Genomic DNA, 46,527 nt, shown 5'->3' on the forward strand with positions numbered 1-46,527 from the left:
CATAAATTAACTCTCTTTGGGGTAGATGGCGTAATCTACGCCTGCCATTTTTTCCAGAATACGGTGTACCTGGCAGCTGTAACCGAATTCGTTATCGTACCAACAATAGATCACAGCTGAGCTGCCATTAACAATGGTAGCCTCACTATCGTAGATACAGGCATGGCGCGATCCAACGAAATCGCTGGACACCACCTCTGGCGAGTTTGAGTAATCAATTTGCTTGCGCAGCGGTGAGTGCAGCGCAACCTTGCGCATATACTCATTCACTTCTTCAACGGTAGTTTCGCGCGCGAGGTTGAGTTTCATGATCGCCATGGAAACATTTGGCGTCGGTACTCGAATCGCGTTACCAGTCAGTTTACCCTGCATTTGTGGCAGTACTTTGCCTACGGCTTTGGCGGCACCGGTTTCGGTGAGTACCATGTTCAGCGGGGCGCTGCGACCACGGCGCTTGGCGCTGTGGTAGTTATCAATCAGATTCTGGTCATTGGTATAGGCGTGAACCGTTTCCACGTGACCATTGAGCACCCCAAACTCGTCGTCCAGCGCTTTCAGCGGCGGGGCGATGGCGTTAGTGGTGCAGCTGGCGGCAGAGATGATGGTGTCGTTGTCGCTGATCTCACCGTCGTTGATTCCGTACACGATATTCTTCATATCGCCCTTGCCAGGTGCCGTCAGGATAACCTTGCTGACACCGGGACAGGCCAGGTGCTGAGACAACCCGTCAACATCACGCCATTTACCCGTGTTATCAACAACGATGGCATCTTTAATACCGTATTCGGTGTAATCAATTTCCTGGGGCGAACCGGCGTAGATCACTTTGATTTCGTTGCCGTTGGCAACGAAGGAGCTACGCTCTTCGTCAACCCTGATGGTACCTTTGAACTGACCATGCACTGAATCGCGCTGCAACAGACTGGCGCGCTTCACCAAATCGTCTTCTTTGCCGCTGGGGCGAACAACAACAGCCTTAAGACGAAGGTTCTCGCCGCCGCCGGCCTTTTCGATCAGCAGGCGCGCCATCAGGCGACCGATACGACCAAAGCCGTACAGAATGACATCGCGTGGCTCCCGAGTCGGCTCCGCCGATGTACCGATCAGGTCAGAAACCTGGCTCTTGACGTACTCATCTACTGAGATGCCCTGAGCCTTGCCATCAGTTTCATAACCAACGGCAATCCGGCCTGCATCGATATGGGCAGTACCCAGATCCAGCGTCGCCAGCGACTTGATGACGGGAAAGGTTTCGAATTCGGAGAGCTCGTTTTGCTCCACCTGGCGCACAAAGCGATGCGCCTGCATGATTTCGAGTACCGATTTGTTAACGAGGTTCTGACCGTAGATATAGGTCTTCACATTGTTGTTGCGGTAGAGCTGACCTACTAGCGGTATCATGCCTTCAGCAAGCGCCTCGCGCTCCTTCCAGTCAGCAAAATAGTCAGCCGGACGTGCACGTTTTCTCTCGGTCACGATGGGGTACCCTGTTGATTGCGCGGAAAAATGTGCGCGTATTATCTTTATTCCGCCCCCCAAGTTCAACCGGAACTGCGTGTTTGGGCGATAACAAAGACTTTCGCAGCCCTTGACACCAGCCTTCATTCACCAAAGGCATCAACAGCATTCTGTGAAATTATGGGGTTGGCGCGCTAAAATGCCGCCGCCCTACTCCACTATTCATTGCCAACGGACCCGTTTTACGTGCTGACCACTGGTTTAGACCTGACACTTCGCAAAGGACTCAAGCTACGCCTTGGCTCCGCCCATGCCGCCGCACAAAGCCTATCAGTGGCGGAAATCGCCCAGAATCAGGCATCACCGCTGGTGTTGGTCACCGACAATACCGCGACAGCCTACCGAGTGGAACAGGAACTGCGCTTTTTCGCCCCGGAATTGGACACCCACCTGCTGCCGGACTGGGAGACTCTGCCCTACGACCTGTTTTCGCCACACCAGGACATTATTTCCGAGCGGCTGCGCTGCCTGGCAGAACTACCGAGAATGCGACAGGGCATACTGGTGGTGCCGGTTACCACCCTGCTGCACCGCCTGCCGCCGATGGATTACCTGCATGGTCACAGCTTGCAGCTTCGCAAGGGACAGACCCTCGATCTGGACGCCATGCGGCAAACACTGGAAAAAAGTGGCTACCGACATGTCGATACGGTCTACGAGCACGGCGAATATACACTGCGCGGCGCTCTGCTCGATCTGTTCCCCATGGGCAGCCGGTCGCCCTACCGCATAGATTTATTTGACGACGAGATCGACACGCTGCGAAGTTTCGACCCTGAAACCCAGCGCAGCCTGGAACAGTTTGACAGCGTAGATCTCCTGCCTGGCCGGGAATACCCCCTGGATAACGCGGGCATCAAGGGTTTTCGTGACCGCTGGCACGCCCGCTTTGACGTAGATCACCGCCAGTGCCCAGTTTACCAAGATATTTGTGAAGGAATTGCCAGCGCCGGTATTGAATACTACCTGCCACTCTTCTTTGACAAATGCGCCACCCTCTTCGACTATCTGCCAGACGACACTGCCATTGCCACTATCGCCGGTATAGAGGCGTCTGCAGAGCACTTTTGGAAAGATGCCCGGCAACGTTACGAGCAGCGCGCCGGAGATCGCCAGCGCCCGGTTCTCTCGCCAACAGAGATCTTCCTGACCGTTGACGAACTGTTTGCCCGAATTAAACCGCGGCCCCAGCTGGTTATCCACACTGACCCCCTCCCTCAGGGCACCGGTGGTCACAACCTGCCGTCATCGCCACCGCCGGCGCTACAGATTGACGCCCACGGCGACGACCCTGCAGCGGCGCTACGGCAGTTCAACCAATCCAACCGGGTATTGTTGTGTGCCGAATCCGCCGGCCGTCGCGAAGCGCTGATTGAACTCCTGTCACGTCACGCGATGAAACCCCAGCAAGTGTCCGGCTGGCAGGCTTTTCTCGAGAGTTCCGCCGGATTGTGTGTCACCACGGCAGCACTGGAACACGGCGCAGTTTTGGCCGCCGACAAGCTGGCATTGGTATCCGAAAGCCAACTGTTTGGCCACCACGTGGCCCAAAGTCGACGGCGGCGTAAAGCGACCACGGCAGTTGACCAGGCAGTTAAAAACCTTGCCGAACTGCGCATCGGCGCCCCGGTTGTACACATAGACCACGGCGTCGGACGCTACCAGGGCCTGCAAAGCCTTGAGGTCGGCGAACAGGTAGAAGAGTTCCTGGCTCTGGAATACGCTGACGGTGCCAAGCTCTATGTACCGGTGAGCGCACTGCACATGATCAGTCGCTATAGCGGTGCCGATGAAGCCACAGCCCCACTGCACAGGCTCGGCACAGATCAATGGAGCAAGGCCCGAAAAAAAGCGGCCGAGAAAATCCGCGATGTCGCCGCCGAGCTGCTGGACATCTACGCCAAGCGCGAAGCCCGTACTGGCTACGAATACCAGCTGGAACGTGAAGACTACCTGCGTTTTGCCAGTGAGTTTCCCTTCGAAGAAACCCCCGATCAGGAACAGGCCATCGAAGCAGTACTCAACGATATGCGCGCTCCGCGCCCCATGGACAGGCTGGTCTGTGGTGATGTCGGATTCGGCAAAACCGAAGTGGCCATGCGTGCCGCCTTTGTCGCGGTACAGAACAATCGCCAGGTAGCCATTCTGGTGCCCACTACCCTGCTGGCTCAACAGCACTTTGAATCTTTTCGCGATCGTTTTGCCAACTGGCCGATCACCGTCGACGTTGTATCAAGATTTCGCAGCCAAGCCGAACAAAGCGCAATCATCGACCGGCTGAACGCGGGCAAGATTGATGTACTCATCGGTACCCACAAGCTGCTCAGCAGCGATATCAAATACAAGAATCTCGGGTTGGTCATCATCGATGAAGAGCACCGGTTTGGCGTGCGTCAGAAAGAGGTGCTCAAGGCGCTGCGCGCCGAGGTAGATATTCTGACCCTGACCGCCACTCCGATCCCCCGAACCCTGAACATGTCCATGTCTGGCATGCGCGACCTATCGATTATCGCCACGCCGCCCGCACGTCGTCTGTCGGTAAAGACCTTTGTACGCGAACACGACGACGCCCTGATAAAAGAAGCTATCTTGCGCGAGATTCTGCGCGGGGGGCAGGTGTACTACCTGCACAACGATGTGAAAACCATCGAAAAGGCGGCTCGTGAACTGCAGGAAGACATTCCGGAAATTCGCGTTGCCATCGGTCACGGCCAGATGCGCGAGCGCGAGCTGGAACAGGTGATGAGCGACTTTTATCACAAACGCTTCAATGTGCTTGTGTGCTCAACCATCATTGAAACCGGCATCGACGTACCCAATGCCAACACCATCATCATCGAGCGCGCCGACAAGTTTGGCCTGGCGCAGTTGCACCAGCTGCGTGGGCGCGTTGGCCGCTCCCACCACCAGGCATACGCCTATCTGTTGACACCTCCCGCTCGGCAGATGACCGCAGATGCAGAAAAGCGCCTGACCGCCATCAGTGAAGCTGACACCCTCGGGGCCGGTTTCACCCTGGCCACCCACGATCTGGAGATCCGTGGTGCGGGCGAACTGCTCGGCGATGAGCAGAGCGGCCAGATCAGCTCGGTAGGATTCAGCTTGTATATGGAAATGCTGGAGCGGGCGGTGACCGCCATCAAGGAGGGCCGCACGGTAGACCTTGAAAAGCCGGCCGTGAGCACGGATATCAATCTGCGCCTGCCAGCTCTGATTCCCGACGACTATCTGCCAGACGTACAGGGCCGCCTCATTCTCTACAAGCGCATTGCCAGCGCCGCCAGCGACCATGAATTGAGGGAACTGCAGGTAGAAATGATCGACCGCTTTGGACTTCTGCCAGACGCCACCAAAAACCTGTTCCGGCTAGCCCAGCTAAAACTGGAAGCCGACCGCCTCGGCATTATCAAAGTGGAAGCATCTGCCCAGGGCGGTCGCATCGAATTTTCCGACGAACCCCGGATAGATCCAGCCAATCTGGTCACACTGGTGCAGACCAAACCGGCGCGTTACCGTCTGGAAGGCGCAACGGCATTGCGCTTTTCCGAACCATTGGCTGATAATGAACAACGCTTCGAATTTGTTGAAACCCTGATAAGAGAGTTGGCACCCGCCGCATGAAAACCCGCCCGATGATAAAAACTCGTTACTTCCGGCCGTTTACCGCACTACTGCTGGCCCTAGGGTCTGCTAGCAGTGCGCTAGCACAAAGCTCCCAATCCGGGTCGACGGAAGGCTGGTACCAGGTTCACATGGCGGTATTTGAGCATCGTGGGGACGCTGGTGAACACGACGAACTGTGGCGCAACCAGTTGCAACTGAGGTATCCGCCCAAATTAATACGGCTGAAAACACGCGAGCAGTTTCTCGCCGACCTATGTGGCATCTCAGAACCCGACCCCAGCGTAAACGCTAGCGAAAACCGTCTACTGGACATACTTGAGCGGGTTGACGCCGGCGAAGATTACCCCACTGACAGCTACGAAAACCCGACACCGGCCCAACCACTGGACCCCGCCTGCAAAGAACGCTATCCAGAGCGTTTTCCGGCCAGCGGCGCAGAAACGGCCAAAGCCCGAGCCGACGCCACCGTGGCCTCTGCGCGTGAAATGGTGGGTGACAACACAACAGCAGCAGCAACAAGCAGCGCCCTTACAACGCTGACACCTTACGTACTGGCGCCACAGGTGCCGGACGCTGAATTTGCAGAAATGGTAAAGAAACTTAAAGGTGCCTACCGCTACCGCATGCTGTTCAGTGGCAGCTGGCCGCAACAGTTGGAAACCCGCAGTAAAGCCACGCCACTGTTGGTTCAGGGCGGCAATCAGGTTGGCCGTCATTTTGAGCTGGAGGGTTACGTCAAAATCGCCCTCGAACGCTACCTACACATCGACACCGATCTGTGGCTCAGCCGCTACAATGGCCAAGCGCAAACAGGCTCAGGAGCCTACCGCAGCGAACCGCAAACCCCGCGCATGAACGAGTTTCCGGCCCTGCCAACCCCCTTTCCTGTCAACGACCGCGACAGTGCGGCCAGATTACGGCAGCAGCGTGCAGCCGAGCGCTATGCCCAGCAGCAATATGCTGATGAGTCATTCAGGGACGACAACGAGATGCCGCGCCGACCCAGCAGCAACCTCGACATTCTCATGGCTGAAGACAGTAGCTACTATGTAGAACGCACCGTGGTGATGCGCCAGAACCGGCGCATGCGTAGCGGTGAAGTACATTACCTTGATCACCCACTATTCGGTGTATTGATCAAGATCACGCCGATTACAGCGCCCAAAAGCAACAGCGACAAAACCGCCGCGCTTAACCGCTAACGGTCGCGGCCAGCAGGTTTTTCACGCTTTGCATTCCGCTGTCGATTACTTTTTGGATATCAGCCATAGTAATGGGCTCATCGCTGAGGCCGGCAGCGGGATTCACCACCAGACACAACGAAGCGTAGTCGAGCCCCAATTCCCGGGCCAACGCCGCCTCTGGCATACCCGTCATGCCCACCACGTCAGCCCCGTCACGTAACAATTTCTGCACTTCGGCGGCTGTCTCAAGGCGTGGCCCCTGGGTGCAGGCATAGCACCCATCCTCAACCAGCACCATGGCCTGCTTGGCGGCTGCGTTCAACAGCTGCGCACGCAAATCGTCGCTGTAGGGTGAGCCAAAGTCGACATGGTCCAATCGACCATCGTTGCCATCGAAAAAAGTATGCTCTCGCCCCCAGCTGTAATCGATAATCTGGTCAGGCACCACCAGTGCGCCGGTACCGCAACGCGCGGTGATGCCCCCCACCGCATTTACCGCAAAGACCGCTTTCACGCCGACTTGCTGCAAGGCCCAGATATTGGCCCGATAGTTGATTTTATGCGGCGGCAAACGGTGCCCGTCGCCATGCCTGGGCAGAAAGTAAAAACGGGATCCGCCGTAACGCATGTCGCGCAGTGGCGCGCTGGTTTCACCATAAGGCGTATCCACCACCCTGGCGGCTAACACTTCGGCACCATCCCAATCACATAACCCGGTTCCGCCGATGATGGCTACTGCTTCACTCACGCCGATGTCTCCTGTTGCGCAGTGGCGCCCTGTTCGGCGCCCCCCTGCTCTATCTGATCAGCCACTTCCTGCTGTAATTTAACGGTGGTTGTCGGATAAGCGACATCCGCACCGTGCTGATGAATAATGCCCAGCACATCGAGCAGCACCCGCTGCTTGATCTCGTGGTAGGCCACCCAGTTGGTTGTTTTGGTGAAGGTATAGATGAAAAAATCCAGCGACGACGGGCCAAAACCATTGAAGTTTACAATCAGGGTTTTGTTCTGATCGATATCATCGTGCGATGCGAGGTAGTCTTTAACATCGCGGACGATATCCGCCACTTTGCGAGCGTCGTCGTAGCGTACGCCTATCGTTTCGTAGATCCGGCGATTGAGCATCCGTGACGGGTTTTCCACCGATATTTGCGTGAACGTGGCATTGGGCACATACAGAGGCCGCTGATCAAAAGTGCGAATGCGGGTTTGGCGCCAACCGATATTTTCCACCACACCTTCGATATTCTGGTCAGGGGAACGAATCCATTCACCCACAGCGAAGGGCCGGTCCAGGTACACCATGAGCCCACCAAAAAAATTCGCGAGCAGATCTTTCGCGGCAAAACCTACCGCGATCCCACCGATACCGCCAAAGGCTAATACGCCGGAAATGCTATAACCCAGAGTCTGCATAGCCACCAGCAGCGCAGTAATGATTATCGCCGTTTTGACCAGCTTACCAATGGCCATTACGGTGGTAGGATCGAAGGGCTCTTCCTGCTTGGTGTACTCTCCGGACAATAAGCGGCCTTCCACCTCTCGCACCAGCCCTACCAGAAACCAGGTGATGATCAGCACCGCCAACACCGCACGCAGGTTATTTAGCACCGAAAATATTTCCGCGTCGGAAGTTTGCAGTATCAATTGCAAGGCGTAGCTGAAGCCCACCAGCCAGATCATCCAGTATGCCGGCCGACGTATTGAAGCTAACAGGGCGTCATCCCATACGGTGTGTGTTTTCTCAAGCTTGGTTTTAAGGCGATCCAGCAGCTTGCCGACAACATAATTGAGCAGCGCTGTAACAAGTATCGCTGCGAACACTTTCCACAACCACGGGTAATCTTCTATCTGGACTTTCTGTAGCCAGTTTTCGAACATTGCTCCAATCCCCAATATTTTCCAGACAAGTCTCTTGCTAGATTATTTTATTACGTAAGGCATGCTGCTTATAAGGCCACCGAATAAAAAACCGGTGTTACGGCGGGACCAGTTCGCAGGATCGACGCTTAACCAGATGAAAAGCAAACTATTTTACACATCTTAGGTACTTGTACGTACGCATAGCCACGTGAAATTTTGACTGAAATCGGCCTCTAGACAGCACACGCACTGGTGTTACTTTGTAGCTGTCGCTTCATCTTTGAAGGAGTACGCAATGAATAATGTGAGGCCCCAAATTGGGAGCTGGTATAAAGACCTGCAACTCGGCGCAATCTTTGAAGTGGTCGCTATCGACGATGCCATCGAAACGCAAATGGTTGACGGTGAAATTTGCGAATACGATCACGATAGCTGGAAAGAGCTAGTACTCGAACACGTAGAGGAACCCGAGGACTGGCGCAGTCCCTTTGAGCTCTCTGACGATGACTACCGCGATTCCAGCGATTATTCCTCCGCTGGAAGCTGGCGCGACCCGCTGAGCGAAATCGAACCTGACACCATCAACGGTCTACTCGACGATTTCTGATCCTTTACCGTACCTCTGAGCCATCCCTGTGATGGCTGCCCCCCTTATTCTGTTTGACCCGTCGTCTCTACCCCACACTCACGCGCTAAAAAAAACTTGCGCAGCCAGACTTCCTGTATATACTGACAGTAACTGTATATCCGAACAGGAATAGCAATGAGCACACTGACCGCCAGGCAACAGGAAGTTCTCAACCTAATCAAGCAGTACATAGAAGAAACCGGTTACCCTCCCACACGCGCTGATATTGCCCGTGAGTTGGGTTTCCGCTCCCCTAACGCCGCAGAAGAACACCTGAAAGCATTGGCGCGCAAAGGCGCTATCGAGATGATTGCTGGCGCCTCGCGCGGTATTCGCCTGCCGGAGGGCTCCAGCGGAATCCCCGTGGTGGGCCGCGTTGCTGCCGGCAATCCCATCCTGGCTCAAGAACACATTGAAGAGTACTGCGACATGCCGGGTTCAACCTTTAAACCCCGCGCCGATTACTTCTTGCGAGTACGCGGCGACAGCATGATTGATATTGGCATTTACGAAGATGACCTGCTCGCCGTGCACCGCACGAGCACAGCCAATGCCGGCGATATTATCGTGGCCAGAATTGACGATGAAGTGACGGTAAAACGCTTTAAACCCACCAAAAGCAAATACCAGATTTTACTGCTACCTGAAAACCCCGACTATGAGCCCATTGAAGTGGATTTGAGGGAACAGGATTTTGCCATTGAAGGCCTCAGCGTCGGCGTGTTGCGGAGACATTAATATGGAAACTCAAAACGAAATGTTCGCAGTGAACCCGGCATCGGCCGATGTTCTCAACCTTAACCGTAGTCGCATTGCAGAATTACATCTCCCGGCGAGCAACCCGCTTTCCAGCCAACCACTGCTGACCGGCATTCTGCGCGAGCTCAACGACACCGACGATAACCGGTGGGTCTGCTGGATTGCCGACACGCCAGTCAAAAGCTTTCTAAGCGCAGATGCACGACGCAGAGGCCACCACCTGCTTCAGGTACTGGCCCGAGACGCCAGCGGCACACTGCCCCTCGCCCTGCGCGCCCTTCAGGGCGGCCGCAGCCATACCGTCGTGATGCTGGCACACACCCCCCTGAGCAGAGCCGATTATGCACAGCTGGAATGGGCAGCCAGGAAAGGCCAGGCGGAATGCCTGTTGATTTATCTCGACAGCGCGCAGTGACCTGATAAGGCGCCGGACACGCGGCTTCAGTGAACCGTTTTGTTGTCCGGCGACGTCATATCCAACAGCTCTTCACCTTCGATCTCCTCTTCCATGGTAATTTCCGGGGCTTCAGAAGCAACTTCAATGCCAGCCTGTATCATCGCCCGAGCCACTTCTAGGGGCGGGGCTGCCATAAACTGACGAGAGGCCTCTGAAAAGCTGATAACAACTAGCGGTTCGCTGTCGTCATCAGAGCGTTGCAGGACGATATCCCCGTTCGGCAGTTCCACGAGTTCGAGGTAGGAAAACACACTGACACCTTGTTGGATTCAGGGCCAAGCCCTTTGGTTGGGGAAATTGTAACAATCCCAGCTCACAGGAGCCAATGAAAGTCTGGCAGCCTTCAGTATTCCTGCTGGCCGTCCCGATGGCGGTCAAACAGGGACTGCAGCTCATCCGCCACGCTATTCAGCGTGGTTTCATCCCAAACGCGCCCGGCAGTAGATACTGCTATCACGTCATCTGCGGCACTGGCAGTACTGACTGCCAGAGGCAAAAAGTCTTCAGCCAGCAGGTTTTGCAGCCACGGCTGATGCACTTCCCGTTCGGCCAACTCGACCATCTCAGGTATCGTCTGCCCCATCCGCTCCAGCTCGGCACAACCGTGTTGAGCAGACACCGGCCGCAGCGAAATCTCACGCTGCTCACACAAATCCGCTAGGTGGCAGCGATACGCCAGTTGTAAATGAAATATCGCGTGATGCCGGTCTACCGTATCACTGTGCTCACCCCAGTACGGATCAAGCGGCTGTGAAAATCGGGCAATACATTTGCGCGCGAGAAACAATTCCAGATTGGCATGTGCGCGTACTGAAGCTGCCACCGCTTAATCCTTTTTAGCCGTCTTTTTTGCGGCAGCTTTCTTCTTCGCCGCTTTTTTCTTGGCGGGCGCTTTTTTCTTCGCGACCTTCTTCTGCACGTCCCAGCGACCGTTTACGTAGTAAGCAGCCCAGCCTGTTGGCTTTCCGCCATCCTCTGTCTGGACATAATGTTCCTGGCTCTTGCGACTGTAGCGGATTACCGCTGGTAAGCCAGCGTCGTCAGCTACGGGAGCATCGAACAGGTAGCTGTACTTCGGATCAATTTCCTCTTTGTGTGGCAGTATTTCAGCCACCAGTGGCGCGCGCGTCTCACGATTTTTCGGAAAGCCCTTCGCTGCCAGAAACAGACCAGCAGCACCGTCGCGCAGCACGTAGTAATCGTCCACTTTTTCGCAGGCCAGTTCAGGCATAGGCACCGGATCCATTTTCGGCGGGGCCGGTTCTCCACTGCGCAAAAGTTTACGAGTATTTTTACATTCATCAGCGGTGCAGCCGAAATACTTGCCAAAGCGGCCTGTTTTCAACTGCATATCGGCGCCGCATTTATCACACTCGATGACAGGGCCATCATAGCCTTTGATCTTGAACTGTCCCTGCTCCACCTCGAAGCCGCTGCAGTCCGGGTTGTTACCACAGACATGGAGCTTGCGAGATTCGTCAATCAAGTAGCTGTCCATGGCGGTATTGCACTTGGGGCAGCGATGGCGGTTAATCAACAGCCGCGATTCTTCTTCGTCGTCTGCGTCCGCCCGAACCACTTCGTCACCGGGAATCAGGTTGATCGTACGCTTGCAGCGCTCTTTGGGGGGCAATGCATAGCCCGAGCAACCCAAAAACACGCCGGTACTGGCCGTGCGCACCTGCATGGCTCGACCGCAATCAGGGCAGGCTATATCGGTTTCCGACGGTTGATTACTGCGCATGCCGTTGTCGTCGGATTCCGCCTGCTCAAGCTTGCTGGAGAAATCCGAATAGAACTCATCCAGTAGCGCACGCCAGTCTTTTTTAGCGCCGGCCACCTCATCTAAGGCTTCTTCCATGTTTGCGGTAAAGCTGTAATCGAGCAGATCACTGAAGCACTCCACCAGGCGATCAGTCACAATATCGCCCATTTTCTCAGCGTAAAACCGCCGGTTTTCTACCCGCACATAACCGCGATCCTGAATGGTGGATATGATGGATGCATAGGTAGACGGTCGACCTATACCTCGTTTTTCGAGTTCTTTAACCAGCGACGCTTCGGTGAAACGCGGTGCCGGCTTGGTAAAATGCTGTGAAGGGTCTAGTTTGACCAGCGCCAGGGTATCTCCGACGTTAACATCGGGCAGCTCGGTGTCTTCCTCTTTTTTGCTGCCAGCTGGTGGCTGGGCCCGCAGGTAGCCGTCAAAGCGCATAACCCGGCCACGGGTTTTCAGCTCAAACTCTCCGGCCTTAACGGTCACACTGGTACTAGTGAACTGGGCCGGCACCATCTGACAGGCGACAAACTGCCGCCAAATAAGGGTGTACAGCCGCTCCGCATCACGCTCCATGCCTTTAAGCTGGGTTGGTAGCAGAGTGACGTCCGAGGGGCGAATCGCTTCGTGCGCTTCCTGGGCGCCCTCCTTACTGCTGTAACGGTTAGGCGACTCCGGCAGATACTTTTTGCCGTATTCTCCCTCGATATAGTCGCGACACTGGGCCACCGCATCATTACTGAGGTTGGTGGAGTCGGTACGCATGTAGGTGATGTAGCCAGCCTCGTACAGCCGCTGAGCCAGCATCATGGTCTTCTTAACCCCAAACCCCATGCGCGTACTCGCGGCCTGCTGCAAGGTTGAGGTGATATAGGGTGCGGATGGGCGACTACTAGTGGGTTTGTCTTCCCGATCTGCCACGGTGAATGTGGACTCTTTGAGAGCATCCACCGCTGCCATCGTTTGCGCTTCATTACCGGGCCTGAAATTCGCATCGCCCTGCTTTTTTACTTCCAGCCGCAGCGGGCCGTTGTCATGCTTTAGATCGGCATGGAGCTGCCAGAATTCTTCTGGAATAAACGCCCGAATTTCACGCTCGCGCTCTACAATCAAACGCACCGCAACCGACTGAACCCGCCCCGCAGACAGGCCCCTGGCAACCTTTGACCACAGCAACGGCGACACCATGTAGCCCACAACGCGATCGAGAAAACGGCGTGCCTGCTGAGCATTAACGCGGTTCAGATCGAGCTCGGATGGTTTGGAAAACGCTTCGGTGATCGCCTTTTTGGTGATTTCATTAAACACCACCCGACGATAGCGAGATTCGTCGCCAGCAATGGCCTCGCGCAGGTGCCAGGCAATCGCCTCCCCTTCGCGGTCAAGGTCCGTTGCGAGGTACACGTAATCGGCGTCTGCCGCCAGCTTCTTCAGCTCGGCGACCACCTTTTCCTTGCCCGGCAGGATTTCGTATTTGGCTTTCCAATCGTGTTCAGGGTCTATCCCCATCCGATTGATCAGCTGCTCTCGCGATTTCTTGCGCTTATGAGCCGCCTTTTCTTCCGGCGACATTTTGCGAGTTTTGGCGGCAGCCTTGGCACGCTCCTTGGGATCAACAGCCTGTTTGCCACCACCACTGGTAGGCAAATCCCGGATATGGCCGACACTGGACTTGACCACAAAGTCGGGGCCCAGGTACTTGTTGATCGTTTTTGCTTTCGCGGGTGATTCCACGATTACCAGCGATTTGGCCATAATATCCTTCTAACATCATGCTGATCCGGTGACTGTTGCCACGTCGAAGAGGCGACATATATAAGACCTCACTTGCGGCGGGTCAAGCGCAAGTCCGAATTTGGCAAGGAATTTGTGGTGCGCAACCCACACAAGACAATCTGATTCAGCAAGCGGATTCATAGGCAAAACGCGGCACCGACGCTTCACCAACCTGTACATTTTCAGTAAACATGGTCAATGGCCTCACCCACAACCCGCGCTCACCATAGAGCGGCCGATATACCACCAGGAGCTCTTCCGTCTCGCTATGTCGGGCAGTACCAAGCACCTCGTATTCGCCCCCTTTATAATGACGATATCGCCCAGGCTTAGGTATTTGTTTTTCGGCCAATTGCCGTTCCCCCTGCCAATTGTCGTATGTCTTCAAGCAGCATTGCGACCTGCTCTACCGTAGTTTCATCACCGCGCTCACGCCAGTAGAGCACGTAACCTTCAGGTGTTGAACCAAAGCCCACCATATCGGCACCCATCCTGGCGCGCAATGCCGGGAGAGCATCCACAACCGCCTCAGGACAGCTACCATCAATATCCCTCTCGCCGTCTGGCGCCTCCCGCCAAACAAACCAGTGCGGGCGGATTCGGTTGCGTTCGCGCTGCATCCGCAAGCTATACGCGACGCCTTTAGCTGCCGCCTCCTTGCGTACCTTGCTGCGATGCGATTGCGGCAAATCTACCAAGCTGATAGCCAAACCCAGCTGCTGCGCCCGCTCTCGCAAACGCGCCTGTCGCTTTTGCGCCGGGCTCGGCATGACCCACATGATGGGGGCTACGACAAAGGCGACAACGATAAAACCAATCAACCAACCCACAATTTGACCCTCGAAAACTGGACGCGCACGGAAATTTCATCCTTAATTAGATTACAGCCTACATTTGGAGGGCGATACTATATGCAAAACTACCAGCGTGTTGTAACAGCCATCGACCTTTCCGAAGAGTCCGCCGCAGTGGTCGACCGCGCCAACAATATCGCGGCCCGCAACTCCGCAGAACTCCACCTAGTCCATGTGATAGAGCCGCTTAGCCTCGCCTACGGCGGCGATATTCCCATGGACTTTTCCGGCGTGCAGGATCAATTGCAAGAGCAGGCTGAGAAACAACTGCGGCAGTTCGGCGAGCGCTATACACTCCCGTCTGATCGTCTACACTTACTGATCGGCAGACCTGAAAGCCAAATACATCAGCTGGCAGATGATATCAGTGCCGACTTGATTGTCGTTGGAAGTCACGGCCGACAAGGGCTTGCGCTGATCCTGGGCTCTACCGCTAACGGCGTATTGCATGGCGCCCACTGCGATGTTCTTGCGGTCCGGGTGGGTCAATAAGTCCAGACCGGTGCATGATCACGCCGCAGCTAACCAGTGCACAACGGCCTGAGCATCGAAAGGCCAGCCCAGCTCACTGCCGTTGCTGCGCCTGACAACAGGGATAACGATGCCATAGCGCTCCATCAGCGTGTCATCGTCTGCGATATCCACCTTTTCCAATGTGAATGCCAGCCCGCCCGACTGCAGTTCAACAAGCAAGGCTTCAGCCAGTTCGCATAGGTGGCACGCGGAGGTGCCGTATAAGATAAGCTTTTCTACCGCCATATCAGAGCAACCGGAAAACCATATTCACCTGTCCCAGTGACACCTTGTCTCCGTCACGCAAGCGCCCTTGAGACTCCTTTCGCCCGTTGATTTTTAACCCGTTGGTTGAGTCTGTATCCTTGATTTCCCACGCGCCATTGGCAAACTGCAGCAACGCATGCTGGCCACTTACGCTGGGATCGGTTAGCGGAAACTGGCATTTCGCGCTGCGACCAATTGTCCAGCGCTGAACCTCTTTTTTAGGAATCAGACCCACGACACGCGACTTATGATTGCCAGAGGTAATCACCAAAGCGGCGCTTACCTTGCGATCTTTTGGCAGGCACTGGTCAAGGAGCTGATCAATCTTCTCTTTTGAAAATACGTTGGCTGAAAACGTGTGGCCGCCCTCCTCGGCTTCGGCCCAGTCTGCAGGCAAGGGAAAGGCCTGATGGAAAGCCGTTTCACTACCAACATCTTGCTCTTCTTCTATAACAATTGAGGACGACTCAGGAACTTGGCTGGAACTATCGAGGTTACGCATGACCAGTGTGGAGCTGTCACTTTCCGGAGCTACAACGTGGTAGGCCGCTGAATCAAACTTCACCACATCACCCGGTTTTAGGTGTGTTGGCGCATCGATCTGACGCTTATTAACAAAAGTACCGTTGGTCGACCCCAGGTCTTCAAGGATGACGTTATCGTCAGTCACTGTGATTTTTGCGTGGTTTCTGGACGGGTAGCCATTGCTCACAATCAGATCACATTCCGGGCTTCTCCCAATGGTGTAGCTTGCGCCACTTAGCATCGCAAACTCTTCGCCATCGCTGACCGATACCAAGAGATACTTCGTTGTCATTACCCCGCCCCCAAGCTCACGTAACACGTGCTTTAAAATTGTTCCAGGCAGTATATCTCAAACCAGCCACACAATTAAAAACGCCCGACGTTAAGCCGGGCGTTTTTAAGCGCTGTAAACGTCAATCAGAGATCGTAACCCGACTCGTTATGACCAACGATATCCAAGCCCTCGGTCTCCTCTTCGGGCGACACTCGCAAACCAGTGATCAACTGCACAGCTTTGAGCAGAATAAAACTAACCACAGCGGTGTAGGCGATAGTAACCACAATACCAATTAGCTGAACCTTGACCTGAGAACCCATTGTCACGCCATCTGCGTAGCCCTGACCACTGAACAATCCGAGCTGGTCGCTGGCAAAGATACCGGCCATAAATGTACCGAGAATCCCGCCCACGCCATGCACCGGAAACACGTCAAGAGAATCATCGATTTTCAATACCTGCTTTAAAGTCATCGTCGCGTAGAAGCAGACGATGCCGGCACTGATACCAATGACCAACGCTCCCGCGGGCCCCACATAGCCGGACGCAGGCGTGATGGTACCCAAACCCGCGACCATACCAGTCACCGCACCCAGAGCACTGGGCTTGCCAAAGCGAATCCACTCTATGCTTAACCAGGTAAAGGCACCGGCTGCTGCCGATAAATGCGTCACCAGCATCGCCATAGTCGCATCGCCATTGGCCGCCAGTGCACTACCGGCATTGAAACCGAACCAGCCAACCCACAGCATGCCAGCGCCGGTCATTGTCATCGTAAGATTATGAGGAGGCATAGCCGTTGTCGGGAAGCCATTGCGATTACCCAGCACAAGCGCAGCAACCAGCGCTGCAACACCCGCTGTAATGTGCACAACAACACCACCTACAAAATCCAGCAGCCCCAGCTCTGCCAGCCAGCCGCCGCCCCACACCCAGTGCGTTACCGGGGCGTAGACCACCAGCAGCCACAGCGCCGAAAATAGAACGACGGCGGAAAAACGCATACGCTCGGCAAAGCCGCCTACTATCAGCGCTGGCGTAATAACAGCAAAAGTCATCTGAAACATGACAAACAGGGTTTCAGGAATATCGCCAGCCAAGGTATCTTCGCCTACCCCTGCAAGGAATGCACGAGCACTAAGGCTACCCATAAAACCGTTGCCCTCGGTAAACGCGATACTGTAACCGACCACAAACCACAACACTGACGCTACGCAGGCAATGGTAAAGCACTGCATCAGGACGCTTAGCACGTTCTTGTTGCGCACCAGACCGCCGTAAAACAGCGCCAGCCCCGGCAGGGTCATAAACAGTACCAGTGCCGTCGAGGTCAATATCCAAGCGGTATTTGCGCCATTCAACTCATCCGCCATCACGGAACTCGATGCCACCAGTGCCAACATCGCGGCTGCAAACCGGCACGAACCATTCACTATATTTCTCATCGCTCTCCCCAGAACATTAAGCGCACCACATGAGTGCATAATAGAAGAAAAAACCCAATTTTGGTGCACTTGCACCTTAATGAGTAGTCTCGACACGTCGATGCAGCCCGCACACTTTTTGCACATGAAAGCGTCGTGTACCCGTTAAAACCCGAGGTCAGGTCTTACCTGACCCCGAAAAGCGCACAATATCGGCTCACTGCATCGCGCAATGATCCCCTTTGGTGCAATATGTGTGCCACCAAGGTGCGCGCCAAACCAGCACCTGCAGGCCGACAATTACCGACTTTTCATTTGAGGCGTAGCCAGTCATGGTTTAAATTTTTATGCTGGAGAAGTTAAAAGAATTAAACCACAGGCACGCGCAGCGACTGCAAAGTTAAGGATTATCATGGCGTTATTTTCCAAGCCCACAGCCCGGGCATTGGCCATAATCGATTTACTGACAGCCAACCCACAGGAATCCTTTGGTCTTACCGACATCACCCGCAAGCTGGGCCTTAACAAGGCCACCTGCCATGCCATTCTGACCACCATGTCTCATTACGGCTTTCTGATTCAGGACCCGCGCAGCAAAGCCTACCGATTAGGGCCCAATATCGTTGCAGCCGGCAACGCCGCTCACGCCCTGTTTCCTGTACTCGAATATGCCCGCGCTGAACTGGAAGCCCTGTCACAATCGGCAGGACTGGGCTGCGGTGCCGCCGGCCGCAGTGGCCGCAACATTGTTTTACTGGCTCACTATGGCCACTCCAACCCAGTCCATTCGCCATTCCAATTGGGCATGCGCCTGCCATTTATGGCGCCTTTGGGAGCCAGCTTTATTGCCTGGTCCCCGGCAAAGCAACTGGAAAGCTGGCTGGATAGCGGTGAACAGCAGCTCGGTGGGACACTTGACGAAAAGCTTGACCAGCAGCTGCGCATTTCGGTGATTGCCATCCGCGCCCGAGGCTTTGAAGTCACCCTACGCACCGAGGCCGAAGAACAATTGAACGCCGACCTCACCCGCTTACGCGGAATATGGGATCTGAACGCACTGGAAGAGGTTACCGGCAACTATCAACGCGCCCTATTGCAGTCACACTATCACCTGGACCGGATTGACCCGACCACCCGCTACCCGGTCTGCAATATCACTGTTCCTGTATTTGGATACGATCAATTACCTGAACTTATCTTTTCAAGCGGCTCTTATAGTCGCGACCTGAGCGGCCAGGAAATACTGGATATCGCAGAACAGCTCAAATCTGCAGCAGAGCGTGCGCGGCAAGCAGCCGCGCGCGCCTACAATCGCCCACAAAGGTAATGCGCACCATGACGAGGACAGTAGCGATTGAGGCGGCCACGCAGTACCATGCCATCGCCATGCTGTACTGCCAGAAGCATCAATCGTGACTCGCACCGCCAGTAAACAACCCCTAAAAGACTCCATGCCGATGAAGGCATTTCGCTCACTGCTGCGGGTGGTTGCCAACCACGGTTACAGCGTCGACGAAGTGCTCGAGACCATCGGCCTCCAATACAACCCACTACTACCCGAATATCAGCACCTCACCGATATCCCCACCCGGCTGTACAGCAAACTCTATCGGCAACTGATGATCATGCTTCAAGATGAAGCCTTTGGCATGATGACGCCGGACCGCGCGCCGCCCGGAACCTTCCGCATGATGTGCCTTTTTATTGTGCACTGCCGAACTTTACAGCAGGCGATAGAACGCTATGCCGAATTTCTAGACTACTTCGATCAGTTTCGCAGCAGCACCGTGCGCCGACGCCAACCCATTAGCGAACTGAATGACAAAGGACTGGCAAGGCTGCGTTTCGACAACCCGAATATGCCGGCTGGCACCGACAATCCGGCATCCGAAGCCTCTACTCTGTATATGATGTACCGACTATTCAGCTGGTTTGTCGGACAAAACCTACCGCTGCACTCGGTACAACTCGTTGGCGGTGACCAACGTCTGATCAGTGAATACGAACCATTGTTCGACGCCCCCATAGAACTGAACCAGCCCGAATACACCCTCACGCTTACCAAGGACAGTCTCGCCATGCCGCTCGTGCAGACTGAAAGTACTCTCCATGAATTTCTTCGCACGGCGCCCTACCCCCTTATAAGCCGCCGTAAAACACTAAATGCCGGCGAATATCAGGAAAAAGTAAAAGCTATATTTGCTCATGAACTAGGATCGGAAATACCTTCCGCACAAGTGATTGCGGACCATCTCAACATGTCGGTTCGGACCTTGCACCGACACCTTCAAAAGGAAGGCACCAGTTATCAGCAGCTCAAGGACGACTTCCGCAAAGATGCCGCAGTCACCTATATGAATCGACGGGAGCTGAGTATCAACGCGATCGCCCTGTTAATGGGCTTTCAGGATAGCAGTGCGTTTCATCGCTCATTCAAAAAATGGACTGGCATGTCTCCGGGACAATATCGCCAGCAACTGGGAACCCCCTCGTAATGCCAACAGATTCCAGCGAATACCGCTCACGCAAACAGTTCTACGACCAGATGCTGACCATCTATGGGCGCAAACCGGTATTAGAAGCCCTTAGCGACAGCACGCTGCCGGCTTACAAACTGCACCTTGCAGACAGCAACCGCGACGATGGCATTATCTCGGAGATCAAACGCGTGGCAGATTCGCGCGGCATTACCGTGGCTTATCATTCCCGTCAGGCCCTGTCACGCATCTCGCGCAACGGCAAGCAGGATCAGGGGGTAGCCCTCGACCTGCAACTGCCCAGCTACCGTGATTACCAGACGCTTTTGACATCAGAGAAGTCGAACCAGCGCCTGATCGCATTGGACAGAATTACCAACCCGCAAAATCTGGGAATGATTATTCGCAGTGTTGCGGCCAGCGGAATAACCGGACTGATCTTACCGAAAAACGGTTGCGCCAGCCTATCACCGCTGGTCGCCAAAGCCAGCGCCGGCACACTGTTCAAAGCCCCAATTTATTACTGCGACGAGCTCGGGGCCTGCCTCGAAGCGCTGGCTAACGCTGAGTTTTCACTGGCAACCCTTTCTTCCCATGCAAAACAATCTCTACTCGACCACCAACCAGCTCAGCGCACCGTTTACGTACTGGGCAATGAAACAGATGGCGTTTCAAGCGGGATAGCCAAGCGCTGCGCGGTACAACTAGCCATACCCATGCACAACGGTGTAGAGTCGTTAAATGTTGCGATTACTGCCGCACTCATTGCATTCTATCAACGCCCCTGACTTCCAATTTTCCAAGGGGGCGGCCTGTCGGCTAGCCGTTTTAGCGCATAAGTGGTGCGGCCTCTATAATGCGTTAAGGTGTCAAGTTATGGCACCTTGCATCATCAACAACAAAAATAATGTTTATAAACTTATGGATTTGGAGAATACCCAACATTAACCGTAGACTCATTTACACTGATGACCAGGTCAGCCTTGGCTCATCCGTAAATAGCCATAAGTAGACTGGGGGTAGTATGAGCAAACTGTCCATGATGGACTTGGCCTTTTTTCTGACCGAAACGGAAGCCAGCCCCAAGCATATTGGCGGGTTGATGATATTTCGTAAGCCAAAAAATGCATCACCGGATTTTGCTCGCCAACTTTACACAGAGCTGCTGGCCACCGCCGATCAGGTTAAAGCACCGTTCAACCAGATCATTCACTGGTCGCGGTTTGGGCTTCCGGAATGGCGCACCGCCACCGACTTACGCATGGAAGATCATGTTTTCTACCGGGAGCTCCCGGCACCAGGCAATCGCCGGGTGCTCAATCGCCTTGCCGGTGAGCTACACACCCCCAAGATGGATCGCAGCCGGCCAATGTGGGAATTTCATATTCTCGACGGCATGGATGACAACCGCTTCGCCGTGTATACACGACTGCACCACGCCTATGCCGACGGCGTAACGATTACCCGCTGGACCATTCGCAGCTTTTCCGAATCTGCAAAAACCAGGAAGCTGACACCCGTCTGGTCGGTGCCCTCTGACCGCTCGCCACGAGACCGCCAGTCGTTCTCGTTCAAAACCATTGCGAAACTACTACTACGCAAATCACGAGACCAGGCAAAAATGCTGGCCGGGCTGTCAAAGCTGAGTGCCCAGTTAGTGCTGGAACAGGTACATCTCACCAAAAATGCAGTTGCAGTACCTTTCAAGCTCCAGCACAAAACCGTCTTGACGGGACAGGTGTCTGCCGGCCGCCAGGTATCGACCGCAACCGTACCAATGGAACGGGTCAATCGTTTACGCAAGTTGACACGATCCACCCTTAATCATATTGCTCTAACTTGTATTGATGGCGCCTTACACCGCTACCTCGAGGAATGCGGCAGTGACCTCGAAGAACCGATCACCATACAAATGCCTGTCAACCTGCGCGCAGAAGGCGACGAAGAAGGCGGCAACAGAATAGGCATTGTCCTGGTGGATCTGGCGCGTAAAACCACTGACCCCTATGAGCGGCTGCGCGAAATCGGCTTTACCCTACGCAATGTTCGCTATCAGGTTGACGGTGTTGCAGCTTCTTCTGTAATCGCTTATACACTAACGCTGGGAATATTTGCACAGCTTGCAGAATTGCTGAAGATGAGCGATGTACTTCCTCCGTTAGGAAACACTTTGGTGTCGAATGTACCCGGCCCAAGAAAGGCACTGTATATGCGGGGTGCCAAACTCGAAGAAAGCTACCCGATCAGTGCGCTTACGCCGAGCAACCATATGAATATCACCCTGTACAGCTACGACCAGCACTTACATTTTGGACTGGTGGCGTCACACGCCTTGCCCAACCTGGACACACTCGGCGGCTATATACACGACGCATTCAAAGAATTAGAAGATGCAGTAAATGCCTACCGCTAGATCAGAACCGAACAACTGATCGTTAGCGAATCGCGATGGAATATAAACAGTAACAACAACATTCAGTACCGAGGAGCAGCGCATGAACTACTTTGTTACCGGCGGAACCGGATTTATCGGCCGATTCCTGATTCAAAACCTGTGCAAGCGCGACGGCACTATCTACGTGTTAGTGCGCAAAAGTTCAAAACACAAAATCGAAAAACTGATAGAACAATGCGGCGTCGATAAAAGCAAAATCGTTGCGGTTACTGGTGATCTGGGGAAGAAGCGTCTCGGCATTACTCCCAAAGACATGAAAAACCTCACAGGCAATATTGACCACTTTTATCATCTGGGCGCCATTTACGACCTGAAGGCCGACGCCGAGAGCCAAGAAATTGCCAATGTCGAAGGCACCCGCCACGCCGTAAGCTGCGCCGAACAAATGCAGGCAAAGTGTTTCCATCTGGTAAGTTCGATTGCCGCCGCCGGCATGTACCGAGGCACCTTCCGCGAAGACATGTTTGAAGAAGCCGAAGGTCTGTCACACCCCTATTTTCGTACCAAGCATGTCAGCGAAGGCATTGTCCGCAATGAGTGCTCGATCCCCTGGCGCGTCTATCGTCCATCAATGGTGGTGGGGCACTCGAAAACCGGCGAAATGGACAAAATCGACGGCCCCTATTACTTCTTCAAGGTCTTGCAGAAATTCCGCCGCATGCTGCCGCCCTGGGTTTCTCTGATTGGCATTGAAGGCGGTCAGATGAATATCGTGCCCGTAGATTTCGTGGCCGACGCACTGGATCACATTTCCCACAAACCCAAGCTCGACAATACCTGCTTTCACCTGACCGACCCCAACGGGGCGCGCGTGGGCGAGGTACTGAACATATTTGCCGAAGCCGGACACGCACCAAAAATGGCGCTGCGAATCGACACCCGCATGTTTGCGTTTATACCGGATAGCATCCGCGGCATGCTTGGAAATCTGCCACCCATAAAACGCATCATGCAAGCGGTACTCGGCGATTTCGGCATTCCGGCTGACGCCCTGCGCTTTGCCAATATGCCCACCCGTTACGATACACGGGAAACAGAACGCGCTCTGAAAGGCAGCGGTATCACTGTGCCCCGCCTTCAAGATTATGCCCCGGCCATCTGGGATTACTGGGAACGCCACCTCGACCCGGGTCTCTTTAAAGACCGCACTCTGAAGGGGAACGTTTCAGGCAAGGTGGTTGTCATCACTGGCGCCTCCTCTGGCATTGGCAAGGCTGCCGCGCTGCAACTGGCAGAAGCCGGCGCCCAAGTGGTGCTGGTTGCCCGCAGTACCGAAAAGCTTGCAGAAACCCAGTCTGAAATCAAAGCGCTGGGCGGCACCTCATTTGCTTACAGCTGCGATGTGTCTGATCTGGACTCCTGTGACAACCTGGTTGAGACCGTACTGAAAAACCACGGTCACGTGGATGTATTGATCAACAATGCCGGGCGTTCCATCCGTCGCTCACTGGAACTGACCTTCGACCGTTTTCACGACTTTGAGCGCACTATGCAGCTCAATTATTTCGGCGCAATACGTCTGATCATGGGGTTTGCTCCCTCAATGCTGGAACGCAAACAAGGGCATGTCATCAACATTTCCTCTATCGCTGTTATTGTCGGCACGTCACCGCGCTTCTCAGCATACGCTGCCTCCAAGTCAGCACTGGACGCGTTCTCGCGCAGCGCGGCAGCAGAGTTTTCGGACCGCAATATTGCCTTTACCACAATCAACATGCCGCTGGTACGCACGCCCATGATCGGGCCAACCTCGATCTACCAGGCCGTGCCAACCCTCACGCCCGAGGAGGCGGCCAATATGATTGGCGAAGCCATCGTGAAACGCCCCAAACGGATCGCCACGCCACTGGGCATTACCATGCAAGTGCTCAATGCCTTGATGCCAAAAGCAACCGAGATCATCATGAACATGGTGTTCAAAACCTTCCCGGATTCTGCTGCGGCCAAAGGAGATGGTACCGAGACTGGCACCGAGCCCTCATCGGAGCAGGTGGCACTGGCTGCGGTGCTCAAGGGTATCCACGTTTAACCCAGCACTCTCGGAAGGACGGGCTAGTCACCCGTCCTTCTCTCCTTTCTTTTCTCAAACCGCCAACAAAAAAAAGGCGCCATACGGCGCCCAAAGGATGCGATCTCCAAGGAGATCTGTCGAGAAATCAAGCGTCCTCTTCTTCTACCGCCGCCGCAGCCTCGCCATTTTCAACCGGCTTGGCACTGGGCAGTAACGCTGCGCGAATACCTGCTTCAATTTCATTGGCAATTTCAGGGTGCTCTTTCAGATAGTTAGCCGCATTGGCTTTACCTTGACCGATTTTATCGCCTTTGTAGGCATACCAAGCACCAGACTTGTCGACCAGCCCTTGTTGCACACCCAAATCGATGATTTCACCCATGCGATAAATACCCTGACCGTACATGATCTGGAATTCCGCCTGCCGGAAAGGGGGCGCCACTTTGTTCTTGACGACTTTTACCCGTGTTTCGTTACCGACCACTTCCTCACCCTGCTTGATCGCCCCAATGCGACGGATATCGAGCCGCACCGACGAGTAGAACTTGAGGGCATTACCCCCGGTCGTGGTTTCTGGATTGCCGAACATCACGCCGATCTTCATCCGAATCTGGTTAATAAAGATCACTGTGCTGTTGGACTTGTTGATGGTGCCGGTCAGTTTGCGCAGAGCCTGGCTCATGAGACGGGCTTGCAGACCCACGTGGCTATCGCCCATCTCGCCTTCAATCTCCGCCTTGGGTGTCAGCGCCGCGACCGAGTCGATTACAATCAGGTCTACCGCACTGGAGCGCACCAGCGTTTCCGCGATTTCCAGCGCCTGCTCGCCAGTGTCGGGCTGAGACATCAGCAAGTTATCCAGGTCCACACCCAGCTTTTCTGCGTAGCTCGGGTCGAACGCGTGCTCAGCATCGATAAAGGCACACACGCCGCCTTTTTTCTGACTTTCAGCAATCGCGTGCAGCGTCAGGGTGGTTTTACCACTGGACTCAGGCCCGTAGATCTCGATAATTTTACGACGTGGCAAGCCGCCCACGCCCAGCGCGACGTCCAGCGCCAGCGACCCTGTGCTGATAACAGGCACTGCCACGCGCTCTTGCTCACCCATGCGCATGATTGAGCCCTTGCCGAACTGACGCTCGATTTGCGACAACGCTGCACTCAGCGCTTTCTGCTTGTTATCATCCATAGTGGCCCCCGAAGTTTAAGCAATAGAGTGATTTGGTATACAGTATTCAACCTGTATATATAATCAGTATATCCGGCGACACTGTCAACCGTTGACAGTAACTTTTTTGCAGCGTACCCACCGCACCACAATTCCTGCCCAGACCTTTGCCCTGCAGCCGGCCGGCCCGTACAATCGCACCCTTCAGCAACCAACCATCATCAGTATAAAAATCCATGAGTAGCGCCACGGCCAGCCGCCAAGAACAGCACACCCCCATGATGCAGCAGTATCTCAAGATCAAGGCAGAGCACCCTCGCGAGCTGGTGTTTTACCGCATGGGGGATTTTTACGAGCTGTTTTTCGATGATGCCAAAAAGGCAGCCGAACTGCTCGATATTACCCTGACCGCCCGCGGCAAGTCAGCCGGCGAGCCAATTCCGATGTGCGGCGTACCTTTCCATGCCGCCGAGTCCTACCTGGCGCGCCTGGTTCGCAAAGGCCAGTCGGTAGCCATTGCAGAGCAGATTGGCGACCCGGCCACCAGCAAAGGGCCGGTGGACCGACAAGTGGTGCGCGTAGTCACTCCGGGCACCGTCAGCGATGAAGCCCTACTCGAAGCCCGCCGCGACAACCTGCTGGTGGCTGTTCACGCCCATAACAACATCTTTGGTATCGCCTGCCTGGATATCAGTAGCGGCCGCTTTGTCGTGCTGGAAGCCGACGGCGAAGACGCCCTGCTGGCAGAAATCCAGCGGCTTAACCCCGTTGAATTGCTGGTTAATGAGTCGCTATCCCTAAGCCGCTTGGAATCCCGCAGTGGCTTTCGCCGCTGCCCGCCCTGGGAGTTTGAGTTGGAGACAGCCAACCGGCTACTGAACCAGCAGTTTGGCACTAAAGATCTACAGGGTTTTGGCTGCAGCGAATTGACCGTCGCTCTGGGGGCCGCCGGCTGCCTGCTACAGTACGCCCGCGAGACCCAGCGCACTGACCTCCCCCACATTCGCGGCATTCAGCACGAAAACCGCAGCGACAGCGTTGCCATCGACGCCGCCACCCGCCGCAATCTCGAGCTCGACATCAACCTTAACGGCAGCGAAGACAACACTCTTTATTCGGTGCTCGGAACCACCCGCACCAGCATGGGCGGGCGCCTGCTGCGACGTTGGCTGCACCGCCCACTGCGCGACCTCCACACACTGCAAGGTCGCCAACAAAGCATTGCCAGCCTGCTGCAGGATTTCCGTTTCGATCCGGTGCGTGAGGAACTCAAGCAGATCGGCGACATGGAGCGAATACTCGCCCGGGTTGCGCTGCGCTCTGCGCGCCCGCGTGACCTGACCCGCCTGTGCCGATCGCTGACGGCCGTACCCACCCTGGTTTCGCAACTGCGCGCCATCGACAACCAGCATTTGCAGGAACTGGCCGATCGCCTCGGCGAGTTTCCGGAACTTACTGATTTGCTGGAGCGCGCGCTGGTCGATAATCCGCCAATGGTCATCCGCGACGGCGGCGTGATAGCCCCTGGCTTTGACGCCGAGCTAGACGAGCTACGCGACATCAGCACCAACGCTGGTGATTTTCTCGTACAGCTGGAAACCCGCGAGCGTGAGCGCACAGGTCTCAGCACTCTCAAAGTTGGCTACAACCGTGTACACGGTTACTACATTGAAATCAGCCGTTCCCAAGCTACCGACGCTCCGGTTGAATATACCCGCCGTCAGACCCTGAAAAATGCAGAGCGCTTTATCACCCCAGAGCTTAAGGAATTTGAGGACAAGGCCCTGAGCAGCAAAAGCCGGGCTCTGGCCAGAGAAAAAGGACTCTACGAAGACCTCCTGGAAACCCTGAACGAGGCCCTGCTGCCACTGCAGACATGCGCTGAGGCGGTTGCCGAGCTGGATGTGCTGGCGACCCTCACGGAGCGCGCCATCGCGCTGGATCTCTGCCAACCCGAATTGATGGCGGAGGGCGAAATTCATATCGAGGGTGGTCGCCACCCGGTTGTGGAGTCGGTGCTGGAGAGCCCCTTTATCGCCAACGACACCCGATTTGACGCACAGCGCCGCATGCTGGTGATCACTGGCCCCAACATGGGCGGTAAATCAACCTATATGCGGCAAACGGCCTTGATCGTGTTGCTTGCCCATATTGGCAGCTTTGTGCCGGCAAAAGCCGCTCGCATTCCCATGGTTGACCAAATTTTCACCCGCATAGGCTCATCCGACGACCTTGCAGGTGGTCGCTCCACGTTTATGGTGGAAATGACCGAAACCGCGAATATCCTGAACAATGCGACAGAGCGCAGTCTGGTACTGATGGACGAAGTCGGCCGAGGCACCAGCACCTTTGACGGCCTGTCGCTGGCCTGGGCCTGCGCCGTCAGGCTAGTTGAAGAAGTCCGTGCATTCACCCTGTTTGCCACCCACTACTTCGAGCTGACGGCCCTGCCAGAGCAATACCCGACGGCCGTCAACGTGCACCTGGACGCAACAGAACACGAAGATCACATTGTCTTTCTCCACGCGGTACAGGATGGTCCAGCTAATCAGAGCTATGGCTTGCAGGTCGCCAAACTGGCAGGAATACCGCCCAGCGTGATTCAAAATGCCCGGCGCAAACTTGCCCAGCTGGAGCAGAAGGTATCACCCGTACCCGTCAACGGCGCCAGCCCGGCCCAGCCGGATCTGTTCTCGGCGGCTCCCGAGCCGAGCCCGGCCCTCGAAGCTTTGAAGGAACTGGATCCGGACGACCTTTCGCCCCGGCAGGCACTGGATGTGCTCTATCGTCTAAAAACACTCGAAAAAAGCTGACCGCTTTTGTTACTGATTGTTAGGTATTGAGTGGTACCCATTTCCATTTGAGGTGGTAGAATAGCCGCCTTCAAAGACCTGCGGTCATTTTCAGACAGGATTAAAGAGGCGGCGTATGACATTTGTAGTTGGGGAAAACTGCATCAAGTGCAAGCACACAGACTGTGTAGAAGTCTGTCCAGTGGATTGTTTTTATGAAGGCCCAAACTTTCTGGTCATTCACCCCGACGAGTGCATCGATTGCGCGCTGTGCGAGCCCGAATGCCCGGTAGACGCTATTTTCTCGGAAGATGAGTTGCCCGAAGACCAGCAGGTGTTTTTGGAATTGAATGCCGAGCTGTCAGAAATCTGGCCGAACATCACTGAAATGAAAGAACCCCCGGCGGATGCCGAAGAGTGGGCTGGCGTGGAAGGGAAACTGAAGTACCTGGAACGCTAACCCCCCACATAAAAAAAGCGGCGCTAGCGCCGCTTTTTTCGTCTTCGCCCGGCAACTCTCGCCCGGCTCCGTTTTTCCGGTACAAGCCGCTAGCTGAATATTGCCTCCTGGTCAACGCCCCGACATTCGAACAAGGTACGCAGGGTTTTCAGCCCTTCCACCTGAATCTGGCGCACCCTCTCGCGAGTCAAGCCTATTTCAGCACCAACTTCTTCAAGCGTTGCCGGCTCATGGCCGCGTAAACCAAAGCGCCTTGCCAGAACCTCCCGCTGCTTTTCGTTAAGCTCTTCCAGCCAACTATTCAAGGCTACTTTTAGATGATCGTCCTGCAACCAGTCAGCGGGATCTCGTGCATTGTCGTCTGCCAGCGAATCGAGTAAGGGGCGGTCAGAATCCCAGCCCATCGGCACGTCTACAGAGCCGACTCGCTCGTTCAGACCAAACATTTTCTGGATTACCTCGACCGGCTTGTCGACATGCTCTGCTATTTCCTCCGGCGTTGGCTCGTGATCTAGCTGCTGGGTCAACTCACGCGCAGCGCGCAAATAGATATTCAGCTCTTTCACAACATGGATGGGCAGGCGAATTGTTCTGGTTTGGTTCATCAAAGCCCGCTCGATGGTCTGGCGAATCCACCACGTGGCGTAAGTTGAAAAACGAAACCCGCGTTCCGGGTCAAATTTTTCTACGGCGTGAATAAGCCCAAGATTGCCCTCCTCAATCAGATCCAAAAGGGTCAACCCGCGATTAGAGTAGCGGCGTGCGATTTTAACCACCAACCGAAGATTGCTCACAATCATGCGCTTGCGACCCGCGGCGTCACCCTTCCGAGCTAAGCGCGCGTAGTGCACTTCTTCTTCAGCGGTCAATAATGGAGAATAACCAATTTCGTTGAGGTACAACTGGGTCGCATCTAGCTCTCCCTGACTTACACGACGACGTTTTTTCGGGCCGTCGGTACACTCCTTGCGATCAGAATCCTGTGTTGCGAGAACTTCTACGGGGTTTACAGTTTTATCTACGGCAAAATCGTCAGCGTCTGCTTTCATGACAGCATCCTTCTACTCCGTGCCTTCTTATTTGTGCCGACAAGTCTATCGCCCGGCTAGCACAAGTCCTTCCCCCTACCTACTTCCTTCCTTTGGTAACAGCGCCACCGGGTCTACCGGCTTACCATCTTTTCGAATTTCAAAATGCAGTTTCACACCGTCTGTGCCGGTGTCGCCCATACGAGCAATCACCTTCCCCTGCTTTACCTGATCGCCCTCCTTAACTAACAAACGGTTATTATGGGCGTATGCGCTCAGGAACCGTTCATTGTGTTTCACAATAAGTAACTTGCCATAACCCACCAAGCCACTGCCCGCGTACACTACAACCCCATCTGCAGCAGCACTTACAGGCTGCTCCATATTACCGGCGATATCAATACCCTTATGAGCGAACTGGGAAGCACTGAACCCTCTTAATAGCTTACCTTTGACTGGCCACACCCACTCCCCAGTGAAGCTCTCAGGCACTGGCTTAGGCATGGTGGAAGCAACAGTAGATTTCTTCTGAACAGGTGCGGAGCGCGGCGGCGACGACGATACTTTCGGCGCGGACGGGGTCTTTGAAACCGACGGGGTGCTGGCTTGTGTAATCGTACTAGTTACCGGCGCCGTATTGCCAACCACATTGTCGACAAGGCGCAATGTCTGACCCGGGAAAATTGACGCTCCACCTCTGACTCCGTTAGCAGACGCTAACCCCCGGTAGTCCAGACCGTAGCGAAAGGCGATGGAATACAAGGTATCGCCTCGCTGCACCACATAGTTTTCCGGGGTTCGTTCAGGCGGCGAATGCAAATCAACAACAGGCGCGAAATTTGGTCCCGCAGTGCAGCCAGCCAGCAATAAGATCGTCATAAAAAAAAGAGGTTTCGACAAGCAAAAATCCCCCTTATTAAAAAACGCTTTCCTTATGCCGCCCAGTCTACAAATGTTGATTTTTCCTTCTTTTTACATGGCAGATTTGCGTCTTTTAAGCATCACCACGGGGTGGAGTGAACCCTCTACAACCGCCATTTTCATAACTAAATCCACTTACAGGATACTTTTTATATCAAAACAGTCTGAGCAGGACTAGCGCTTTCAGCTCAAACGCTGCCTCCCGAGATACCCTAGCCCAGCGACTAACACCAGACCAACAATAAATGCGCCGCCCGCAATAGCTGCCTCACTACCGGCAGCCATAGAAACACCCTGCCAAGGCCACAGCACTTTAAGCGACATTAACAGCACCCCAACCAAAAAACTCATCAGCGCGTTGCGATAGCGTATTAAAAGCCACGACAGCACCCGCACAAACGATAACAGACCTACGATGCAGCCGGCACCAAAGATGAGTATGGTCGCCAAATCCAGCGTATCAATCGCGCTCAGGACAACCGAATAAAGCCCCATCATCAACAGCAGGAAGCTGCCTGAAATTCCAGGCAAAATCATCGCGCAAATGGCGATTGCACCGCCGCCGAACAGCAGCCAGGGCGTGGGCTCAATTGCCACAGGCCGCAATTCAGACACGCCCCACATAAACAACGCACCGATCAACAACCATCCCCCATGACTGAGACGATGCGGTGTTATATCCCGCCACAGCAATATCGATGAGGCCAGAATCAGCCCCATAAAAAAGGAATAGACCGGCTCTGGGTGTTGCGCCAACCCATAAGTAATGACTTTGGCGAGCGAGAATAGGCTTACTGCAATACCAGCCATCAGCGCCAGCAAAAAGTTCGCGTTTACGTGATGCCAAGCATCTACAATACGCCCCTTGAGCACAAGCCGGAAAAAATCGATGTTGATTGCGCTGAGGCTTTGTATCAGCGTGGCATAGATGCCGGTAATCAGGGCGACCGTACCGCCAGATACCCCAGGCACCACATCTGCCGCACCCATAGCGACACCACGCAAAAATACGCCGAAATGCTTCATCATCAGCCTACAGTTCCTTCGAGCAGCGGCACAAACATCACCGGTGTCACGCTGATTTCTTCGAGATTGGCGCCATTTTTCCTGAACAGTTTGAGCTCCTGCTTACGACCGTCCCCCACTGGAATAACCAGCAGGCCACCGTCATCGAGCTGAGCAATCAAAGGCTCAGGGACGGATTCGGGGGCTGCTGTCACAATCACCGCATCGTAGGGACCGCGCGCCTCCCAGCCCATGCCACCATCGGCGTGTTTCATATAAACATTGGAAAGCCCCAAGGTGCGCATGCGTTCACGTGCCTTGGATTGCAAGGGCAATATGCGCTCCACCGAGTACACCCGCTCCACCAGCTGGGCGAGAACCGCAGTCTGATACCCTGACCCCGTACCAATTTCCAGCACCCGCTTGCGCGGTCCGGCACTAAGAATCAGCTCTGTCATCAATGCGACAATATACGGTTGCGACAGGGTTTGCTGGTAGCCTATTGGCAGCGCACTGTCTTCATAGGCCCGATGAGACAAGGCCTCATCGAGAAAAATGTGCCGCGGGGTTCGACCGAGAACCTCAAGCACCGATGCGTCTTTGATGCCCTGCTCCCGCAATCGATTGATCAGCCGGTCGCGCGTGCGCTGGGATGTCATTCCAATGCCGCCAAAATTTTGTTGCGTCATGCCATTACTATTCCGAATAATCAATCAATTCTCGCACAAGCGCCGTGGCGAAGCAGCCGCGCGGCAGTGAAAACGCCAACCGAACGCCCTCGTCAGCGGGCTCTGCCGCCAAGCCCTTGGGAATCACTCTCAGTGGACGACGAGCTGCCTCAACACCACGCTTTACCAGCGCGGCCACCACCGGAGCGTATGGCTCAAGGAGTCTATTTTCACAATCTGCCGCTGCATTGACCGGGGCGGTGCGCCCCACTTTGCCCGGTAGTGGTCCGGTGGGGTGAATCTCTCCGGTTTCCAGCCTGTGCGCAAGTTCCTCGCAGAGCACATCCTGAAAGACACTGTTGCCGTCGCCCAGCGCAAACAGATCCCCTGCCAATGCCGTATTCCAGTTGCCGGCAGCCACACGCCCTGCCAAGACTGCATTAAATAACTGTGCGCGAACGACTGATAGCCAAAGCCCGCGCTTGAAACGGGAAACTTTACCACCGCCAAGCAGCCAGCGTTGGGCGGCTTCGATATTTTCACCGTGGCGACCAAAACGCTGCTCACCAAAGTAGTTGGGCACGCCGCGCTGAGCCACCGTGGATATCCGCTGCTCTAATTGGGCCAGAGTTACCCCCGACAGCACCAACTCAAAGTGATTGTAACGGTGCGTACCCCGGCGCAGTTTTCGCCGGTGTCGCTCAGATCGCAGCACCTTGATGCGCGAGTCACTAAACGCAGACCAGTCCGCACTGGCAGCACCAAGCATATGTAGGCTGAACCATTGACGGGTAACGGCATGCTTGTCTTTCAGACCCGAATAACTGATATCACGCGCGCCGGAAAAACCTTTCAACAGATCGGCCGCCTCCGGCGTCGTCAGTCCGGTTTTTTCAATATAGACCCAGTCAAACTCACCCTCAGCGTCAAACGAAACATCCAGCGTCTCGATCACTCGGAAATGCTCTGGCAGCACTCGCATGCGGCCGACGGACACCGGACCGCCCCACGCAAATGGACACTGCAGCACTTCAGTGCTCCTCCAGCAACACCGTAGCGAAAGCTGCTATGCCTTCACCACGACCAGTAAAACCGAGTTTTTCACTAGTCGTGGCCTTAACGCTTACCCGCGACGATGAGGTGTTCATATCCGCCGCGATGGTCTTGCACATGGCATCAATATGCGGCGCCAATCTGGGCTTTTGCGCAACAACCGTGATATCGGCATTACCCAGCTGATAACCCTTGCTGGCAACCAGTTCAACCACATGGCGGAGCAATTCGCGACTGTCTATACCAGCAAAGCGTGGATCGGTATCGGGAAAATGCTTGCCGATGTCACCCAGCGCCAGTGCGCCCAGCAGTGCATCACACAAGGCGTGCAGCACTACATCACCGTCTGAATGCGCAACCAGCCCCTGATCGCACGCTATTTTTACACCGCCAAGACAGACGGTATCTCCATCACCAAAGCGATGTACATCGATACCCTGACCAATTCTCATTGTAACGCTCTCTCCTATCCTGGCTGGGCATCAAGAATCATGGCGGCCAGTTCGATATCTTCCGGCACCGTAATTTTTATATTGCGATTACTTCCCGGGAACAAGCGCGGCTTAAACCCGGCCCACTCCACCGCCGAGGCCTCGTCTGTAATGGCGATTCCCTCAGCCAGCGCACGTTCAAGGCTGTCGCGCAAAATCTGATAACGAAACACCTGAGGGGTTTGCGCCGCCCACAGTGCGCGCCGATCAATTGTTTCAGAGACTCGCAGCTCGGAATCACTGCGCTTGAGCGTATCGGCCACAGGAATGGCCATAAGCCCACCCACCAAATCGCTTTGCAGCGACTTCCGCATATCCTCAATTTGATGTGGCTGCACGCAAGGACGCGCTGCGTCATGCACCATAACCCAGTCGTCAGGACCCGCGTTAGCGGCGAGAGCCTTTAGTCCCGCCAACACCGAGTCGGCTCGTTCAGCGCCTCCGCTAACCGTCTGAATCTGTGGATGCTTGCCTATAGACTCGTTTGGCCACCAACGGTCTTCCGCAGAAATAGCCACCACGATGCGATGGACATCAGACAATGACAACAATCGCTTTAAGGTTCGGGAAAGCACCGTTTCACCGGCTACGGTCAGATATTGCTTGGGGATACCGGCCCCCATACGGCTGCCCACCCCGGCCGCCGGAACCACGACCCAAAGATTGTCTGCAGTCACGGCGTCTCAGCCTCATCGACAATCAAATAGAAAGTTTCGCCCTTTTTGATCAGGCCCAGCTCACGCCGAGCTCGTTCTTCCACCGTGGCAAGATCGGTTTTGAGGCTCAACACTTCTTTCGCCAAGCGCTCGTTGCGCGCGCGCAACTCAGCGTTAGTCTCCTCCTGCTGCGCGATTTCTCGGCGCAGACGAGTAATCTCTTCCCAGCTGCCCGGTCCAAACCAGAGGCGATATTGCAACCAGACAAATATCGCCAGCAACAGGAAAAGCAGAGCATTGCGCCTTATCACTCGCGCGCCTCGGAGCTTAGGAGGTAAACTCGTCGCGGCCGCGATAGGCTGCGCCGAGCTCAGCTTCGATACGCAGCAGGCGGTTATATTTGGCAACCCGGTCTGAGCGGCACAGTGAGCCAGTCTTGATCTGACCAGCCGCCGTAGCAACCGCCAAGTCGGCGATGGTGGTATCTTCGGTTTCACCACTGCGGTGAGAAATAACCGCTGTAAATCCGGCATCTTTCGCCATCTTGATCGCGTCCAGGGTTTCGCTCAGCGAACCAATCTGATTAAACTTGATCAGAATGGAGTTACCCACTTTTTCGTCGATACCCCGCTTGAGGATCTTGGTGTTGGTAACAAACAGGTCATCGCCTACCAACTGCACCCGGTCGCCAATACGTTGGGTCAAAATTGCCCAGCCGTCCCAATCGCTTTCGTCCATACCATCTTCGATGGAGATGATCGGGTATTTCTGGCTGAGGTCATCGAGATATTCGGCGAAACCGGCCGCATCAAAGGTCTTGCCTTCACCTGCCAGATCGTACTTGCCATTCTTGTAAAACTCGGACGACGCACAGTCGAGAGCCAGGGTGATATCTTCGCCCAGCTTATAACCGGCATTGGCAACCGCTTCCGCAATCACTTCCAAGGCGGCTTCATTTGACGGCAGGTTTGGTGCGAACCCACCTTCGTCACCCACCGCTGTGCTCAGGCCTCGGCTGGACAACACCTTCTTGAGAGCGTGAAAAATCTCGGCACCCTGACGCAGAGCTTCGGCAAAGCTGTCGGCGCTGACGGGCTGCACCATAAACTCCTGAATATCCACATTGTTGTCGGCATGTTCGCCGCCATTCAGAATATTCATCATGGGGACCGGCATGGTGTACTCGCCAGCCGTTCCATTAATTTCAGCAATGTGCTGATACAGGGGAATCCCCTTCTCGGCTGCGGCGGCCTTAGCCGTAGCCAGCGACACCGCCAGAATGGCGTTGGCGCCCAGATTGCCTTTATTCTCTGTGCCATCGGCGTCAATCATGGCCTGGTCAATCGCACGTTGCTCTGTGGCATCGCGGCCCATCAGCAGATCGCGAATTGTTGTGTTTACGTTGGCGACAGCTTTTAACACACCTTTACCAAGGTAACGAGATTTGTCACCGTCACGCAGCTCAAGCGCTTCGCGCGAGCCGGTAGAGGCGCCAGAGGGTGCGCACGCTGTGCCCACCGCACCGGAGGCCAGAACCACATCGGCTTGAATAGTTGGGTTACCGCGGCTGTCCAAAACCTCGAAGGCCTTGATATCAACAATTTCTGCCATGAATGAATCTCCAGATAAGTTATTGGGGTAATCGGGTTAACGTCAGCTGATGTCCAGTGGGGGAAGTGCTTTTACCGCATCGTCCACGGCTTTCATCTGCGCCAGAAAGGGTTCCAGCTGATCGAGCGGCAAGGCACTTGGGCCGTCACAGCGCGCCTGATCAGGGTTGGGGTGTGCTTCGAGAAAAAGCCCTGCCAGCCCGATTGCCATACCAGCTCGGCCTAGCTCGGCCACTTGATGACGTCGTCCACCAGAGGCTGCCCCCATGGGGTCGCGGCACTGTAGGGCATGGGTTACATCGAAAATCAGTGGTGCCCCGCCGCTTACGTCACGCATGGTACGAAAGCCCAGCATATCGACGACCAGGTTGTCATACCCGAAGTTGCTGCCGCGTTCACAAAGCATGAGCTTCTCATTGCCACACTCGGCAAACTTCTCACAGATATTTTTCATCTGGGCCGGGCTCAGAAACTGGGGCTTTTTGATATTAATGACCGCCCCGGTCGCGGCCATGGCTTTGACAAGATCCGTCTGCCGAGCCAGGAAAGCCGGCAACTGCAACACGTCACATACCTCAGCCACTGGCGCGGCCTGATCACATTCGTGAATATCCGTGATCACCGGCACATCAAACGTCGACTTGATCTCTTCAAAAATCTTCAGTCCCTCGTCGAGACCCGGACCCCGAAAGGAATGCACTGATGACCGGTTCGCCTTGTCAAAAGACGCTTTAAAAACGTAGGGAATACCCAGCCGGGCGCACACCTGCACATAGTGCTCCGCCACCTGCAAGGCGAGGTCGCGCGACTCCAGTACATTCATTCCGCCAAACAGTGTGAACGGACGGTTATTGGCAACTGGCAGACGGGCAACGGTTATCGTTTTGTCTGCAATAGTCATGACCCGTTACCCAGTTGCTCAAGCGCAGCCCCGACAAACCCATTAAATAGCGGGTGCCCTTCTCGGGGCCGAGAGGTAAATTCCGGGTGAAACTGACAGGCAATAAACCAGGGGTGGTCCGCCAGCTCAACAACTTCAACCAGTGAGCCATCTGACGACCAGCCAGAAATGGTGAGGCCGGCGGCCTGAAGCTGCTCAATGTAATTGTTGTTCACCTCATAGCGGTGTCGGTGCCGTTCCATAATGCGCTCAGAACCGTAGGCATCACAGGCGCGGGTGCCAGCAACCAGGCCACATTCCTGACCACCCAGACGCATGGTGCCGCCAAGGTCCGCAGATTCATCGCGGGTCTCACGCTTGCCGCTGGCGTCTTCCCACTCAGTGATCAGCCCAATGACCGGGTGAGCAGTGTCGGCGACAAACTCAGTGCTATGAGCCCCTTCCAAACCGGCCACATGGCGGGCGTAGTCGATGACCGCCACCTGCATGCCCAGACAGATCCCCAGGTAAGGAATTTTCTGCTCGCGAGCATGTTTGACAGTTAAGACCTTGCCTTCCACGCCGCGCAAACCGAACCCGCCCGGCACCAGAATGCCGTGTACACCGTCGAGCACAGAGGTGCCTTTGGTTTCGATCTCTTCTGAATCGATATACCGGATATTGACCTTGGTTTTGGAGTGAATGCCGGCGTGGGAAAGTGCTTCATTGAGCGACTTGTAGGCGTCAATAAGCTCCATGTACTTGCCAACCATAGCGATGGTCACTTCCCGCTCAGGGTGCAGATCGCCTTCGATAACAGCATTCCACTCTGAAAGGTCAGCTTCTGGACACTCAATACCGAAGCGCTCCACGATAATGCTGTCGAGCCCCTGTGCCTGAAGCATGGACGGAATACGGTAGAGAGAATCCGCATCGGGCAAGGGAATGACTGAGCGCGGCTCAACGTTGGTAAACAGCGCAATCTTGCGACGCGACCCCTCGTCAATTTCGTGATCTGAGCGGCACAGAAGAATATCAGGCTGCAAGCCGATAGAGCGCAGCTCTTTCACCGAGTGCTGGGTAGGCTTGGTTTTGGTCTCACCGGCAGTGGCAATATAGGGCACCAGGGTCAGGTGCATCAGCATGGCGTTTTTGGCACCCAGCTCTACCTGCATCTGCCTGGCGGCTTCGAAGAAAGGAAGCCCCTCGATGTCACCCACGGTACCGCCAATTTCGACAATGGCGATATCTGCATCACCGGCGCCCAGCATGACGCGACGCTTTATCTCGTCGGTAATATGAGGAATAACCTGAACAGTGCCGCCCAGGTAATCACCGCGGCGCTCCTTGCGCAGCACCGTTTCGTATACTCGCCCGGTGGTAAAGTTGTTGCGTTTACCCATTTTGCTACGGAGAAAACGCTCATAGTGACCCAGGTCGAGATCTGTTTCTGCACCATCCTCGGTAACAAAAACCTCGCCGTGCTGAAATGGGCTCATGGTGCCCGGGTCAACGTTAATGTAGGGATCCAGTTTGAGGACAGTCACCTTGAGGCCCCGGGCCTCCAAAATAGCTCCGAGTGAGGCCGAGGCAATTCCTTTGCCCAAAGACGAAACAACACCACCGGTCACGAAGATGAAACGCGCCATGTACTACCTTTAAGAATGTGCAGGTTTAGAGGGTAGAGGCGCGAGAAGGAAAGATTCTCAGCCCCCGTGAGATGGGTGGTCAGTCTAGCAGGAAGGTGCATTTGAGACAATTGAAGGAATGGGAAAATACCACTCTCATCGTGTCTACCTCTCTGGTATAATCGCGCGCCTGTCGCTATCCATACAAGCCAAGGCTCTTTATATATGCAACCGATGTTGAACATTGCGCTTCGCGCTGCGCGCAAGGCGGGCGAAATTATTGCCCGCGCCTCCGAACAAACCGAGCGCCTTAAGATCGAGACCAAAGGCACCAACGACTTCGTTACCGACATCGACCGCGCCGCCGAGCGGGAAATTGTCTACCACATCCGCAAAGCCTACCCCGATCACGCCATCCTCGGCGAAGAGTCGGGCCAAAGTGACAACCCGGATTCCGACTATCAATGGGTAATCGACCCCCTGGACGGCACCACCAACTTTATCCGGGGCATCCCTCATTACGCGGTCTCTATCGCCTGTCTTTATAAGGGCGTTATTGAACACGCGGTGGTACTGGACCCCATTCGCCGCGAAGAATTCACCGCCAGTCGCGGCCGCGGCGCACAGCTCAATGGGCGTCGTATCCGGGTTAGCCAGATGACCAGCATGGAAGGCGCCCTGCTCGGCACCGGAATCCCCTACAAAAACCGCAACGATGAGCTGATGCCCGAATTTATGGGAAGTCTTGCCGCCGTGGCGTCACAGACCGCAGGTATTCGTCGCGCTGGCGCAGCCGCACTCGACCTTGCCTATGTGGCTGCCGGTCGTCTGGATGGTTTTTGGGAAGTGAGCCTGAATCGCTGGGATATTGCTGCCGGAATTCTACTGATCAAAGAAGCAGGCGGGTTGGTCAGCGACTTCCAGGGCGGCAACAAGCATTTCGAAACCGGTAATATTGTGGCCGCCAACCCGAAAGTACTAAAACCCCTCCTCCAGACCTTGAAACCCCACCTCGGCAAGGTCGGCCAGTAACGCCGGATAACCTCGCAAGCCCTGCAGGCCCCCGGTATGCAGGGCCAGCAGGGATCGCCCCTGAAATTCCCCCGCCTGCACTTGTTGCAGCAGCGCGTAAAGCAATTTACCGGTGTACACCGGCTCCAACACAACCTGATGTCGCCGATAAAAATCGACGATAAAGCGAGCCAGCTCTGGCGAACACGTGCCGTAGCCACCCATAGCGACATCCTCAACAATCGCCCAATTGTCGGCGCAGAGCCCCGCACTGCGCAGATGCTCCTCCACCGCGCTCTGATAGAAACCGCCTTTCACCATCGGATAGCCACACACCTGAACCTGCGCTTTCGCACCCAGCCCCGCAGCCACACCGGCCAATGTGCCCCCGGTACCACACGCTAGAGCGACTATCAGATCTCTATCTGGTAACGCCCGAGCAATTTCACGGCCAAGAGACACACAACCTGTAACACCCAGCGCATTGCTACCACCCTCCGGCACCCAAAAGGTATCCGGCCAATCACCAGACAGCAAATCAAGAAAACCGGGATCGCGGCGACGACGGTAGTCGCTGCGAGACAAAAAAATGAACTCCATCCTCCAGCGACGCGCATCTTCCAACATTGGGGTGAGCGCAGTAGAGGCATCCGCACGCACCAGCCCCAGGGTCTTCAACCCCCGCGCCTGCCCCGCGCGCGCCAGCGCATGCAGATGATTGGACCAAGCGCCGCCAAAACTAGCCACCCGCAATCGACCGGCGGCAACGGCGTGATCCAGGTTCGAACTCAGCTTGTAGTATTTATTGCCGGCGAGCACGCCGGGCAACTGATCCAGCCGCCAGAGATACAGTGGCACACCAGCACGCGCGAAGCGCTCATCAAAGATTTGTTGAAGCATCAGCGCGGAGTCGATGAATCCGGCACAGCCGCGAAACCGGTCAAATCCCACCCCCCAGATGCTCCCGACACCGGTCGCTTTCACCGTGACGAAAGTAGAGAGGCTTCATCACTTTGTCTATCGGCTGTCCACACACCTGCCCGTCAGCATCCTTGAACCGGCACACCGGCAAGCGGTAGTGCATAAGCCATTCACGATAATGCTCTATCGGCACGCCACAGCGCTGCGACACAAAGGCTATGGGATCGTTTACGTAGGCCGTAATCTCTGCCGGCACCAAGACCAGGTGCTCTATACCAGGGTGGTAGGCAACAAAGGTGATTCCAGTATCCGTCATGCGCTGCAGAATCTGGCCGCTGTCATTTTTCATCAGCGATTGCAGCTCTTTTTTGGTCAGCGTCAGCTCATCGCGCAACTTTGCAATCTGCTCGTCGCGGTAGTGGAGCTCAGCCTCGCGCATGGCAATCCGCTCATTCAACTCTTCGGCCTGCGCCTTGGTTTTGTCGGCCAGCTCAACCTGAAACTGCTCACGTAACACGGCAACCTCAGCGGCATACTCAGAACTACCTTTGCGCAGGGTCTCCTCATAGCGCTCGCGAATCTTATTAAATTTGTTTTCGTAACCGTCCAGCGCCTCTTTCAGCTTCAACTCATTACGACGGGCTTTAGCGAGACGACTTTTGAGTTCCTGCAAACTCTCGTCCTTTGCACGAAGGCGCTCTACATAACTCGCCTCCGTAGAATCGACGCGGCGTTTCAGGCGCTCTGCAAGCGTGCTGAGTTCCAACCTGTGCTTTTGCTTTAAACCTTCCAGGCGGCGACGATATTTTCGATTAAAGCGCGGCCCGGTGGGCGCCTCGGGCGCTACTGGTGAGGACGGCGGTACATTAACCTGCGGCTGGGCCTGTACCGGCGCAGCAGGTGTCACCCTCACCGCAGGGCTGCGCTCCTCAATCAAGCCAAGTCGGTTGCGTTTTACCGCCTCCACCAGCAAATCAAACGTTGAGTTGGCCCCCATTTCCGGGTCCCACAACTTGTCTTTGTACCAGACTACGGGGCAAGAGCTACGACACGCCAGACGAATAGTGCCGTCTCCGAGATCCGGCCCGGTCAGGCCGTGATCAGCAAGATGCTGCAAAGGAATGTTCCAGGTTGATTCAACCTGACCATCTTCTGCAAAGGGAAGCGTAAAAAAGACGGCCGCCTGGATCACGAGGTGGCGATTGATTTGCAGATAGACCGCCTTAACGACCTTACCTGAATAGGCGGGCACGCCGGCAAAACCATCAAGCACAGCCTCAAACTCGGCGTAGCGAACTTCCTTGTCTACCAGGTCACCTTTAAAAAAGACGACTGCTTCATTGGCTCCCGCCTGTAGATCGAGCATAGTCACTCCGTCGTGAGTGCAAGGCGTGTGTATAGCGTAATTATCCGGCAAATAGTACGCATAAAACAGCAGCTTAGCTGGGAACAATATCACACTAATCGGCACTTGCGACGCATTAGGCGCCCCTTTCAGACCATTTAAACGATGATCGCGACACTAATGAAATGGCGCGAAAAGGCAAAACTTTACGCTCCACAGCATGTATGATCGAGACAACCAACCAACGGGGGTGAACCATGAGCAACCTGGCAGAAGCGCAACAACCTGAAAATACATCACAGCAACGCGCACCAAGCAGCGAACGCATCGACGACGTATTCGCCCGACAGAAGGCAGCCTCTCGCACGCACGCCTATCCAACCGCAGCCGAACGCATCGCCCACTTGGACACGCTTGCCAACCTTCTGGAAACCCATCAGGACGCCATAGCCGAAGCAATCAGCGCTGATTTTGGCAATCGCGCCGCGCAGGAGTCCAAAGTACTGGAAATATTTGGCCTGCTCAGCGGCTGTCATTACACCAAAAAGCGCATTAAACGCTGGATGAAGCCCCAGAAACGCCATGTAGGCCTAGCGTTTTTCGGCGCCAAAAACCGAGTGATACCACAACCAAAAGGCGTTGTCGGTATTGTCACCCCTTGGAACTACCCGCTCTTCCTCGCACTTAGCCCTGCCATCAGCGCCCTCGCCGCCGGCAATCGCTGCATCATCAAAATGGCCGCCAATTCACAAACACTGGCACGCCTGATGGACAAACTGATCAGCGAGGCATTCGACGACACGGTGCTGGCAGTAATCCCCGGTGTTTCCGCTCAGACGTTCACTGACCGCCCCTGGGACCACCTGATATTCACCGGCTCTCCCTCCACAGGCAAAACCGTGATGGAAACTGCCGCAAAATATCTGACGCCCGTGACCCTTGAGCTGGGCGGCAAATCGCCCACCATTATCGCCGAAGATTACGACATCAAAACCGCCGCAGAACGACTGCTATTCGGCAAATTTCTCAACGCCGGCCAAACTTGCGTGGCGCCGGACTATCTGTTTGTCCCCGAACAAAAGGTTCCCGACTTTATCGAGGCCGCCAAAGCCATTGTCAAAGCACGCTATCCGCGCCTCGACACCCCCGATTACACCTCCGTGATCGACGAAAAAGCCTACCAGCGATTGACGCAAACACTGGATGACGCCACAACGAAAGGCGCCAACGCGGTCAATCTGTTAGACGAAGCTGCTCGAGATGACTCGCTGCGCAAAATCGCCCCACACCTGGTCTGCGACGTGAAGCCCGATATGATGATCATGCGTGATGAAATCTTCGGCCCCCTGCTTCCGATCAAGCCCTACCGCGACCTCGATGAGGTAATCCAATACATTAACGAGAATGAGCGCCCGCTCGCGCTGTATTTATACAGCAACAACAAAGCGACCCAGGACAAGGTGATCTACAACACCTTGTCGGGCGGCATGTGCATCAATGACAGCGTGGTACACGTTGCCCAGCATGACATGCCCTTCGGCGGTGTCGGCAACAGCGGCATGGGCCACTACCACGGCCACGAAGGATTCGTTGAATTCTCCAAAATGCGACCGATATTTCAACAGGGACCGATGAGTGGACTACTAATGATGGCACCACCCTACGGCAAAACTTTCGACACCATGTACAAGGCGATGCTCAAACTTAAACTGTAAGCTTGTATCGGTGCGGCTAGTCAAAGGCTAGCCGCGCCTGAATACCCCAATGGCGAAATGCCGCGCGGGTCGGCATGGCTTGGGCTCGCGCTATAAAGCCATCAATTTCACCGTAAGCCGCGTAAAACCGTTCGTCTGTCAGGTTTTTACCAAACACGCCCACCGAGTAGCGCCCACCCCTATCACTCAGGTTCACTGACGCATCCCACAAGCCATAGGCCGGGTTTGCGTTCAATGGGTCCCGCTGTAAGTTGAACTGCTGTTTATCCTGCCAGGCGTATGCTATGCGAAAATCCCCCCCCCCAGGGAATAGCACGTAAATCCCAGTGATAGTCAGCCGCCACATGCCATTTTAGACTCGGCGTTACCGGTGACTCAGAACCCGACAGATCCTGGGTGTCTCCTTCGCCATCGCCATTACTGTCAATGGTGCAGCCGTCAGCCGCATCCTGCCCTACGTAGCAGGCATTCGTGAAGTTTTCGAGTGTCGCATCAGTGTAGGCCACACCACCTGAAAGCCGCAGATCGTCAGTAGCGGCTAGCGTAAATTCCAGCTCCACACCTGCACTTTCAATATCTCCGGCGTTAATTACTTCAGTATTAAATGTACCTGGCGTCAATTGCGCCGCCTGAAAATTTTCAACAACCATCGAAAAGACATTCGCATTGAGCGATAAGCGGTTATCCCAGAAACGCCCTTTTAGACCCAGCTCGGTAGAGAAGGCATCCTCTGAGTCTACCAGCGCACGTTCAGGTGTAGTCGCTGTCGCGGACGCATTGATACCAGCGCCTTTGAAACCCGTGCTAACACTGGCATATACCGAAACCTCGTCACTGAATCGATAAATCAAACCCAGCCGACCGGTAACCTTGTTTTCGGTCTGCTCATCATCCAGCACGATGGCGGGCAAGGTCTGAAAGCTATTCAGATCGTAAAGTTTGGGATTAGCACGAATCCGATCAACGGCCGAACGTATTGCCGACTTCGGCGCACCCTCAAAGAAAGGCTGCGCGACACCCAAAGGGCTTTCACTGTCTGGATCATAAAGATCCATCTGCACAATACGCCAACCCAGTGTTTCACGAGTAAATCTGGCACCGGCAAACAAAGAAATGCTGTCAGTCAGATCTAGCGTGACATCACCAAATATCGCGCTGGTGTCATCCGTCACTACCGAGTCAGTCATATGCACCAACGAAATAATCGGGTTCGGGCCCGGCGCCGCAGGGCGATTCACTAAATCAATCACGGTTGGCAAGGTAAGAAAGGCATTTTCTTTTAACGATTGATAAAAAGCACCGGCAATGTAGCTGTAGTGTGCACCACTACCCTCAACCCGAAGTTCTTGGGTGAATGTATAGGAACTGATCGGTGCGCGCCCGCTGCCGAAAGGCGCCCCCCGATAACCGATAAATACGCCCGGCGCAGCTTCTACAGTAGTTGGTTTGATAGTCTCCGGTCCAAGATCCACATCTAGCTCAGAATCCGTATCAAACTCACGGTAGCTAGTGATTGCCCGAACACCAAGCCCCTCCGACAGCGACCATAAATAGTCGAGGCTCAAACCCCAGCCAACATCCACATTTTCGGGGTCAATATCGATATTAACCTTGGGATCATCAAAGCTGGGGATAAATCCATTTCGATCAACGAATTCCTGTGTGAGCTGGGTATCCGGCACCAGCACCAGAAACTGAGGCGCAGAAAATATATCGCGATAGTCTGCACTCAGACGTAGCTCCATATCCTCGTTTAGGTCAATATCGAACTTCGCCAACACACCTTGACTATCAATGCCGCCCTGATCACGACCTACTGGGTGAATATTCTCAATAAAGCCATCCATTTCACGCTTGAAAACATTGATTCGATAGCGAGCAGCCTCGGTGTAAAACGGACCCGTCAACATAGCTCGCAATATCTTCTCACTGTCATTGGTATAGCTTCCAGACACCTCACCACGCCACTCAGTTTCCGGACGCTGCGTTACGATATTCAGCGCTCCCGCTGTGGCATTCTTGCCAATCAGCGTACCCTGCGGGCCGCGCAGAACCTCAATTCTCTCAACGTCTGCGAGACTCATAATAAATTCCGCACTACGTGACAACGCGACGCCGTCAACAATCACTGCCACCGCAGGCTGAATGGAACCCTGCTGCACAAAAGAAGAAATGCCACGCATAGCAAAGGAACTGGCAGACGCAGCGAAGCTACGTGTAAAACTTAAGGAAGGCGTCAGACGCACAAAATCCTGAGTATCTGCGACCTGAGACGCCTGAATTTGTCCCTGATCGACAACCGCCACCGAGATCGGCACATCCATTAGCGATTGCTCACGCTTTTGCGCAGTAACAACAACCTCTTCCAACACCGGCACTGCCTGCAACAGACCAGCCACTACGAAGCTGGTGATGAACCCGAATGACAAGGACATAGGCCTGGCTGACATTGAAACTCTCCGTGATATCAATGAATAAACACCAAGAACAGGTTTCCGGGATCGGGAGTCAGGCTATTTCGCACTGTTATTGTTCTACTGGCGTTAAACGGGCGAATAAAACCCGCGAACCAAAAGACTATGATAGCCTCGCCTTTTTAGTCAACAGTGATGTCAATTAATGGGCGAGTAGAGAGGATAAGGGCATGCGATTTTTGCAGCACAAACAAAAAACCCTGCTCGATGGCAGGGCTTCTGTGTTTGTCTGGCGGACCGGACGGGACTCGAACCCGCGACCTCCGGCGTGACAGGCCGGCATTCTAACCAACTGAACTACCGGTCCGC

General features: G+C 54.9%; 42 protein-coding genes and 1 tRNA gene. 15 read left to right on the forward strand and 28 right to left on the reverse strand.

Going from position 1 to position 46,527, the window contains the following annotated elements:
• Positions 1-6: 6 nt before the first annotated feature.
• A complete protein-coding gene (locus ABYP39_RS01885) occupies positions 7-1,479 on the reverse strand; it encodes a glyceraldehyde-3-phosphate dehydrogenase (protein ID WP_372749457.1) in 1,473 nt (490 codons plus the stop codon).
• Positions 1,480-1,704: 225 nt separating this feature from the next.
• On the opposite strand from ABYP39_RS01885, the gene mfd reads away from it, so the two are divergent.
• Positions 1,705-5,139, forward strand: coding sequence for a transcription-repair coupling factor (mfd, locus tag ABYP39_RS01890; protein ID WP_372780895.1), 3,435 nt, complete (start codon positions 1,705-1,707; stop codon positions 5,137-5,139).
• A gap of 11 nt (positions 5,140-5,150) precedes the next feature.
• Positions 5,151-6,344, forward strand: a complete 1,194-nt coding sequence (locus ABYP39_RS01895; protein ID WP_372780896.1) for a CsiV family protein — start codon at positions 5,151-5,153, stop codon at positions 6,342-6,344.
• Here the strand turns inward: ABYP39_RS01895 and ABYP39_RS01900 are convergent.
• The gene (locus tag ABYP39_RS01900; RefSeq protein ID WP_372749387.1) at positions 6,334-7,074 is read right to left on the reverse strand and encodes an S-methyl-5'-thioinosine phosphorylase; all 741 of its coding nucleotides are present in this window, start codon (positions 7,072-7,074) and stop codon (positions 6,334-6,336) included. The two genes, ABYP39_RS01895 and ABYP39_RS01900, sit on opposite strands and share 11 nt — an antisense overlap.
• A complete protein-coding gene (locus tag ABYP39_RS01905) occupies positions 7,071-8,210 on the reverse strand; it encodes a mechanosensitive ion channel family protein (protein ID WP_372780897.1) in 1,140 nt (379 codons plus the stop codon). Before ABYP39_RS01905 ends, ABYP39_RS01900 begins: the two co-directional genes overlap by 4 nt.
• A gap of 277 nt (positions 8,211-8,487) precedes the next feature.
• Between ABYP39_RS01905 and ABYP39_RS01910 the strand changes: the two genes are divergently transcribed.
• The 3 genes from ABYP39_RS01910 to ABYP39_RS01920 all read left to right on the forward strand — a co-directional run bounded on the left by ABYP39_RS01910 (position 8,488) and on the right by ABYP39_RS01920 (position 9,994).
• Positions 8,488-8,799 carry a DUF6763 family protein gene (locus ABYP39_RS01910; RefSeq protein WP_372747978.1) on the forward strand — a complete coding sequence of 104 codons (312 nt, stop codon included), beginning with the start codon at positions 8,488-8,490 and terminating at the stop codon, positions 8,797-8,799.
• A 156-nt stretch (positions 8,800-8,955) separates the two neighbouring features.
• A complete protein-coding gene (gene lexA / locus ABYP39_RS01915) occupies positions 8,956-9,558 on the forward strand; it encodes a transcriptional repressor LexA (RefSeq protein ID WP_372747977.1) in 603 nt (200 codons plus the stop codon).
• Position 9,559: 1 nt separating this feature from the next.
• Positions 9,560-9,994 carry a hypothetical protein gene (locus ABYP39_RS01920; RefSeq protein WP_372780898.1) on the forward strand — a complete coding sequence of 145 codons (435 nt, stop codon included), beginning with the start codon at positions 9,560-9,562 and terminating at the stop codon, positions 9,992-9,994.
• 26 nt (positions 9,995-10,020) lie between these two features.
• Here the strand turns inward: ABYP39_RS01920 and ABYP39_RS01925 are convergent, their stop codons facing one another.
• The 5 genes from ABYP39_RS01925 to ABYP39_RS01945 all read right to left on the reverse strand — a co-directional run bounded on the left by ABYP39_RS01925 (position 10,021) and on the right by ABYP39_RS01945 (position 14,419).
• Positions 10,021-10,287 carry a hypothetical protein gene (locus ABYP39_RS01925; RefSeq protein WP_372747975.1) on the reverse strand — a complete coding sequence of 89 codons (267 nt, stop codon included), beginning with the start codon at positions 10,285-10,287 and terminating at the stop codon, positions 10,021-10,023.
• 92 nt (positions 10,288-10,379) lie between these two features.
• A complete protein-coding gene (locus ABYP39_RS01930; protein ID WP_372780899.1) occupies positions 10,380-10,859 on the reverse strand; it encodes a hypothetical protein in 480 nt (159 codons plus the stop codon).
• Between the two features lie 3 nt (positions 10,860-10,862).
• Positions 10,863-13,568, reverse strand: coding sequence for a type I DNA topoisomerase (gene topA / locus ABYP39_RS01935; protein WP_372758216.1), 2,706 nt, complete (start codon positions 13,566-13,568; stop codon positions 10,863-10,865).
• Between the two features lie 145 nt (positions 13,569-13,713).
• Positions 13,714-13,926 (reverse strand): DUF1653 domain-containing protein, encoded by a 213-nt coding sequence (locus ABYP39_RS01940; protein ID WP_372747981.1) that lies wholly within the window; start codon positions 13,924-13,926, stop codon positions 13,714-13,716.
• Positions 13,919-14,419, reverse strand: a complete 501-nt coding sequence (locus ABYP39_RS01945) for a hypothetical protein (RefSeq protein WP_372747972.1) — start codon at positions 14,417-14,419, stop codon at positions 13,919-13,921. Before ABYP39_RS01945 ends, ABYP39_RS01940 begins: the two co-directional genes overlap by 8 nt.
• A gap of 81 nt (positions 14,420-14,500) precedes the next feature.
• Here ABYP39_RS01945 and ABYP39_RS01950 point away from each other — a divergent pair, with 81 nt between their 5' ends.
• Complete coding sequence (locus ABYP39_RS01950; RefSeq protein WP_372747971.1) at positions 14,501-14,935, forward strand: universal stress protein; 435 nt, start codon at positions 14,501-14,503, stop codon at positions 14,933-14,935.
• Positions 14,936-14,953: 18 nt separating this feature from the next.
• Here ABYP39_RS01950 and ABYP39_RS01955 read toward each other — a convergent pair whose 3' ends face one another.
• The 3 genes from ABYP39_RS01955 to ABYP39_RS01965 all read right to left on the reverse strand — a co-directional run bounded on the left by ABYP39_RS01955 (position 14,954) and on the right by ABYP39_RS01965 (position 17,428).
• Positions 14,954-15,202 carry a glutaredoxin family protein gene (locus ABYP39_RS01955; protein WP_372747970.1) on the reverse strand — a complete coding sequence of 83 codons (249 nt, stop codon included), beginning with the start codon at positions 15,200-15,202 and terminating at the stop codon, positions 14,954-14,956.
• Position 15,203: 1 nt separating this feature from the next.
• The gene (locus ABYP39_RS01960) at positions 15,204-16,040 is read right to left on the reverse strand and encodes an FHA domain-containing protein (protein ID WP_372780900.1); all 837 of its coding nucleotides are present in this window, start codon (positions 16,038-16,040) and stop codon (positions 15,204-15,206) included.
• A gap of 125 nt (positions 16,041-16,165) precedes the next feature.
• Complete coding sequence (locus tag ABYP39_RS01965; protein WP_372780924.1) at positions 16,166-17,428, reverse strand: ammonium transporter; 1,263 nt, start codon at positions 17,426-17,428, stop codon at positions 16,166-16,168.
• A gap of 433 nt (positions 17,429-17,861) precedes the next feature.
• Here ABYP39_RS01965 and ABYP39_RS01970 point away from each other — a divergent pair, with 433 nt between their 5' ends.
• The 5 genes from ABYP39_RS01970 to ABYP39_RS01990 all read left to right on the forward strand — a co-directional run bounded on the left by ABYP39_RS01970 (position 17,862) and on the right by ABYP39_RS01990 (position 24,410).
• Entirely contained in the window at positions 17,862-18,776 is a 915-nt protein-coding gene (locus tag ABYP39_RS01970) for an IclR family transcriptional regulator (protein ID WP_372747968.1), read from the forward strand.
• 85 nt (positions 18,777-18,861) lie between these two features.
• Positions 18,862-19,944 (forward strand): AraC family transcriptional regulator ligand-binding domain-containing protein, encoded by a 1,083-nt coding sequence (locus tag ABYP39_RS01975; protein ID WP_372780902.1) that lies wholly within the window; start codon positions 18,862-18,864, stop codon positions 19,942-19,944.
• Positions 19,944-20,714 carry a TrmH family RNA methyltransferase gene (locus ABYP39_RS01980; RefSeq protein WP_372780904.1) on the forward strand — a complete coding sequence of 257 codons (771 nt, stop codon included), beginning with the start codon at positions 19,944-19,946 and terminating at the stop codon, positions 20,712-20,714. The genes ABYP39_RS01975 and ABYP39_RS01980 overlap by 1 nt, the downstream gene beginning before the upstream one ends.
• A gap of 236 nt (positions 20,715-20,950) precedes the next feature.
• Positions 20,951-22,339, forward strand: coding sequence for a wax ester/triacylglycerol synthase family O-acyltransferase (locus ABYP39_RS01985; RefSeq protein ID WP_372748213.1), 1,389 nt, complete (start codon positions 20,951-20,953; stop codon positions 22,337-22,339).
• An 82-nt stretch (positions 22,340-22,421) separates the two neighbouring features.
• Positions 22,422-24,410 (forward strand): SDR family oxidoreductase, encoded by a 1,989-nt coding sequence (locus ABYP39_RS01990; RefSeq protein ID WP_372748212.1) that lies wholly within the window; start codon positions 22,422-22,424, stop codon positions 24,408-24,410.
• A 127-nt stretch (positions 24,411-24,537) separates the two neighbouring features.
• Here ABYP39_RS01990 and recA read toward each other — a convergent pair whose 3' ends face one another.
• A complete protein-coding gene (gene recA, locus ABYP39_RS01995) occupies positions 24,538-25,581 on the reverse strand; it encodes a recombinase RecA (protein WP_372748211.1) in 1,044 nt (347 codons plus the stop codon).
• A 215-nt stretch (positions 25,582-25,796) separates the two neighbouring features.
• Between recA and mutS the strand changes: the two genes are divergently transcribed.
• The gene (gene mutS, locus ABYP39_RS02000; protein WP_372748210.1) at positions 25,797-28,373 is read left to right on the forward strand and encodes a DNA mismatch repair protein MutS; all 2,577 of its coding nucleotides are present in this window, start codon (positions 25,797-25,799) and stop codon (positions 28,371-28,373) included.
• A gap of 115 nt (positions 28,374-28,488) precedes the next feature.
• Positions 28,489-28,812, forward strand: coding sequence for a ferredoxin FdxA (fdxA, locus tag ABYP39_RS02005; protein WP_372748209.1), 324 nt, complete (start codon positions 28,489-28,491; stop codon positions 28,810-28,812).
• An 89-nt stretch (positions 28,813-28,901) separates the two neighbouring features.
• On the opposite strand, the gene rpoS is transcribed toward fdxA, so the two are convergent.
• The 11 genes from rpoS to ABYP39_RS02060 all read right to left on the reverse strand — a co-directional run bounded on the left by rpoS (position 28,902) and on the right by ABYP39_RS02060 (position 38,773).
• Entirely contained in the window at positions 28,902-29,861 is a 960-nt protein-coding gene (gene rpoS / locus ABYP39_RS02010) for an RNA polymerase sigma factor RpoS (protein ID WP_372780906.1), read from the reverse strand.
• A 75-nt stretch (positions 29,862-29,936) separates the two neighbouring features.
• A complete protein-coding gene (locus ABYP39_RS02015) occupies positions 29,937-30,740 on the reverse strand; it encodes a peptidoglycan DD-metalloendopeptidase family protein (RefSeq protein ID WP_372780908.1) in 804 nt (267 codons plus the stop codon).
• 204 nt (positions 30,741-30,944) lie between these two features.
• The gene (locus ABYP39_RS02020; protein WP_372780910.1) at positions 30,945-31,790 is read right to left on the reverse strand and encodes a DUF368 domain-containing protein; all 846 of its coding nucleotides are present in this window, start codon (positions 31,788-31,790) and stop codon (positions 30,945-30,947) included.
• A complete protein-coding gene (locus tag ABYP39_RS02025; RefSeq protein WP_372749483.1) occupies positions 31,790-32,455 on the reverse strand; it encodes a protein-L-isoaspartate(D-aspartate) O-methyltransferase in 666 nt (221 codons plus the stop codon). The genes ABYP39_RS02020 and ABYP39_RS02025 overlap by 1 nt, the downstream gene beginning before the upstream one ends.
• Positions 32,456-32,462: 7 nt before the next feature.
• Positions 32,463-33,464, reverse strand: coding sequence for a tRNA pseudouridine(13) synthase TruD (gene truD, locus ABYP39_RS02030; RefSeq protein ID WP_372749484.1), 1,002 nt, complete (start codon positions 33,462-33,464; stop codon positions 32,463-32,465).
• Position 33,465: 1 nt separating this feature from the next.
• Positions 33,466-33,939, reverse strand: a complete 474-nt coding sequence (gene ispF / locus ABYP39_RS02035) for a 2-C-methyl-D-erythritol 2,4-cyclodiphosphate synthase (protein WP_372749485.1) — start codon at positions 33,937-33,939, stop codon at positions 33,466-33,468.
• 14 nt (positions 33,940-33,953) lie between these two features.
• Positions 33,954-34,655, reverse strand: a complete 702-nt coding sequence (ispD, locus tag ABYP39_RS02040) for a 2-C-methyl-D-erythritol 4-phosphate cytidylyltransferase (RefSeq protein ID WP_372780912.1) — start codon at positions 34,653-34,655, stop codon at positions 33,954-33,956.
• Positions 34,652-34,945, reverse strand: a complete 294-nt coding sequence (ftsB, locus tag ABYP39_RS02045) for a cell division protein FtsB (RefSeq protein WP_372749487.1) — start codon at positions 34,943-34,945, stop codon at positions 34,652-34,654. The genes ispD and ftsB overlap by 4 nt, the downstream gene beginning before the upstream one ends.
• 16 nt (positions 34,946-34,961) lie before the next feature.
• A complete protein-coding gene (eno, locus tag ABYP39_RS02050; RefSeq protein WP_372749488.1) occupies positions 34,962-36,245 on the reverse strand; it encodes a phosphopyruvate hydratase in 1,284 nt (427 codons plus the stop codon).
• Between the two features lie 42 nt (positions 36,246-36,287).
• On the reverse strand, positions 36,288-37,145 hold the full coding sequence (gene kdsA / locus ABYP39_RS02055; protein ID WP_372780914.1) for a 3-deoxy-8-phosphooctulonate synthase: 858 nt from the start codon (positions 37,143-37,145) through the stop codon (positions 36,288-36,290).
• Positions 37,142-38,773 (reverse strand): CTP synthase, encoded by a 1,632-nt coding sequence (locus ABYP39_RS02060; protein WP_372749580.1) that lies wholly within the window; start codon positions 38,771-38,773, stop codon positions 37,142-37,144. Before ABYP39_RS02060 ends, kdsA begins: the two co-directional genes overlap by 4 nt.
• 204 nt (positions 38,774-38,977) lie before the next feature.
• Here ABYP39_RS02060 and ABYP39_RS02065 point away from each other — a divergent pair, with 204 nt between their 5' ends.
• Entirely contained in the window at positions 38,978-39,784 is an 807-nt protein-coding gene (locus tag ABYP39_RS02065) for an inositol monophosphatase (RefSeq protein ID WP_372749579.1), read from the forward strand.
• Here ABYP39_RS02065 and ABYP39_RS02070 read toward each other — a convergent pair.
• The gene (locus ABYP39_RS02070) at positions 39,731-40,663 is read right to left on the reverse strand and encodes a 1-aminocyclopropane-1-carboxylate deaminase/D-cysteine desulfhydrase (RefSeq protein WP_372780916.1); all 933 of its coding nucleotides are present in this window, start codon (positions 40,661-40,663) and stop codon (positions 39,731-39,733) included. The two genes, ABYP39_RS02065 and ABYP39_RS02070, sit on opposite strands and share 54 nt — an antisense overlap.
• A gap of 40 nt (positions 40,664-40,703) precedes the next feature.
• Positions 40,704-42,050 (reverse strand): hypothetical protein, encoded by a 1,347-nt coding sequence (locus tag ABYP39_RS02075; RefSeq protein WP_372780918.1) that lies wholly within the window; start codon positions 42,048-42,050, stop codon positions 40,704-40,706.
• A gap of 236 nt (positions 42,051-42,286) precedes the next feature.
• Between ABYP39_RS02075 and ABYP39_RS02080 the strand changes: the two genes are divergently transcribed.
• On the forward strand, positions 42,287-43,744 hold the full coding sequence (locus tag ABYP39_RS02080; protein ID WP_372749761.1) for a coniferyl aldehyde dehydrogenase: 1,458 nt from the start codon (positions 42,287-42,289) through the stop codon (positions 43,742-43,744).
• A 16-nt stretch (positions 43,745-43,760) separates the two neighbouring features.
• Here ABYP39_RS02080 and ABYP39_RS02085 read toward each other — a convergent pair whose 3' ends face one another.
• From ABYP39_RS02085 to ABYP39_RS02095, 3 genes are all read right to left on the reverse strand, one after another.
• Positions 43,761-43,979 carry a hypothetical protein gene (locus ABYP39_RS02085; protein WP_372780920.1) on the reverse strand — a complete coding sequence of 73 codons (219 nt, stop codon included), beginning with the start codon at positions 43,977-43,979 and terminating at the stop codon, positions 43,761-43,763.
• A gap of 28 nt (positions 43,980-44,007) precedes the next feature.
• A complete protein-coding gene (locus tag ABYP39_RS02090) occupies positions 44,008-46,194 on the reverse strand; it encodes a TonB-dependent receptor (protein ID WP_372780922.1) in 2,187 nt (728 codons plus the stop codon).
• Between the two features lie 254 nt (positions 46,195-46,448).
• Positions 46,449-46,525, reverse strand: a tRNA-Asp gene (locus ABYP39_RS02095).
• Between the last annotated feature and the right edge of the window lie 2 nt (positions 46,526-46,527).

It is taken from the genome of Litorivivens sp., assembly GCF_041625495.1.
Classification (GTDB): Bacteria; Pseudomonadota; Gammaproteobacteria; order Pseudomonadales; family Spongiibacteraceae; genus Litorivivens.

Coding starts and splice junctions, on each gene's coding strand:
- ABYP39_RS02090 (WP_372780922.1), bottom strand. CDS start 46,194: ATGTCAGCCAGGCCTATGTCCTTGTCATTCGGGTTCATCACCAGCTTC.
- recA (WP_372748211.1), bottom strand. CDS start 25,581: ATGGATGATAACAAGCAGAAAGCGCTGAGTGCAGCGTTGTCGCAAATC.
- ABYP39_RS01910 (WP_372747978.1), top strand. CDS start 8,488: ATGAATAATGTGAGGCCCCAAATTGGGAGCTGGTATAAAGACCTGCAA.
- mutS (WP_372748210.1), top strand. CDS start 25,797: ATGAGTAGCGCCACGGCCAGCCGCCAAGAACAGCACACCCCCATGATG.
- rpoS (WP_372780906.1), bottom strand. CDS start 29,861: ATGAAAGCAGACGCTGACGATTTTGCCGTAGATAAAACTGTAAACCCC.
- ispF (WP_372749485.1), bottom strand. CDS start 33,939: ATGAGAATTGGTCAGGGTATCGATGTACATCGCTTTGGTGATGGAGAT.
- topA (WP_372758216.1), bottom strand. CDS start 13,568: ATGGCCAAATCGCTGGTAATCGTGGAATCACCCGCGAAAGCAAAAACG.
- eno (WP_372749488.1), bottom strand. CDS start 36,245: ATGGCAGAAATTGTTGATATCAAGGCCTTCGAGGTTTTGGACAGCCGC.
- ABYP39_RS02075 (WP_372780918.1), bottom strand. CDS start 42,050: ATGCTCGATCTACAGGCGGGAGCCAATGAAGCAGTCGTCTTTTTTAAA.
- ABYP39_RS01955 (WP_372747970.1), bottom strand. CDS start 15,202: ATGGCGGTAGAAAAGCTTATCTTATACGGCACCTCCGCGTGCCACCTA.
- ABYP39_RS01895 (WP_372780896.1), top strand. CDS start 5,151: ATGATAAAAACTCGTTACTTCCGGCCGTTTACCGCACTACTGCTGGCC.
- ABYP39_RS02025 (WP_372749483.1), bottom strand. CDS start 32,455: ATGACGCAACAAAATTTTGGCGGCATTGGAATGACATCCCAGCGCACG.
- ABYP39_RS02070 (WP_372780916.1), bottom strand. CDS start 40,663: ATGCTTCAACAAATCTTTGATGAGCGCTTCGCGCGTGCTGGTGTGCCA.
- ABYP39_RS01920 (WP_372780898.1), top strand. CDS start 9,560: ATGGAAACTCAAAACGAAATGTTCGCAGTGAACCCGGCATCGGCCGAT.
- ABYP39_RS01960 (WP_372780900.1), bottom strand. CDS start 16,040: ATGACAACGAAGTATCTCTTGGTATCGGTCAGCGATGGCGAAGAGTTT.
- ABYP39_RS01965 (WP_372780924.1), bottom strand. CDS start 17,428: ATGTTGGCACTGGTGGCATCGAGTTCCGTGATGGCGGATGAGTTGAAT.
- fdxA (WP_372748209.1), top strand. CDS start 28,489: ATGACATTTGTAGTTGGGGAAAACTGCATCAAGTGCAAGCACACAGAC.
- ABYP39_RS01905 (WP_372780897.1), bottom strand. CDS start 8,210: ATGTTCGAAAACTGGCTACAGAAAGTCCAGATAGAAGATTACCCGTGG.
- kdsA (WP_372780914.1), bottom strand. CDS start 37,145: ATGACTATTGCAGACAAAACGATAACCGTTGCCCGTCTGCCAGTTGCC.
- lexA (WP_372747977.1), top strand. CDS start 8,956: ATGAGCACACTGACCGCCAGGCAACAGGAAGTTCTCAACCTAATCAAG.
- ABYP39_RS02060 (WP_372749580.1), bottom strand. CDS start 38,773: ATGGCGCGTTTCATCTTCGTGACCGGTGGTGTTGTTTCGTCTTTGGGC.
- ABYP39_RS01950 (WP_372747971.1), top strand. CDS start 14,501: ATGCAAAACTACCAGCGTGTTGTAACAGCCATCGACCTTTCCGAAGAG.
- ABYP39_RS02065 (WP_372749579.1), top strand. CDS start 38,978: ATGCAACCGATGTTGAACATTGCGCTTCGCGCTGCGCGCAAGGCGGGC.
- ABYP39_RS01980 (WP_372780904.1), top strand. CDS start 19,944: ATGCCAACAGATTCCAGCGAATACCGCTCACGCAAACAGTTCTACGAC.
- ABYP39_RS01990 (WP_372748212.1), top strand. CDS start 22,422: ATGAACTACTTTGTTACCGGCGGAACCGGATTTATCGGCCGATTCCTG.
- ABYP39_RS01970 (WP_372747968.1), top strand. CDS start 17,862: ATGGCGTTATTTTCCAAGCCCACAGCCCGGGCATTGGCCATAATCGAT.
- ABYP39_RS01985 (WP_372748213.1), top strand. CDS start 20,951: ATGAGCAAACTGTCCATGATGGACTTGGCCTTTTTTCTGACCGAAACG.
- ABYP39_RS02080 (WP_372749761.1), top strand. CDS start 42,287: ATGAGCAACCTGGCAGAAGCGCAACAACCTGAAAATACATCACAGCAA.
- ABYP39_RS02020 (WP_372780910.1), bottom strand. CDS start 31,790: ATGATGAAGCATTTCGGCGTATTTTTGCGTGGTGTCGCTATGGGTGCG.